At 44.7% G+C, this 57,671-nt stretch carries 49 protein-coding genes, 1 tRNA gene and 1 other RNA gene (1 of these 51 only partly in view); 5 read left to right on the top strand and 46 right to left on the bottom strand.

The genetic code is table 11. The annotated features are described in order from the left end of the window. Positions 1 to 93 precede the first annotated feature (93 nt). Together MKX41_RS25640 and MKX41_RS25635 are read right to left on the bottom strand one after the other, a co-directional pair. A complete protein-coding gene (locus MKX41_RS25640) occupies positions 94 to 2,403 on the bottom strand; it encodes a helix-turn-helix domain-containing protein (RefSeq protein WP_340973685.1) in 2,310 nt (769 codons plus the stop codon). A gap of 221 nt (positions 2,404 to 2,624) precedes the next feature. Next, a complete protein-coding gene (locus MKX41_RS25635) occupies positions 2,625 to 4,736 on the bottom strand; it encodes a pectate lyase family protein (RefSeq protein WP_340973683.1) in 2,112 nt (703 codons plus the stop codon). 336 nt (positions 4,737 to 5,072) lie between these two features. Between MKX41_RS25635 and MKX41_RS25630 the strand changes: the two genes are divergently transcribed. Further along, positions 5,073 to 5,249, top strand: coding sequence for a hypothetical protein (locus MKX41_RS25630; RefSeq protein WP_179085866.1), 177 nt, complete (start codon positions 5,073 to 5,075; stop codon positions 5,247 to 5,249). 141 nt (positions 5,250 to 5,390) lie between these two features. On the opposite strand, the gene MKX41_RS25625 is transcribed toward MKX41_RS25630, so the two are convergent. Further along, positions 5,391 to 6,644, bottom strand: coding sequence for a mechanosensitive ion channel family protein (locus MKX41_RS25625; RefSeq protein WP_340975080.1), 1,254 nt, complete (start codon positions 6,642 to 6,644; stop codon positions 5,391 to 5,393). Between the two features lie 86 nt (positions 6,645 to 6,730). Continuing rightward, the gene (locus MKX41_RS25620; protein ID WP_340973681.1) at positions 6,731 to 7,588 is read right to left on the bottom strand and encodes a LysR family transcriptional regulator; all 858 of its coding nucleotides are present in this window, start codon (positions 7,586 to 7,588) and stop codon (positions 6,731 to 6,733) included. A 128-nt stretch (positions 7,589 to 7,716) separates the two neighbouring features. Here MKX41_RS25620 and MKX41_RS25615 point away from each other — a divergent pair, with 128 nt between their 5' ends. Continuing rightward, the gene (locus MKX41_RS25615) at positions 7,717 to 8,706 is read left to right on the top strand and encodes a zinc-binding dehydrogenase (protein WP_340973680.1); all 990 of its coding nucleotides are present in this window, start codon (positions 7,717 to 7,719) and stop codon (positions 8,704 to 8,706) included. A gap of 140 nt (positions 8,707 to 8,846) precedes the next feature. Here the strand turns inward: MKX41_RS25615 and MKX41_RS25610 are convergent, their stop codons facing one another. The 16 genes from MKX41_RS25610 to MKX41_RS25535 all read right to left on the bottom strand — a co-directional run bounded on the left by MKX41_RS25610 (position 8,847) and on the right by MKX41_RS25535 (position 28,104). Then, positions 8,847 to 10,163 carry a BaiN/RdsA family NAD(P)/FAD-dependent oxidoreductase gene (locus MKX41_RS25610; protein WP_042184042.1) on the bottom strand — a complete coding sequence of 439 codons (1,317 nt, stop codon included), beginning with the start codon at positions 10,161 to 10,163 and terminating at the stop codon, positions 8,847 to 8,849. Positions 10,164 to 10,194: 31 nt separating this feature from the next. Beyond that, on the bottom strand, positions 10,195 to 11,502 hold the full coding sequence (locus MKX41_RS25605) for an aminoacetone oxidase family FAD-binding enzyme (protein WP_340973678.1): 1,308 nt from the start codon (positions 11,500 to 11,502) through the stop codon (positions 10,195 to 10,197). A 460-nt stretch (positions 11,503 to 11,962) separates the two neighbouring features. Beyond that, entirely contained in the window at positions 11,963 to 12,475 is a 513-nt protein-coding gene (locus MKX41_RS25600; protein ID WP_340973676.1) for a hypothetical protein, read from the bottom strand. A gap of 55 nt (positions 12,476 to 12,530) precedes the next feature. Next, complete coding sequence (locus tag MKX41_RS25595) at positions 12,531 to 12,965, bottom strand: hypothetical protein (protein WP_340973674.1); 435 nt, start codon at positions 12,963 to 12,965, stop codon at positions 12,531 to 12,533. A gap of 315 nt (positions 12,966 to 13,280) precedes the next feature. Continuing rightward, positions 13,281 to 14,069, bottom strand: coding sequence for a hypothetical protein (locus MKX41_RS25590; RefSeq protein ID WP_340973672.1), 789 nt, complete (start codon positions 14,067 to 14,069; stop codon positions 13,281 to 13,283). Positions 14,070 to 14,917: 848 nt separating this feature from the next. Then, entirely contained in the window at positions 14,918 to 15,283 is a 366-nt protein-coding gene (locus MKX41_RS25585) for a hypothetical protein (protein ID WP_042184038.1), read from the bottom strand. 229 nt (positions 15,284 to 15,512) lie between these two features. Next, positions 15,513 to 15,877, bottom strand: a transfer-messenger RNA (tmRNA) gene (ssrA, locus tag MKX41_RS25580). 198 nt (positions 15,878 to 16,075) lie between these two features. Beyond that, a complete protein-coding gene (gene smpB, locus MKX41_RS25575; protein WP_042123338.1) occupies positions 16,076 to 16,555 on the bottom strand; it encodes an SsrA-binding protein SmpB in 480 nt (159 codons plus the stop codon). Between the two features lie 734 nt (positions 16,556 to 17,289). Continuing rightward, the gene (gene rnr / locus MKX41_RS25570) at positions 17,290 to 20,169 is read right to left on the bottom strand and encodes a ribonuclease R (RefSeq protein ID WP_340975079.1); all 2,880 of its coding nucleotides are present in this window, start codon (positions 20,167 to 20,169) and stop codon (positions 17,290 to 17,292) included. Positions 20,170 to 20,515: 346 nt separating this feature from the next. Beyond that, positions 20,516 to 20,749 carry a preprotein translocase subunit SecG gene (gene secG, locus MKX41_RS25565; RefSeq protein WP_042123332.1) on the bottom strand — a complete coding sequence of 78 codons (234 nt, stop codon included), beginning with the start codon at positions 20,747 to 20,749 and terminating at the stop codon, positions 20,516 to 20,518. Positions 20,750 to 20,959: 210 nt separating this feature from the next. Beyond that, positions 20,960 to 22,246 (bottom strand): phosphopyruvate hydratase, encoded by a 1,287-nt coding sequence (eno, locus tag MKX41_RS25560; protein ID WP_042123330.1) that lies wholly within the window; start codon positions 22,244 to 22,246, stop codon positions 20,960 to 20,962. A gap of 68 nt (positions 22,247 to 22,314) precedes the next feature. Next, positions 22,315 to 23,859 (bottom strand): 2,3-bisphosphoglycerate-independent phosphoglycerate mutase, encoded by a 1,545-nt coding sequence (gene gpmI / locus MKX41_RS25555; protein ID WP_340973668.1) that lies wholly within the window; start codon positions 23,857 to 23,859, stop codon positions 22,315 to 22,317. A 1-nt stretch (position 23,860) separates the two neighbouring features. Then, positions 23,861 to 24,613: a triose-phosphate isomerase gene (gene tpiA, locus MKX41_RS25550; RefSeq protein ID WP_042123325.1), complete on the bottom strand. Its 753-nt coding sequence runs from the start codon at positions 24,611 to 24,613 to the stop codon at positions 23,861 to 23,863. 27 nt (positions 24,614 to 24,640) lie between these two features. Continuing rightward, entirely contained in the window at positions 24,641 to 25,822 is a 1,182-nt protein-coding gene (locus MKX41_RS25545; protein WP_042184036.1) for a phosphoglycerate kinase, read from the bottom strand. Positions 25,823 to 25,938: 116 nt separating this feature from the next. Continuing rightward, a complete protein-coding gene (gap, locus tag MKX41_RS25540) occupies positions 25,939 to 26,949 on the bottom strand; it encodes a type I glyceraldehyde-3-phosphate dehydrogenase (protein WP_036687120.1) in 1,011 nt (336 codons plus the stop codon). Between the two features lie 102 nt (positions 26,950 to 27,051). Further along, positions 27,052 to 28,104, bottom strand: a complete 1,053-nt coding sequence (locus MKX41_RS25535) for a sugar-binding transcriptional regulator (protein ID WP_042123320.1) — start codon at positions 28,102 to 28,104, stop codon at positions 27,052 to 27,054. Between the two features lie 433 nt (positions 28,105 to 28,537). Here MKX41_RS25535 and MKX41_RS25530 point away from each other — a divergent pair. After that, positions 28,538 to 28,612: transfer RNA gene (locus MKX41_RS25530), tRNA-Arg, on the top strand. Between the two features lie 193 nt (positions 28,613 to 28,805). Beyond that, on the top strand, positions 28,806 to 29,402 hold the full coding sequence (clpP, locus tag MKX41_RS25525; protein ID WP_060626469.1) for an ATP-dependent Clp endopeptidase proteolytic subunit ClpP: 597 nt from the start codon (positions 28,806 to 28,808) through the stop codon (positions 29,400 to 29,402). Positions 29,403 to 29,497: 95 nt separating this feature from the next. On the opposite strand, the gene MKX41_RS25520 is transcribed toward clpP, so the two are convergent. The 26 genes from MKX41_RS25520 to MKX41_RS25395 form a co-directional block, all read right to left on the bottom strand. Continuing rightward, entirely contained in the window at positions 29,498 to 30,136 is a 639-nt protein-coding gene (locus MKX41_RS25520; protein ID WP_340973663.1) for a GDSL-type esterase/lipase family protein, read from the bottom strand. 109 nt (positions 30,137 to 30,245) lie between these two features. After that, on the bottom strand, positions 30,246 to 31,346 hold the full coding sequence (locus MKX41_RS25515; protein ID WP_340973661.1) for a PdaC/SigV domain-containing protein: 1,101 nt from the start codon (positions 31,344 to 31,346) through the stop codon (positions 30,246 to 30,248). A gap of 127 nt (positions 31,347 to 31,473) precedes the next feature. Next, entirely contained in the window at positions 31,474 to 32,229 is a 756-nt protein-coding gene (locus tag MKX41_RS25510) for an SIMPL domain-containing protein (RefSeq protein ID WP_042184030.1), read from the bottom strand. Positions 32,230 to 32,379: 150 nt separating this feature from the next. Then, positions 32,380 to 32,649, bottom strand: coding sequence for an HPr family phosphocarrier protein (locus MKX41_RS25505; RefSeq protein ID WP_036687106.1), 270 nt, complete (start codon positions 32,647 to 32,649; stop codon positions 32,380 to 32,382). 97 nt (positions 32,650 to 32,746) lie between these two features. Continuing rightward, positions 32,747 to 33,676, bottom strand: coding sequence for a DNA-binding protein WhiA (gene whiA / locus MKX41_RS25500; protein ID WP_042123310.1), 930 nt, complete (start codon positions 33,674 to 33,676; stop codon positions 32,747 to 32,749). Positions 33,677 to 33,820: 144 nt separating this feature from the next. Next, positions 33,821 to 34,768: a gluconeogenesis factor YvcK family protein gene (locus MKX41_RS25495; protein ID WP_179085868.1), complete on the bottom strand. Its 948-nt coding sequence runs from the start codon at positions 34,766 to 34,768 to the stop codon at positions 33,821 to 33,823. Between the two features lie 57 nt (positions 34,769 to 34,825). Next, positions 34,826 to 35,725, bottom strand: coding sequence for an RNase adapter RapZ (gene rapZ / locus MKX41_RS25490; protein ID WP_042123306.1), 900 nt, complete (start codon positions 35,723 to 35,725; stop codon positions 34,826 to 34,828). A gap of 45 nt (positions 35,726 to 35,770) precedes the next feature. Beyond that, complete coding sequence (locus MKX41_RS25485; protein ID WP_042184026.1) at positions 35,771 to 36,721, bottom strand: ROK family glucokinase; 951 nt, start codon at positions 36,719 to 36,721, stop codon at positions 35,771 to 35,773. A 209-nt stretch (positions 36,722 to 36,930) separates the two neighbouring features. Then, positions 36,931 to 38,193, bottom strand: a complete 1,263-nt coding sequence (locus MKX41_RS25480; protein ID WP_340973656.1) for a DUF438 domain-containing protein — start codon at positions 38,191 to 38,193, stop codon at positions 36,931 to 36,933. A 40-nt stretch (positions 38,194 to 38,233) separates the two neighbouring features. Next, the gene (locus MKX41_RS25475; protein WP_042184022.1) at positions 38,234 to 38,461 is read right to left on the bottom strand and encodes a DUF1858 domain-containing protein; all 228 of its coding nucleotides are present in this window, start codon (positions 38,459 to 38,461) and stop codon (positions 38,234 to 38,236) included. A 203-nt stretch (positions 38,462 to 38,664) separates the two neighbouring features. After that, positions 38,665 to 40,155 carry a UxaA family hydrolase gene (locus tag MKX41_RS25470; protein WP_340975077.1) on the bottom strand — a complete coding sequence of 497 codons (1,491 nt, stop codon included), beginning with the start codon at positions 40,153 to 40,155 and terminating at the stop codon, positions 38,665 to 38,667. A 34-nt stretch (positions 40,156 to 40,189) separates the two neighbouring features. Next, complete coding sequence (locus MKX41_RS25465; RefSeq protein ID WP_340973654.1) at positions 40,190 to 41,659, bottom strand: tagaturonate reductase; 1,470 nt, start codon at positions 41,657 to 41,659, stop codon at positions 40,190 to 40,192. 162 nt (positions 41,660 to 41,821) lie between these two features. Continuing rightward, positions 41,822 to 42,820: a LacI family DNA-binding transcriptional regulator gene (locus tag MKX41_RS25460; RefSeq protein ID WP_340973653.1), complete on the bottom strand. Its 999-nt coding sequence runs from the start codon at positions 42,818 to 42,820 to the stop codon at positions 41,822 to 41,824. A 57-nt stretch (positions 42,821 to 42,877) separates the two neighbouring features. After that, entirely contained in the window at positions 42,878 to 44,305 is a 1,428-nt protein-coding gene (uxaC, locus tag MKX41_RS25455) for a glucuronate isomerase (protein WP_340973651.1), read from the bottom strand. 309 nt (positions 44,306 to 44,614) lie between these two features. Next, positions 44,615 to 45,568 (bottom strand): thioredoxin-disulfide reductase, encoded by a 954-nt coding sequence (gene trxB, locus MKX41_RS25450; protein ID WP_149647951.1) that lies wholly within the window; start codon positions 45,566 to 45,568, stop codon positions 44,615 to 44,617. 40 nt (positions 45,569 to 45,608) lie between these two features. Beyond that, positions 45,609 to 47,345: a tetratricopeptide repeat protein gene (locus MKX41_RS25445; RefSeq protein WP_340973650.1), complete on the bottom strand. Its 1,737-nt coding sequence runs from the start codon at positions 47,343 to 47,345 to the stop codon at positions 45,609 to 45,611. 334 nt (positions 47,346 to 47,679) lie between these two features. After that, entirely contained in the window at positions 47,680 to 48,630 is a 951-nt protein-coding gene (locus MKX41_RS25440; RefSeq protein ID WP_042123288.1) for a ribose-phosphate diphosphokinase, read from the bottom strand. A gap of 23 nt (positions 48,631 to 48,653) precedes the next feature. Continuing rightward, entirely contained in the window at positions 48,654 to 49,481 is an 828-nt protein-coding gene (gene hisJ, locus MKX41_RS25435; RefSeq protein WP_149647952.1) for a histidinol-phosphatase HisJ, read from the bottom strand. A 15-nt stretch (positions 49,482 to 49,496) separates the two neighbouring features. After that, on the bottom strand, positions 49,497 to 50,213 hold the full coding sequence (gene hisIE / locus MKX41_RS25430; protein ID WP_340973647.1) for a bifunctional phosphoribosyl-AMP cyclohydrolase/phosphoribosyl-ATP diphosphatase HisIE: 717 nt from the start codon (positions 50,211 to 50,213) through the stop codon (positions 49,497 to 49,499). Then, entirely contained in the window at positions 50,210 to 50,968 is a 759-nt protein-coding gene (gene hisF, locus MKX41_RS25425) for an imidazole glycerol phosphate synthase subunit HisF (RefSeq protein WP_042123282.1), read from the bottom strand. Before hisF ends, hisIE begins: the two co-directional genes overlap by 4 nt. 759 nt (positions 50,969 to 51,727) lie before the next feature. Continuing rightward, entirely contained in the window at positions 51,728 to 52,465 is a 738-nt protein-coding gene (hisA, locus tag MKX41_RS25420) for a 1-(5-phosphoribosyl)-5-[(5-phosphoribosylamino)methylideneamino]imidazole-4-carboxamide isomerase (RefSeq protein ID WP_076286827.1), read from the bottom strand. Between the two features lie 42 nt (positions 52,466 to 52,507). After that, on the bottom strand, positions 52,508 to 53,131 hold the full coding sequence (gene hisH, locus MKX41_RS25415) for an imidazole glycerol phosphate synthase subunit HisH (RefSeq protein WP_339268140.1): 624 nt from the start codon (positions 53,129 to 53,131) through the stop codon (positions 52,508 to 52,510). A gap of 1 nt (position 53,132) precedes the next feature. Then, entirely contained in the window at positions 53,133 to 53,741 is a 609-nt protein-coding gene (gene hisB, locus MKX41_RS25410; RefSeq protein WP_036687073.1) for an imidazoleglycerol-phosphate dehydratase HisB, read from the bottom strand. After that, complete coding sequence (hisD, locus tag MKX41_RS25405) at positions 53,728 to 55,038, bottom strand: histidinol dehydrogenase (protein WP_340973644.1); 1,311 nt, start codon at positions 55,036 to 55,038, stop codon at positions 53,728 to 53,730. The genes hisB and hisD overlap by 14 nt, the downstream gene beginning before the upstream one ends. Before the next feature lie 36 nt (positions 55,039 to 55,074). Continuing rightward, positions 55,075 to 55,713: an ATP phosphoribosyltransferase gene (gene hisG, locus MKX41_RS25400; protein WP_042123270.1), complete on the bottom strand. Its 639-nt coding sequence runs from the start codon at positions 55,711 to 55,713 to the stop codon at positions 55,075 to 55,077. Positions 55,714 to 55,782: 69 nt separating this feature from the next. After that, entirely contained in the window at positions 55,783 to 57,000 is a 1,218-nt protein-coding gene (locus MKX41_RS25395) for an ATP phosphoribosyltransferase regulatory subunit (protein ID WP_042193089.1), read from the bottom strand. A 379-nt stretch (positions 57,001 to 57,379) separates the two neighbouring features. Here MKX41_RS25395 and gntK point away from each other — a divergent pair, with 379 nt between their 5' ends. Then, a protein-coding gene (gene gntK, locus MKX41_RS25390; protein ID WP_340975075.1) for a gluconokinase crosses the window boundary here: on the top strand, positions 57,380 to 57,671 show its start. Its footprint extends 1,238 nt past the window's final position; only the first 292 of its 1,530 coding nucleotides appear in the window; it begins with the start codon at positions 57,380 to 57,382; the stop codon falls past the right edge of the window.

Genomic DNA, 57,671 nt, shown 5'->3' with positions numbered 1-57,671 from the left:
TCAAAAAAAGACTTGCAAGAACGAGAGGTTTCATTTCTCTCGCTCTTAGCAAAGTCTTATTAAAAAAAAGTGCATTTAATTTAGTCAGGAATACTATTTTCGATGCATCTCTCGATATTGCCCCGGCGGTAAGCCCACCTGCTTCTTAAATACACGAATGAAATTTTTAGGGTTATATCCTACCTGCTCCGCTATTTCATTGACCAATAAATCAGTCGTTTCTAACAACTCCTGGGCTTTGGCTACACGCAATTGTGTTAAATACTCGATAAAGGAAATATTCATCGTCCGCTTAAACAACTTGCTTAAATATTGCGGGCTCAAATTGCATATCTGTGCACACTGGTCAAGAGAGATATCAAGATGATAGTTTGCCTCGATATAGTCCGTGACCTTCTCAATAAATTGCTCATACTCTTGATTCTTCTTACTATTCACATACAGCATAATCGGTTCGAATATACGATCCATAAACCACTCATTAATTGAATGTATAGTTGTGAGTTTTCTCAGATTTACATTGAGTTCACTAGTTGTATAGCCAAATAATTGCTCCGAATTTATATCCATTAAATATACCATTCGTAAAGTAGTAGACAACAGCTGATCGTAAGACATCATAATGAGCTCTGGATTGTGTACAGCGGATTGTACTTTATCAGAGAATGCATCAAGCATCCGCTTCGTTTCAGAGAGATCTCCCACCAGCAGCGAATCGGTCAGATGGTTCTCAATCTCCGTTGGATAACGGTACATCATCGAAATCGCAAGCCCTTTGCTCTCAATAATCTGATTTCCCCCATTAATCATCCGCGAGTGAATCGCAAGCTGCGCCTCACGATATAAATCAGGCAACTCCTCCACATGCGATGTGGTTCGACTCAAACCGATCGTCGCCGGAGATTTCAAAAAATGAGTAATCTGCTCACGTATCCTATCAATCACAGGCTTCAGCTTATCTGACCAAACGTCTACCTCTTCATGCTCTGTCCATAGCCAAACCACAACTTGATCATTAAAAGAGTTGATGACCAAGCCCTCCAGTTGCTGATGCTCCAATAATTCTGTCGTCATATTCTTTATGATGAAGAGAATTAGATCCCTATCCGTCTCTTGGAACTTGGTCACATCCGATAGGTGATCATAGGCAATAATAAATACAACTGCACACTGCTTCTCCGGAATAGAATGCCTGCGCAGAAGCTCCAGTAAATATTCACGACGGTCATGAGTAAACTGCCCCTCCATTAACCTTAAGGCGAACAGCTCGCGAATAAGTGGAAATTGTTCATTTAATTGTTCTTCTAGTTGACTCGCTTTACGGTTAATTTCCTTCCAACGCTGATTCACATAACTGAACTCATCCGTTCCCATATCCGCGGTTTGATTATCGCTGATGAGAGAGACTAGCTTCCGAATCGGACTATACACTTTCCTAGTGCCGATCATCGCCAATGCAATTCCTGCAGCAAGTACAGCAATTACAATTCCTATCGTAATGCCTGCAATCTGCCTTGCACTGCTATACAGTTCCGCCGTCGGGATCATATCCACAAACAACATCTTTTGGATTGGAGATTCCGTAGAGGTCACTAAGTACTCTCGGTCCTGCCATCGATAGATAAACTCTTGCTCACCTTCTTTTGTAACCGTTATCAATTCATACAAGTCTTCAGGCACTTCGCTTCCGTTCAAATGGAATACAAGTTGACCGGTGTTATCCATCACATACATTTGCTCATGCTCGTATTTAAGAAATTGTTTTGTCAGTGATTCAAACGCTTTATTATCTATGATGACCTGGATAAATCCGATAGGTTCTTTTGAATGTAAAGGTACTGTACTTGTTAACGTTATTCCTGAATCATAGTCTTTGCCACCCTGAGAATAGCCTACTTTCCAATCTAGTTGCTGATTTTTATCCAGTAGGTTCGCATACTTCTCCCGTTCCACTGCTGATTCGATCTTTATTCCACCGTAAGTTGATGATATTAAGTAGTTCTCATCCAATGTATATAGCGCAATATCCTTAACACGAGAATTTCCGTTCATAAAAGCTAACAAATTCTGATATACACCCGTATAGAAGCTGGAATAATTGGTTCGCTTCATTTCATTCAAGTCTGAAGTAAAGAACGAGCTCAGTTCCATCTGGACTAAGTTATTCTGAACCGCTTCCAACTCGGTATCCATCGTCCTTGAAGCGTAATTCAAGATTTGAGTAATATCTTGGCTAACATTATCTTTAATAGCATTAGAAGTTAATGCATAACTAGCGATTCCAACGATAACGATAGGAATGATCGATGAAAATAATGTATATGCAATCATTTTGCGATAAAATGATGGATACTTCAGCAATCTTTTATTCCAAATTGTTCGGTAATCATCTTTAAGCTTCATATTGTAATCTCCCAAGTTGATAAACTATGTCCTCAGCGTACAAATCATTTGATATGAAGTCAATAACTACGAAAAAAATTTTGGGAAATATTATAATATTAAACAAAACAAACAATCTACAATGATTCGAGTCTTAAGATCATAGAAAAAAAGCGACCCTGACCAAAAAAGCTGCCAACGATATTGCAATATCGTTAGCAGCTTTTATTTTATAAAACTATCTATTCCAACTTCATATAATACAGATTCGCCGTACTATCCTTCGTAATGGTATGTGCGCCCGCCGTAAGGGAGACAGTGGCAATGCCATTCGTTATAGGATAATTTGTTCCATCCACTTTTATTTTGGTTCCTTCTGTATTGAACACTAGGGTTAGGGTTGAAGCTTTAGCAGCTGTGAACTGAATACTGGTTGCACTCTCGATTTTTAGACATTGAGTTAGGGTTAACCCCTGATATGTCACAGTTCCCTTACTTGTTGAGAGATTCCCTTGGATATTGAAGAAGCTGCTCGTTGTTCCATCAGTGGTAAAGTTATGAACGGTTGCTGCCGCTGTCGGCACTGGCGTTGCCGTAGGTGTCGTTGTCGGTACAGGTGTTGCTGTTGGCACAGGAGTAGCTGTTGGAGTTGGTGTCGGACTTGTTGGGTTTGAATTGCCCCCTACGGAGACGAGCCCCGTTGTGTAGCTTCTGATTGCAGACATCAGTGCTGTGTTCAGTGCATACGATGCGTCATCCACGGAATCATTAAATGCCCATGTGAAGTCTCCGCCATTCAGGCGTCCGGCTTTTGCCGTAACAACCTGTTCTACATTGCTTACGTTGTCAATATTCGATACGTTCACTCCAGTTTGGATGCTCGTATCGAAGTTATTATAAGCTGTTCCGCCTTTTAATGCTTTGTATGAGCTTGGGACGGTTTCATTTCTCGACGAAGCTAAGTAGGCATCAAATGAGGTTGCATTAGCAGGAGCTGTCCCTGTATTGGAGTTAGCGTAGATAAGACTTGAAGCACCAACAATTAGATTGTTATAAGCTTTAATCACACCTCCATTTTCACCCGAGAACGTACCCTCACCTAAAGCATCTGTACCCTGTAAGGAACTAAGCATTGGGTCTTTAGTATTTCTAAAAACATTGGATTCCACAAAGGCCGAAGCTCCGGTTGTAACGCCGACACCATATTTCGAGACTCCATCATAGAAGTTATTATAGACATGAACAGAGGCCACTCTGATCCGCGGATGACGGGAGTCCGAATGATCGAACCAGTTATGGTGGAAGGTAACAAAGAATTCTGCAGACTCACTAAGTCCGACTAGAGCAGCTTTTCCGGAATCAAAGTAGTGGTTGTACGAGATAGTAATGTACGTTGATCCTTTTTTGAGGTCCGTAGACCCGTCACCTTTGGCTTGGTCCGCATCGCTCCCTGCAGATCCATAGAAAATATCATTATTATGCACCCATACATTCGCATTGCCTGTATCCATTGAAATGCCATCGTCAGGAAATAACATTACACCCAGATTTCTTACTTCCAAATTACCAACATATCTAAGAAGCAATCCCCAACCGTATGCATAAGCATCTTTTCCGATACCTTCGATTGTAATATTCATTTCTGAATAATTGTTTTTACCTTTGACTTCAAGATATCCACTGCTGTTAAGCTGTCCACTCAGGTCAGCGGCTGTAACTTTACCGATAATTCGGATGGCAAGTGGGGTTGTATCATAACCCTTTTGTCTCAGAGCCAAGATGCTACCAAGACCAACGCCTGTTTGTACAGCACCTGAGCTGTTGATTTTCACATCAAGTGTTACGGTTTTCGCATTCTGAGATGTTATATACAGCACTTGAGCACCATTCTTGAGGGTTCCATTCTCATTATAAGCGCCAGAACCCGTACCAAATGGCGAGCTTGCCGAAAAAGCAAACCCAGATCGATCATATGACGTTACGGATAACGTATTTGATACCACACTTGCCGTTTCTCCCGATGACAGGGCAGCTTCAACCTTCATTACATAACTTCCAGCTGCAAGCCCTACAGCATCCGCTCTCCAATAGGAAGAATATTTGCGGATCAATTCATTATCAATCTGTTGGTACCCCGAATCTGATGCGCTTGCCTGTTTAACATATACGTTATATCCTGTCGCATTACTTACAGGTGACCATTCCACATATGCCGCTTCATTCCAGCCTCCACTGCCTGTCATCGAAAGACCAGCAGCATGCACTACTGTATTTGTCCATCCACCTGCTATCAAAGAAAGTGCAAGAGAAAACAACACACCAATACTGATTACCTTGGCAATACTTTTTTTCATTTTATTCCCTCCTGATTCTAATTTGTTGCAGATAGAATTGTAACCGCTTGCAAGAAGATATAAAGCTTCCTTTTCACCTCCTGACAATATTACATTTTATGGGACTAAAACATCCTCAACATATCAGAACAGAAATCAGTTCCGATACAATCATTTCCTCATATTTTTCACATCTAACAGTATTCTGAGTTAATGATTATAGGACAGAGCATTGATTCACCCGTACTTTCAGCAATGTATCCTGGGCTCTTGTGAAAATACAACATGAATAGCCACACAGTAGCCAGCACATAATAAAATTCACAACCATTAGATAATCAAGGGAGGAGCTTTCAATTGAGTGCAAATCAACCAGATAAGAATCTAATCAACACAGTAAAAGAACTGGAAGCCACGCCCGTAAACAGCCTGGAAGCCCAACAGCAGCAGCAAGCCCGTAATGATCGCCGCAAACAAGCTCTGCATGACAGCGATGGCAAATTCTCAGAAAATGAATCTGGGAACTTCCATTAGAGTCTTCAGCTATGTCCGCACCCCAATAAATCGCACGTTTTATGATCCTTTCCAAAATGAAAAAAACGTAAAAAAGCGACCACGATGGTCGCTTTTTTACTGATATTAAGAAATGCCTTCTCCTGCAAATCATTCTTATCTTCAGTATCCAGACGAATACTCTTTGCTTTCTTTTAAGCGAGCAATATCATGGCCCGTCGGGTTTTGGAAGACACGAAGCCCAAATATCGGTACAACTGCAAAAATGTGATCAAAGATATCAGCTTGAACCGATTCATACACCACCCAGTTAGTATCATTGCTAAACGCGTAGATTTCTAAGGGCAGTCCATTATCCTCTGGCGCGAGCTGTCTGACGATCAGCGTCATATCCTTATGAATTTTAGGATGATTCCTCAGATATTCATGGATATATTCTCTGAATACACCAACATTCGTGAGATGTCTTCCATTTACTTTACTCTCCATATTGATTTGATGTTCGATATTATAAATGCTAATTTCATTTAATCTTGCCCTTATAAAATCGGAAAGGTAGTGAATCTTCTGGAATTCCTCCATCATTTCTTTTGTACAAAAACATATGCTGCTTGTATCGATATGAACGCTTCGTTTAATCCTTCTGCCGCCAGAAACTTGCATGCCCCTCCAGTTTTTGAACGAATCTGAAATAAGGGCGTAGCTAGGAATCATGGTGATTGTTTTATCGAAATTCATAACCTTTACCGTATTCAATGTAATGTCAATTACATCACCATCCGCATTATATTTAGGCATTTCGATCCAGTCACCTACACGAACCATATCATTAGATGATAATTGAACACCTGCCACCAAACCCAATATAGAATCTTTGAAAATCAGCATAAAAACAGCTGATAATGCACCTAACCCACTAAGTATAATCAGTGGATTCTGACCAATGAGGTTAGAGATCACTACAATAACACCAATGATAAATAGAATAATCTTTGCAACCTGAATGTACCCCTTGATCGGTCTAATCTTGGAGACCTCGAATGAGCGATAAATAGCATCAATGGCATTAAGTAGTGCATTAAACACCGTGATAGTTACGATAATCATATAAGTTAAGGCGGATTTTTCAATAAAGGCCTGATATAGCGGAAAGATAGACGCAGAATAATAGATGATGAAGGCTGGCGCGAGATGCGACAGCTTGTGAAACACTTTTTTCTCCAAAACGATATTATCCCATGCATACCGATCCTTACTAATGAAATGAATAATTATCTTCAGCACGATTTTTTTGGCTATTAAATTGGCCAGTACAGAGAGTAGTGCTATAAATAAGACCATGATTATATTCGAAAGATAACCTGTCATTTGTTCGCTTACACCGTAACCTGCTAGTTGATCTTTTATAAAATTCATCATTTCCTCCTGCTGCGTGTTACTTAGATTGTTTGATGAAATGGTCTAGCACTAACATACGACGCTTCGATCGTTGCGGTTAACTATTATTGCCTAGTTTCAACTAATTGTATTAACCTTGTCAACGCGCTTGAGTAAATCGAGTCATGTCTATACACAAACCATACCTGCAAATCTCGGTACTCTTCAGGCAAGCGGTGGGAAGTGATTATGCCCTGCTCCTCCGCCTTGGCAATCGCTGACTGTGGCAGCATAGACACACCAAGTCCAGAGGAAACGCCATCCAGAATAACTGCTAATGTGCCAAATTCCATAATCTGATAAGTGATCAGGCCAGTGCCTCTAAGAAAACTCTCTGCTTTTGCCCGATGCGTACATCCAACGTCAAAGAACAACATCGGCTTCATGAGTAACTCATACATTTCATTTTGTCCCGGCTCAGAGATCAACACCAACTCCTCTTCAAAAGCCGCGATATGTTCTATATCTGCATCATCAACAGGACCATAGACGAACGCTCCATCAAGCTCGTAATCCAACACCTTTTGTAAGAGCGCATGTGTCACACCCGTAGTGAGCGATAAATTAACATCCGGATATCGTGATTGATACTCGGCCAATAGAGGAGTCAGATGAATGACTGCTGTCGCTTCAATGGAGCCTATCCGAAGCGGCCCTGCAGGATGGTCCGAGTATTGTGTAGTTTTCACAGCCTCGTCCATCAGAGTCAGTATTTTATCCGCATATCCCAGTAAATTCTCGCCAGCCAAAGTTAGCGTCATTCCTCGATTGGATCTCCGAAAAAGGGGTGTTTTCAACTGAGCCTCAAGATACTGAATTCGAGTCGTCACATTAGACTGTACATAGTTCAACAATTGCGCAGCCTTGGTTATGCTACCCTCTCGAGCCACAGCCTGAAATATTCTTAAATCTCCGCTTTCCATTTCTAAGTCACCTGCTTGGTATGATCATTTATGATACTCACATTCGGTTTTGTTCATTTTACTGTATGATTCCCACTCTGTACAATTCAAATAGATATATCTAAATACGAATTACTGGAGGAATTAGGATGAAAGCAATCGTACATGCTGGAATGAACGGTTTGAAGAGCCTGACATATGAAGACGTTGTTGACAAACAGCCGGGCTTCGGCGAAGTAAAAGTAAGGCTGAAAACCGCAGGGTTAAATCATCGAGACTTATTTCTCATGGCGGATCGAACAAACGAGGATGCTCCCCTAATTATGGGCTCTGATGGGGCAGGTATAATTGAAGCGGTAGGTGAAGGCATAACATCACTTACAGTAGGTACCGATGTAATCATTAATCCGTGTATCGGATGGGAAATCACCCACGATGTCCCGAACGTTCCGGCCATAGTGGGCGGCCCTTCAGATGGTACATTTGCCGAGTCTATCGTCATCCCTGCGCAAAATGCCATCAGCAAGCCAGCTTATTTGTCTTGGGAAGAAGCGGGTGTGTTGCCCTTATCTGCCTTGACAGCCTATCGGGCTTTGTTTACGAGAGGCCGCTTACAGCAAGGTGAACATATCCTTATTCCGGGTATTGGTGGCGGTGTAGCTACTTATGCCATGCTTATGGCTTCAGCAGCGGGTGCACGAGTCAGTGTCACATCACGAAGTGAAACAAAAAGGCAAGTTGCTCTTGCACATGGGGCAGATCATGCCTTTGACAGTCATAGTGATTGGAAGGAAAGTATGAAAGGAGAAACAGTGGATCTCATCCTGGATAGTATCGGGCCAGCGACGTTCCAACAGTACTTTGATATCATTAAGCCAAATGGCCGGATCGTTACATTTGGTGCAAGCTCAGGAGATCGAATGGAATTAGCAGTACGATCCATATTTTACCCCCAAATTAGTATCATCGGCACCTCAATGGGAAGCAGTGAGGAGTTTGTTGCGATGCTTCAATTTATGGAACTCCACTCGATACGCCCTATCATTGATAGTGTCTATCCTTTACAAGACACCCTTCAAGCCTTTCAGCGAATGCAACAGGGGGAGCAGTCTGGGAATATTGGAATAAGAATTGATTGAAAAAAGACACCTCACAAGGTGTCTTTTATTTACTCTATATGGAACCGAGGCGTGGCACGGTAAATCCATTAGCCGCCCTGTGTTCAATGCATGCAAGTATTCCACCGCAACATGCCAAGAGTCAGCAACCATCTATCCTTTTACGTGGCGCTAACACGTCGTTTAGCAAGCGCCATCGCGGCAGCATAGCCGGAGCTCCAGGCCCATTGCAGGTTATAGCCGCCGCAATCTCCATCCACATCCATCACTTCACCTGCCAAGTACAACCCAGGTACTAGCTTGGATTCTAACGTTCCTTCGATTAGCTCCGTCGTATCGATGCCACCGGCTGTTGTTTGTGCATTCGTGAAGCTATTGGTATCGGTCACTTTAAATTCCCAACGTTTCAAGATTCGATAAAATATTTTCTTGGTTTTCCATGATAAATCCATACAAAGCAAGTGCGGCTGTTGATCAATTCCAGCCTCCTTCAGCAGAACTGGAATCAGTTTCTTGCTGACGATGCCCACAAAAGAATCGGCAACCGTCCGGTGTCCGAAGATCCCCCAGTGGATCTCCAGAAAATCAATTAACTCTTCCTCCGTGCGCTCCGGCATTAAATCAACCGACAATGTCACCGATTCTCCTATTCCGAGATTATACGCAGCCTTTCTGCTGAGCTGAAGTATGGGCGGGCCCGAGATACCATAGTCCGTAAAAAGAATCTCACCAGACTCAGTGCGGATGACTTCATTGTTTACGATAACATGGGCCTCTCCCTCAAATTTGATGCCCGATAGTTCCTTCAAATACGGATAATCCAGCTTCAATTGTACAATGCCTGGCACCGGGTTGATCAGGGTGTGCCCCAGACGTTGGACAAGCGTATAACCGGAGCCGTCCGTTCCCGTTTTGGGAGCGGTAAGGCCGCCTGCACATAGAAAAAGATAGTCGCTGGTATACACAACCTGTTCCTCTGTCTCCGTCTGGCAGGTTATCGCGAACCGCGGATGTCCCGCCGAAACGGTAACATCCAACACTTTATGTTTATAATATACGGGAACATTCCGATCCTCCAGCGCCAGCTTAAATACACCCGGCACCGAAGCCGCCTGCAGCGACATCGGATACATCCGGCCATTCTCCAAGCTTACAAAAGGAAGCCCGAGCGAGGAGAAAAATTCGATCGTTTGGCGGACACCGAATTGCCGCAATACATGTATTGGGAATCCTTCCTGATTACTGTGATACTTGCGTGATAAAGCGGCCGCTTCATCCGTACCGGTGGCGGTGGATTGGTTCGTAATGTTGCAACGCCCGTTACCCGTCGTTATTATTTTCTTCCCAAGCCGGTCATTGCTTTCAATAATTGCTGTATCAATACCTTGATCCCTCGCTGTAACTGCAGCCATTAGACCTGCAGCACCCCCACCGATAATGAACAGCTCGTGGTGCTTAGAAGTCTGATCCTTATACATGTTAATTGATGCATCCCTTTTCCTAATAAATTTATTGAATTGACTTAGCTAGCGCCATGGCGGCCACATATCCGGAACTCCAGGCCCATTGCAGGTTATAGCCGCCGAAATCTCCGTCGACATCCATCACTTCGCCAGCCAAATACAGCCCAGGCACCAGCTTGGATTCCAGCGTTCCTTCGATGAGTTCCGACGTATCAATGCCGCCGGCTGTCACTTGCGCATTCGTAAAGCCATTGGTATCCGTCACTTTAAATTCCCAACGCTTCAAGATTCGATAAAATTTCCCCTTGGTTTTCATCGATAGATCCTGGCAAAGCAGCTCTGGCTGTTGATCTAAGCCAGTCTCTTTTAGTAGGACAGAAACAAGCTTCTTATTGAAGATGCCAACAAGGCAATCCGCCACAGTCCGGTGTCCAAAGGTCTCCCAGAGCCTTTCTAAAAACTCAACTAACTCTTCCTCCGTGCGGCCCGGCATCAGATCAACCGACAATGTTACCTGTTCTCCTCTTGCAAGATGATACGCAGCCTTCCTGCTTAGCTGAAGAATTGGCGGGCCGGTAATACCATAATCCGTGAAGGCAATTTCACCCTGTTCACTGCAGATGACTTTACCGTTCACAATGATATGGGCTTGTCCCTGAGATTTGATAGTGGACAGTGCCCTCATATTCGGATATTGCAGCTTCAATTGCACAATGGCCGGCAAAGGCTCAATCAGGGTGTGCCCCAGACGTTCGGCAAGTGTATACCCAGGAGGTTCTTTTCCCGCATTTGGACCGGCAAGGCCACCCGCAGATAGAAGTAGATAGTCGCTAGTATAAACAACCTCCTCCTCTGTCTCCGTTTGGCATTTTATCTTGAAGCGCGGATGATTCTTCGAAACAGTAACATCCAACACTTTGTTATTGAGGTATACCGGAACATTCCGATCCTCCAGCGCAAGCTGAAAAATATCCAGCACCGCTGCTGCCTGCAGCGACATTGGATACATCAAGCCCTCCTTCAATCTTGTAAGTGGAAGCCCGAGAAAGGAGAAAAAATCTATGGTCTGACGGATGCCAAATTGCTGCAATACCGCAAGTGGAAATCCGGCCTGATGACTGTGATACTTGCGCGATAAAGCGATTGCTTCATCCGTACCCGTTGCAGTGGATTCATTCGTAATGTTGCAGCGGCCATCACCTGTCATTAATATCTTCTTTCCAATCCGGTCGTTACCTTCCAGAATGGCAGTATCGATACCCATATCACACGCAGTAACGGCGGCCATTAGTCCGGCAGCACCTGCGCCGATAATAAACAGCTTGTGGTGCATAGAAGTCTGATTCTCATACATGGTTGGTCAATGCATCCTTTATCCAATTTTTCTAAAAGCACAGAGTCACTTTATTAAATTATAGCATAAGTATACTGGTTTTCATTTATATCTCCCTATTAACTCTTCCTATCCTATGTTTGCCTTTTTTATCCCTATATAGAACCTTAAATTTTTCTTCACGCCTTCTTCACTGCAATCTTTAATTCCACATACGAAAGATACTGGATCTAGCAAGATACTCATTTTTTTGAACCGTCACGCATAGTCCAGATCATACTCTGAAAATATGAAAAAAGACACCCTTCATGGTGTCTTCAATAATACTCCATATGGAGCCGAGGGGAGTCGAACCCCTGTCCGAAGATAACGGCACATAGGTTTCTACGGGTGTAGTAACAGTTTTGATGTCACCCTAGAGTCGCTCTGTAACCTATTCCAGTTCCCCGCTATTTAATCTGTAGGTCAATTCAGTTAGCACCTACTCCCTATGTAGAATTGATTTTAGATACTCTAAATCATAATCGAAGGTCTTATGTAACTCCGACAGGTTATATTGATTAAGATATGAGACTATACTTTCCAACGTAGCAATTCGCATCATATGCGAAATATCCCCTACGGTATCAATATTAGCCAATAACCTTCGTTGCTTTTCCAACTCAATCATTCTTTCAATAACTTCTTTAAAGCCTCTTAATGATTTTTCATCTTTAAAAATAAACGGCCTTTCAATATCAACATCTTTCAGTTTATCTTTATATTCTTCAAGAGTCTTATTCCTTATTCGTTCAGCAAAATCCGCCCTCCTCTGATCAGGACCCAGGCGAAATCTAGTTCTCCAAGTCACGAATGTCTCTTTGGGCACCCCCAATTCAGAAGAACCATCCCATTGATCCATATGACGTTCAACAATAAGTTCATGCATAATATCTTTTAAAGGTTTCCCGTATTTCTTTTCTACCTCTTCTTGATGCTCCTTATTTGTCTTCATGGATTTCCCCCCTACAAAATTAACTTTCTTACTTTCTATAGAAAATAGAATCGAATTAAGAGGAATTTATACATACTGTCACTCGAATAGCATCTTCAATATGAATGTCGACGTACTTATTTCTTTTCTTCCCTTCCAAGGCTGCCCAAACAAAACGAACTTCGTTCCCTTCCTCATCTATATCCCATAGAGCGTATGGGTCCGCTACAATTGCTCTAAGTCCAACTTTATCTGAGTAATCATGCAAAACGCCATCTGAAGCATGCTTATGACCGATGGTTATTATATCGCCTTTCTTCAGTTCGCCATTTGTCTCAAGGAGTAAATCACGCAACCCTTCTAACAGGTTAACGATCTCTTCCCTATTTACAGTGCCGCTATAAATCAAATCATTATTTGAGGCACTTAATTTAATAGACATGAAGTTATTGTCATCTGTAGTTTCAAGGGATACTTTATCTTTTTTGAACAAGGAAATACGTATATCCATTATTAATCCCCCTTCTGCTCCCGTTGTCTTCAATTAGCTTTAACAATGGATAAAAAGTAATCTCTAAGTAGAACTCTTTTGCTCTCATACTGGTTGCGGCTGTCATCAACCCCTGGTGAGAGAGATAGTCATGCTATACATCAACAAATTCCGGCAAAAACCATGATTCCAGTTAATGATCTATAGATGTAAGTAAAACGTTCATATTCCTCTTGTCCATCTATCAAGCTGCTGCTTCGACCATAATCCCATGTGTGCTTCCCAACCTTTCTATTACTTCCAGTTTAATTGATTTGGGATTTTACACAATTCATTTTACAGACTCGATTGGCTATCGAAATATTGATTTATTTTGTTATTAATTTCATCATAAAGTTGCTTGACTTGTTGACACATAGAATTTGTTACAGTTGGTTCAGAACTATGCACTGTATAGTTTCTATACCTTCTTAATTCATCTACTTCTTCCATAAGCTCTATGTTTAATATTTCCTTAGCATTAAGAATTTTTAGTGATTGAAGAATTTGTGGTTTATAGTCTTTATTACTTTTTTTGGTATAAAAGAGAGTTGGTGAGCTTATTAAAAATTGTGCATTCGAGGTAATCAAATCCTCCATCATATTATAGTACTTTAAAAACTCAGCGAGATCACCTTTGGAGCCATCTTCTTTATCGATTTCATGTTTTCGAACATTACTCAATTTCAAAATTTTGTTTGGGTCTGCCACTTTAATAACAAAATCAACAATATAAAAAATCTCCATCAACAATAAGAGGACTGTTTGATTTAATAGGAAGATATGTATACCTTTATGTAAGTGCAGGTTAGATAACCACGCAATGTTTGCCATACATGCAGCGACTGAACATATACACATTACTCCCATTTTTTTAATAGACCTGTAATAATCCTTTTTTAAGGTCTCAACTGCATCATATAAAGATTCATCTGCTTGTACTTCTTTTTCTAATCGATCATTAAAGAAAATGTATCCTGCTAAAGTAAGCCCAAATAAACCTGCAATAACTTGTGCCCCTGTTGAATATAAGTAGAGTACTTGATTTTCATTCAACTCAAAATAGCTTATTTTACTTACACTCAAAAAAAACCCATAACTGCTTAATATTATAAATATAATTTCAATAATTCTTATAACACTTAAATCTCTGACCTTAGAGGTTATCAATAGTTACACCCGACTCGCTAATTTTTTATGTTTTACTTTCTAATTTTTTATTATTCTACAATCTTCATCCTAATTCCTTCAAAAAAACTCCTTTAGTGATCTGTTTGACATGGACCCCACGCATGAAGTTACATCTATATCTATAACTTCATGCGTGGAATCGTTGCATTAAGCACCGACCCTAAGCACAACAATTCACCAGCTCCGAGTATGATTTAATCGAACGGTAGTTCCCCATGATACTCCCGCTGATGAGAAGCGGCTACTTCTATATAAGCATTCTTACCTTGAATTCGTATACGCAGTTCAGACGACTACTCCATTAGTTTTTTTGACAATATACATGTTTACACACATATTCTCACATTGTCTAAATACCGTCAAAACAAATGTCGGCTGACTCCGTTATAAATACCCTACACCATCAGAAATATTTCTTATTCATCATCAGAATAGACAGAATCCCCCTCAACCACGCGGATTCACTAAACTCATCGTATACGAAAACGCAAAAAAGCGACCTCACAAGGTCGCTATTCTGATATTTCATATGGAGGCGAGGGGAGGCGAACCCCTGTCCGAAGATAACGGCACATAAGCTTTCAAATTATAGAATCGTATAAGAATTACTGATCTATGGTTAAAAAAGGAGACTGATCATAGGAATATCTCCTTAGTATAGTGATGCAATTATATAAGTTAATACACAAAAGTACCTTTGCCGCTACAGATGATGGCTGGACCCTTTTAATTATTAGAAGTTGCTAATTCCCTGCAGAATCAAGATACGTTTCAGCTTCTTCTATCGATTCGTACAAGTTTGCAATATCTTTAAACATACGATGCATTTGCGTTTTGTAGAAAGAGGTAGGCGCAACATACACCCATTTGTGTTTTGTAGAGATTCCAGCTTTCACAGCATCTTCACTAGTTGGAGCAAGAATTGCCAACACTTCTTGCTTAAATACCAGGCCACCAGTAATTACAGTCATACCTGTAAACCCTCGCTTAGTTTTCTTCAGTACTTTCGGAAATTGTTCCGCGTACGCAAGGGCATCCTCAACATCCATACCGTCCGATGTTACAATAATTCTGTTTTTGTTTTTAACATAATCAATAGTAAAACTCATGATAGTAATTCCTCCGAATGTTTTTGTTTTTGGATGCTTAATACTATAATTTTATATCAGTTCGGGCTCTTATAGATATTAATAACTTCAAAGTGAATGATCTAATTTTAGATGTAGATAACATGTCTACAATAATGAACACATTTAGTTCCCTATAACTCCTTGTCTACATTCGGTCTACAATCCAACCACTAAACAGCAAAAAACCCGCTATTTTAGCGGGTTTTTCTTATGGAGCCGAGGGGAGTCGAACCCCTGTCCGAAGATAACGGCACATAAGCTTCTACGAGTGTAGTCACAGTTTTGATGTCACCCGAGTATCGCCCCGTAACCGGCTATACGTTGGGTCAGCCTGATTATCTTCTTCCGTTGACCCCAGGCGGAGACCAGACGGCGTATCCCACTACTTGTTAGCCCCTATCCCTGTCACATGGGCGATGCAGGGTAGAAGCACGCGCGCAGTTTCTTAGGCTGCGAAAGCGTAGTTGTTTTGTTGTTTGCCGTTTAATAGGCTTTAGCGTTGATGAAGCGGACGCGTCCCCACTACTCGCTACTCATGCTCGAACTACCCCCGTCGAATCCAAGAACGGCCCCTCATTAAAAAGGGCGCTTCGGATCAAGCGGATCTTCCAAGCAAGAGAGATCCTATCCACAGCTTCTTCTTCAAGAAGTCTGTAACGAAGCAATAATCTTACTTACTCAGTATATCACATTTATCAATACTTTAACACGTAGGTTAAAGGAATTGAAGGTGGAAACTGGTACTCATTTGAATCGTACATTCATCCTAGATTATCTGGCGATCTTTTGCTTTTCACGCAATACACGCTGGATATCACGCTGAGCATCACGCTTAGCAGCAGAGTCACGTTTATCGTACTCTTTCTTACCTTTACCAAGACCAATTAACAGCTTCGCGTAGCCATTTCGCACATAAACCTTGAGTGGCACAATCGTAAATCCATCTCGCTTGGACAAGCCCAGCAGTTTATGAATTTGCTCCTTGTGCATCAGCAATTTACGAGTACGCGTCGGGTCAGTAGGGTTAGCACGATTACCTTGTTCAAAAGGGCTGATATGCATGTTGTGAATGTGAATCTCACCGTTACGGATCGTAGCAAAAGCATCTCCAATATTAGCGCGGCCATTACGCAGCGACTTGATTTCTGTACCTGTCAGTACCAAGCCAGCTTCATAAGTATCCTCGATAAAATAATCATGGGAAGCTTTTTTGTTCTGGGCAAGTACTTTCCCGTCTGCTTTTTTACCCATGAGAATCACTCCTTGAATCATATTCATAAGTTAAAGTAACCATGTCTCTCTAATCTTAAACGACATAGTCATCGAACGTCTGATCTATATTGTAACAAATGGAATCGATTGTGCGCAAGGAAGGATCAGGTAATCCTTTCCCAGCCATTTTGACAACTAGTTGTCAGTAAGTTTACCCAATAGTTAACTTTAATTACATTTATTTATAAAAAAGGTGTTCATGTTTCTATATTCACTCATCCCAGTCAACTCATACCCTTTTCTATTCACTCTCTCCCTCCGACGCTACCCTAAAGCTACATAAATGCACTTTATACATCTATTTAATATATTTAGATGCTCGATGGTTGTTTAGTTGTACTTTCTGCAGTTAAAAACTCAAAATCATGCCGTTTTGAAGATACTGATCACATTTTAATGTACAAAGTGCAATTAACCTCAATCTCTACTGAAACGCCGGAATTTTAACTGCACATTATGCAATTAAAAAATAAGCATCGTGATAACACTGGTTATTTTGCTTCAACTCAAGTGTCATAGTTACAAAACGACGCTGTCACATAGCTTCTTCTGATTATTACTCAACAAACTTGTGGCAACCAATAGTCTCGGTCATAAATGAGAATTTCACACTTGCGCAGCGAAAAAGAATTAAAAAAGCACCGCCCCCAATCAAAGGGGGCGGTGCTTAATCTTTCGTCATAGAGCTACGAAACGTAGCCCAATAACGTTATTTATTTCTTCTTTCTCTTACGAGGAGCTCCGTCTGGAGCGCTGCCTGTAGTGTCATTACGTTTAGAAGCGGCTTGTTCCGACGTCTGAACGTTGCCCGGTGTCACGGATTGACCGATGAACACACCACTTTTGTTCTTCTTTTTCCGGCGACCTTTACCTGTTGGAGCGCCGCTACGGCCTTCTCCACCGCCAAAGTTACCGCCGCGGTCCTCTCGGCTACGGAACTTCGTGCTGCCGTCCAGGCCGCGGACTTCGCCGCCGGAAGAGTCAGACGCAGGAGCGCCGTATCCGCCTTTGCCGGAGCCAAAGCCGAAGCTGATGCCGCGTCCACCACCGGCACCGCCGTTGTCACCGCCGCGGCCTCGCCCGCCGCTGCGCTCACGTGGCGCGCCTGCGTTGCCGGCTTCGCCCCCGCGCTCTGCGCCGGTGCTTCCGCCCGGCGCCGCAACTACCCGGCTCGCATCCTCGCCGGCATCACGCCCGCGCTTCCGCTTTCCGCGTCCGCCCGGTGCACCAACACCGGCCGCTTCGCGCGGCCCTTCGCCGGCGCGCACACCTGCGCCAGGCTTGCCCTTGCCCGCGCCTACAGCAGCGCCGGGCTTGCCTTTACCGCCGCGGCCCTTACTGCCCGCGCCGCCTTTACCCCCGGCTGGCGCCTTGAAGCCGCCGCCACCTGGACGGCCGCCTTTGCCACCGCGGCCGCCTCCAAAACCACCGCCGCGATGCTCACCTGGCGCGCGTGGTTTCATGTCGACCAACTCGAAATCGATCGTGTGGTCATCCATGTTTACCTTGGCGACTCGAATTTTCACCTCGTCGCCAATACGGAACACCCGTGATGTGCGCTCGCCGATGAGCGCCATATGGGCCTCGTCGAAGTGATAATAATCGTCGCTCATAGCGCTGAGACGAATAAGGCCTTCGACGGTATTGTCCAGCTCGATGAACATTCCGAAGCTGGTCACACTGCTGACCATTGCCTCGAATTCCTCGCCTACTTTATCCTGCATGTATTCAGCTTTCTTCAGCTGCTCTGTATCGCGTTCTGCTTCTACCGCTACACGCTCACGTTCCGAGGACTGCTGAGCAATGTCAGGCATCCGGCCGGCCAAATAATCATGTCGTTTCTGGCTCAGCGCCCCTCCATTCTCAATCACTTCACGCATTACGCGGTGAATGACCAGATCGGGGTAACGGCGAATCGGCGAAGTGAAGTGGGAATAGTATTCCGCAGCCAGTCCGAAATGGCCTGTGCTCTCCGCATCATATTTTGCCTGCTTCATGGAACGCAACATCATTGTGCTAATAACGGTCTGTTCTTTAGTCCCTTGGATTTGCTCCAACAGATCCTGCAAAGCACGTGGATGAACCGAATTGCCACGTCCCTTCACGTGATATCCGAAATTAGCCGCAAAAGCCATAAAATTCTGCAGCTTCTCTGGATCTGGATCTTCGTGAATCCGGTAAAGGAACGGAACCTTCAACCAGTGAAAATGCTCCGCGACTGTTTCATTCGCCGCGAGCATAAATTCCTCGATAATCTGCTCAGCTACAGAACGCTCACGCTTCACAATATCTACAGCCTTGCCGTTCTCATCTACGATGATTTTGCTCTCTTCAAAGTCAAAATCAACCGCGCCCCGCCGCATCCGCGCATCACGCAGCTTCATCGCCAATTCTTTCATGAGACGGAAATCATCAATTAATGGACTATAGCGCTCCAGCAATTCTGGATCTTCATCCTCCAAAATTTTGCGAACATTGGAATAAGTCATTCTTTCCTTGGTGCGAATCACACTTGTAAAGACATCGTGCTTCACGACCTTCATGTGTTCGTTAAATTCCATCTCGCAGGACATCGTTAAGCGGTCGACCTGTGGATTCAAACTACAAATCCCGTTAGACAAACGGTGAGGCAGCATCGGAATCACCCGATCCACCAAGTACACACTACAGCCCCGATCATAGGCTTCTTTATCGAGCTCAGAGCTCTCACGTACGTAATAACCTACATCCGCAATATGCACGCCTAGCTTGTAATGTCCGTTCTCCAGTCGCTGAACATTAACCGCATCATCCAGGTCCTTAGCATCCTCACCATCAATCGTGACAATGTTTAGTCCGCGCAAATCGCGACGTCCCTGCTCAGCAATTTCCTCTTCTGTGATTGAATCCGGAGCGTTGTCCGCTTCGTTCATCACTTCAGCCGGAAAGGCCTCTGGCAGCTGATGCTTACGGATAATAGATAGAATATCGACTCCTGGATCATCCTTATGTCCGAGGATCTCAATAATTTCACCCTCTGCCGCTGATCGGCCTTCTGGATAATTCACGATACGTACAACGACCTTTTGACCGTCTACCGCCCCCATGAAGGATTGCTTCGGAATAAAAATATCGCGATTAATCCGTTTATCATCAGGCAGCACAAAGCCATAGGTCTCCAGATTTTGAAATACGCCAACCGTCTGCAATACTCCCCGTTTTACAATGCGCTCAACTTCGCCTTCCATACGTCCGCCGGACGGACTTTTAGAGGTAATACGGATAAGGACGATGTCACCATTCATAGCTCCCTTAAGATCATTCGCATGGATATATACGTCAGGATGATCACGATCATCCGGGATAAGAAAAGCGAAGCCTTTCGCATGAGCCTGTAACCGGCCTCGCAGTAAATCCATTCGTTCCGGCACGCCATAACGTGCATTACGAGTTAATACAATTCTTCCGTCCTGCTCTAATTCAATTAGTAGTTCCTCGAACTTTTTAAACCCTGTGCTATCTTCTAGAGCAAAATGGCTCACCAGCTCTTCATAAGTCATTGGTTTATATGCAGTTTCCCGCATGAAATCGAGTAATATTTCTTGTGTTATCATGTTCGTCACCCCAGCCCTCCGCGGCTCCAAGCCGCTGGCAAATATGTATGTCTTGTCCTGCTCTGTAGTAATGCCAAGTAAAATTTACCTTTACCTACTTCATACCCTAGTATACACGAAATCAATCCTGCGCATCCCTGTTACTGTCATCCAAAGGTAAACGCAGTACGAAATTTCATTCACATCGAAGGAGAAAGTTTATTTATTAAGGCTTTACCGTATCGAATCTTATTCTTTCTGCTATGCAAAGAAAAGCACCTGCAGGTGCTTTATCCCCTTTTTATTATAACAAAAAAGCCTTCGCTCCATTCCATTCAGAACAGAGCGAGGGCTTACTGTAGGTACTTTAGTCAATGAAAACAGCAGCTAGAATCGCCATAATGAAGAATCCTGCAGCAAGTCCAACTGTTACACGTTGTAGTACGAGTTCCATACCACGAGCTTTTGTTTTACCAAAGAGATGCTCAGCACCACCGGAGATGGCACCGGAAAGACCCGCGCTTTTCCCCTTTTGCAGAAGAACGACCGCAATAAGACCGACGGAAAAAATCAGGAGCACAACTTTCAAAAAGATATCCATTCACTTCCACCTCCTACGCCTAAGCATCACTATCTATGGTAATTGAGGTTATCACGATACATAAACAGTATTCTTATTTTATCATAGCAGTGCCGGTAATACAACCGCCTAGACTGTTAAGTCGTAGCTTTTCTTGAAAGATTAGGATAAACATATATTAAAAAAAGACCCGCCATATGGCGGATCTTCGTACTCTGCTATAAAAGCAGATTATCTTTTAAGGTTGTAGAAAGATTTCAGGCCGTTGTATTGAGCCAATTCACCCAACTCGTCTTCGATGCGAAGCAATTGGTTGTATTTAGCAACACGGTCTGTACGGGAAGGAGCACCTGTTTTGATTTGACCAGCGTTAGTCGCAACAGCGATGTCAGCGATTGTGCTATCTTCGGATTCACCGGAACGGTGAGAGATAACTGCTGTGTAACCAGCACGTTTAGCCATTTCGATAGCATCGAAAGTTTCAGTCAATGTACCAATTTGGTTAACTTTAACCAAGATGGAGTTACCGATACCTTTTTCGATACCTGTTGCAAGACGCTCAGTGTTTGTAACGAACAAGTCGTCACCAACCAATTGAACTTTGTCTCCCAATTTTTCAGTAAGCAATTTCCAACCATCCCAGTCGTCTTCGGACATACCGTCTTCGATTGTGATGATAGGATATTTTTCAACCCATGAAGCAAGAAGGTCAACATACTCAGCGGAAGTGTAAGATTTACCTTCGCCAGCAAGGGTGTATTTACCGTCTTTGTAGAACTCAGTGGAAGCAACGTCCATACCCAAGAATACGTCAACACCTGGTTTGTAACCCGCTTTTTCAATAGCTTCGATGATTGTAGTGATTGCTTCTTCATTCGAACCAAGGTTTGGTGCGAAACCACCTTCGTCACCAACAGCTGTGTTCAGGCCTTTGGATTGAAGTACGGATTTCAAGTTGTGGAAGATTTCAGCACCTGTACGAAGAGCTTCTTTAAAGCTTGGAGCTCCTACAGGAAGAACCATGAACTCTTGAACGTCGATGTTGTTGTCCGCATGCTCACCACCATTGATGATGTTCATCATTGGTACTGGAAGAGTTTTAGCGTTGAATCCGCCCAGGTATACGTACAAAGGAATATCCAATGCTGCTGCAGCTGCGCGAGCTACGGCCATGGATACAGCTAGGATTGCGTTAGCGCCCAATTTACCTTTGTTATGAGTTCCATCCAAAGTGATCATCAATTTGTCGATGCCCACTTGGTCAAGAGCGTCCATACCAATAACTTCTGGAGCGATGATTTCATTTACGTTCTCAACAGCTTTCAGAACGCCTTTACCCATGTAACGGGATTTGTCGCCATCACGAAGCTCTACAGCTTCATGAGCGCCAGTGGAAGCGCCGGAAGGAACGATAGCGCGGCCTTTAGCACCGGATTCAAGATAAACGTCAACCTCTACAGTAGGGTTGCCACGGGAGTCAAGGACTTCGCGAGCATAAACATCAGAAATAATAGTCATTTTAGTTAATCTCCTTTAAACAATGTTTTGGTTTTGATTGTTGAAGCTTAATCTTAGGTATTGTTTCCTTATTTGCGACTAGTGATCATGGATTGACCAGTCATTTCCGCAGGTTGCGGAATTCCCATCAGATCCAGAATGGTTGGTGCTACATCAGCAAGGATACCGCGATCGCGCAATACAACATTTTCATCCGTAAGGATGAACGGAACCGGGTTAGTAGTATGAGCTGTGAACGGACGACCGTTCTCATCAAATACCATGTCTGCATTACCGTGATCGGCGATAATGATCGCAACGCCACCCTTGGCAACTACTGCGTCCACTACTTTACCTACACACTCATCAGTTACCTCTACAGCCTTGATTGTTGGCTCCAACATACCGGAGTGTCCAACCATATCAGGGTTTGCAAAGTTAAGGATAATAGCATCCTGTCTTTCCGCTTCGATTTCTGCTACGCAGGCTGCAGCCACTTCGTAAGCACTCATCTCAGGTTGAAGATCATAGGTTGCCACTTTAGGAGAGTTGATCAAGATACGAGTTTCTCCTGGAAGTTCCTCATCACGTCCACCACTGAAGAAGAACGTTACGTGCGGATACTTCTCAGTTTCCGCGATGCGCAGTTGCTTCTTGTTGTGTTGCACAAGTACTTCACCCAATGTGTTATCCAGGTTCTTCGGTGAATAGGCTACATAACCTTGTACCGTTTCACTGAAAGTAGTCAGGCATACGAAGTGCAAGTCTTGCGGGAACAAAGGACCCCGGTCGAAACCGCGGAAATCTTGATTCGTGAACACTTGTGACAACTGAATAGCACGGTCAGGGCGGAAGTTGAGGAACACGACGGAATCGCCGCTCTCTACTGCCGTTACCGGCTTGCCTTCACTGTCTACAATCACGCTAGGTTCAACGAATTCGTCGAATACGGAATTTGAATAAGAAGCAGTGATAGCTTGCAGAGCATCTGTGTATTTCGGTCCTTCGCCATAAACCATAGCACGATAGGCTTTTTCTACACGATCCCAACGTTTGTCACGGTCCATTGCGTAATAACGCCCGGATACCGTTGCAATTGTACCTACTCCAACTTCTTCAATCTTAGCAACCAGATCTTGAACAAACTTCTTACCACTATCTGGAGGTACGTCCCGGCCATCCATGAAAGCATGGATATACACTTCGTGCATATCTTCTTTCTTAGCCAGGTCAAGCATAGCAAACAGGTGATTAATATGGCTATGTACCCCTCCGTCGGATACAAGCGCGTAAAGATGAAGCTTTTTACCTGTGTTCTTAGCATTTCTAACTGCGGCTACCAGTGTTTCATTATCGAAGAATTCGCCCTCACGGATCGATTTATCGATACGAGTCAAATCCTGGTATACAATCCGTCCTGCACCAATATTTAAGTGCCCTACTTCAGAGTTGCCCATTTGGCCTTCTGGAAGACCAACAGCTTCACCACAAGCAGTAAGGGTAGTATTAGGATATTGTTTCAAGTAACGGTCATAGTTAGGTTTGTTAGCTTGAGCAACGGCGTTACCTTCAGATGTTCCACGCAAACCGAAACCATCCATGATGATCAAAGCTACAGGTCTTGGAGCTGACATCTTACTTCGCCCCCTCAACCAATTGAACGAAGGAAGCAGGCTGCAAGCTGGCACCGCCAACAAGCGCACCATCGATGTCGCTTTGGCCCATGTACTCAGTTACATTCTCAGGCTTCACGCTGCCGCCGTATTGAATACGAACAGCTTCAGCTGTTGCAACATCATACAAATCTTTTACAAGACTGCGGATGTAAGCAATAACTTCGTTAGCATCTTGGGAAGTGGAAGATTTACCTGTGCCAATAGCCCAGATAGGTTCGTATGCAATGACAACTTTTGCTGCTTGCTCGGCACTAAGTCCTTGGAATGCAGCTTCAGTTTGTACTTTACATACTGCTTTAGTTTGATCAGCTTCACGCTCTTCGAGCTTTTCGCCAACACATACGATTGGAGTGATACCGTGACGGAATGCAGCATGCATTTTCTTATTCACGATTTCATCTGTTTCGCCAAAATAAGCACGACGCTCTGAGTGACCAATGATTACATAGTCTACGCCAAGATCGCTAAGCATTACACCACTGATTTCTCCTGTGTAAGCACCGTTATCTTCAAAGTGCAGGTTCTGTGCGCCAATCTTGATGTCTGTACCTTTTGCAGCTGCTACAAGTGCAGGCAGGTTAGTAAATGGGGCGCAGATTACAGTCTCAACGCCTTCTACTTCTGCTTTGCCTTTGATGTCAGCAATAAAACTTTCTGCTTCAGGAACTGTTTTGAACATCTTCCAGTTACCCGCAATAATTGGTGTTCTCATGAATTTAATTGCCTCCTTCTATACGTCTTACTTGTCGTTCAGTGCTTCTACGCCAGGAAGCGCCTTGCCTTCCATGAACTCAAGGGATGCACCGCCACCAGTGGAGATGTGATCCATTTGATCAGCCAGGTGGAATTTTTCTGCTGCTGCTGCGGAATCTCCGCCGCCAATAACAGTGTAACCTTCAGTTGTTGCACAAGCTTTTGCTACTGCAAGTGTACCTTCAGCGAATTTATCGATTTCGAATACGCCCATAGGTCCATTCCAGACAACCAGCTTGGAGTTCTTGATAATATCGGCATAAAGTTCACGAGTCTTAGGTCCGATATCAAGTCCTTCCCAACCTTCTGGGATTTCATTGTAATTAACGATCTTAGTGTTAGCATCAGCACCGAATTTATCAGCAACAACAACATCAACAGGAAGCATGAAGTTTTTGCCAAGTGCTTTAGCTTTTTCGATGAATCCAAGAGCAACGTCAAGTTTGTCGTTGTCTACAAGTGACTTACCGATTTCAAAGCCTTGTGCTTTAGTGAATGTATAAGACAATCCACCGCCGATCAGGACGTTATCAGCCAAAGACAACAAGTTATCAATAACATCAATCTTGTCTTTAACTTTCGAACCACCGATGATCGCAGTGAAAGGACGTTCTGGGTTAGTAAGAGCTTTACCAAGAACGGTCAATTCTTTCTCCATCAAAAGACCGGATACAGCTGGTAGGAAATGAGCGATACCTTCTGTCGATGCATGTGCACGGTGAGCCGCACCAAACGCATCATTGACGAACAAATCAGCCAGTTCAGCGAATTGTTTAGCCAATTCAGGATCGTTCTTTTCTTCGCCTGGGTAGAAACGAACATTCTCAAGTACAAGTACGTCGCCTTCGCCTAGCTCAGCAATTTTTGCTTTGACAGCTTCGCCAACAGCTTCGTCAGCTTTAGCTACTGGTTTGCCGAGAAGCTCGGACAGACGTTCAGCAGCAGTAGTCAAACGCATGGAATCTACGAATTGACCTTTAGGACGACCCATGTGACTCGCAAGAATGATCTTTGCACCGTTCTCAATCAAATATTTAATGGTTGGAAGGGTTTCGCGAATACGAGTATCATCAGTAATCTTACCGTCTTCTACAGGTACGTTGAAATCCACGCGTACAAATACGCGTTTACCCTTTACTTCTACATCACGGACGCTCTTTTTGTTCATGATTAATTCCTCCACACCCAAAGTTGTTTCTAGCAGGAAACAAGAAATACATTTAGAAAGAGCGGAAACAAGGAACTTCTGTTTCCGCTCTATAGATGTTACTTATATCAAGTCAATTACTTAGCGATTTTAGCGAATTTCTCCAAAGTACGAACCAATTGTGCAGTGTAGGACATTTCATTGTCATACCAAGCAACAGTCTTAACGAGTTGTTTGTCGCCAACAGTCAATACTTTAGTTTGTGTAGCATCGAACAGGGATCCGAAAGTCATACCTTTGATATCGGAAGATACGATTTCATCTTCAGTGTAACCATAAGTGTCTGGATCGGAAGCTGCTTTCATTGCTGCGTTGATTTCTTCAACAGTAACGCTCTTATCAAGAACAGTTACAAGCTCAGTCAGGGAACCAGTTGCAACTGGAACACGTTGAGCCGCACCATCCAATTTACCTTTAAGTTCTGGAATAACAAGACCGATTGCTTTAGCAGCACCAGTAGTGTTAGGAATGATGTTTTCAGCTGCTGCACGAGCGCGTCTGAAGTCACCTTTAGCGTGTGGAGCATCCAAAGTGTTTTGGTCACCAGTGTAAGCGTGAATTGTAGTCATCAAGCCTTCAACGATACCGAACTTGTCGTTCAATACTTTTGCCATTGGAGCTAGGCAGTTCGTTGTGCAAGATGCGCCGGAAATAACAGTCTCAGTACCATCAAGAATGTCATCGTTAACGTTGTAAACGACAGTTTTCATGTCGCCAGTAGCTGGAGCGGAGATAACTACTTTCTTAGCTCCACCTTTCAAGTGTTTTTCAGCTGCTTCTTTAGTTGTGAAGAAACCTGTGCACTCAAGTACGATATCAACGCCTAGGTCGCCCCATGGCAATTCTTCAGGGTTGCGGTTAGCAAGAACCTTAACTTCTTTGCCATTGACTTTGAAGAAGCCATCATGCACTTCAACATCACCTTGGAATTTACCTTGAGTTGTATCATATTTAAGCAAATGAGCAAGCATCTTAGCGTCAGTCAAGTCGTTGATTGCTACCACTTCGATACCTTCTACATTTTGAATACGGCGGAAAGCAAGGCGTCCAATACGTCCAAATCCGTTAATTCCAACTTTTACACTCATTGAATAGTTCCTCCTAGAATTCGTTTTATTTATTCAAAACAGACCGTGAAGCCTGTCATGACAACAATGTTAAGTATGATGCAAGATATATGTTCTAGTGAGTTACGAGGATATCTGTAACTGATTATCAATTTCCTTGCCGATTTCCACAGCAGCAGCCTCGTCGGTGACGAGTATATTCTCCTGCCCGAAACGCAGCATGGCATGAATGGCTTTGGCCTTTGGTTTGCCTCCAGCAATACCGATGACTGTCTCCGTCCGAACAATATCTTCTAGACGTAGTCCCATCGTAAGCATCGTATGGACAACCTGACCATCTTCGTTAAAGTAATACCCAAAGGATTCAGCCACGGCTCCCTCACCCTGGATTTCTGAGACAGTTGCCTCATCCAGCTTGCGGCGGCGAGTCATTTCAATGGCATCCCCAATCCCATGTACAATAATACGCGAACTGCGGATGATTTGTACAATCTCTCCAATATTAGAGTCAAGTGCTAGTGACTGGTAGGCATCCCCACTAAGTAAATCAGGTACATGCAGCAACCGGTAATTCGCTCCTACCCGTTTTGCCATTGTTGAGGCAATCGTATTGGCTTGAATCTCCATACTCTCTCCTAATCCACCACGCGCCGGAACAAACCAAGCGTTCTTATAGGAAAGGGATAACGGCGGTGTCAGTTGATCAGCCATATCGGCAAGCGTTGATCCACCTGTGACAGCAACTATATCATCTGTACGAAGTACACTGAGCAGCGCTTTTGCACCCGCTCGGCCAAGCTCACGTTTAGTGAATGGCGATGACTCACAATCACCCGGCACCACAATAACTTTATCCAGACCGTACGTTGCCCGAATTTTCTCTTCCAGCTCATCCAGACCAAACAGGCTCTTAACGACCGGCTCTAGCAAATCAAGCAGTCTACGCCCAGCAGCGCTAATGCGCATGCCAACACTCTCGATCTCAATGAGCCCTTGCGATTTCAGAAGATCCGTCTCGGCACGCAGTACCCGCTCAGTCATATCAAGCGAAGCGGCAAGCGTTCTGCGCCCAATTATATCGGACAGCATGATCTGATGAAGAATCGTGTACCGTCTCTTAAGGGTTTCCATGAGATCAGGCAGAAGCTGCTTTTGGATATCTAATAAATTACGCATACTTTCACTCCTGCAACTTCGTCTTCCTCTATTCCCTTGTTCATGGTCTCAAAATGTCCCGGGTAAACTTTTTAAGTCCCACTCATATTCTAACCAAATATTGCTCGAAGTGCAAGTCTTCCGAGAGTAGAATTCTCAAGCGCTTGTCTTCTTATACATTTATAAGATTGGGAAAGAGATTCAGCTCCAAAAAACCTGTCATTAACAATCCAGATTCTTTCGCTGATTGAAACACAATGTACGCTTGTCCACCTTGAAGAATAGGGATAAAGCCTGTGTACAGTATTATTAAAAATATAAGAAATTACAGGTTTCACGTTATATATCATCCTTATATTTCTACGAGAAACGGTTGTCGTCAATAAAGGACGACAGCGTCGTTTCTTCCTGTCCATTGCAATTGCACAGAAATTGTATTATAATCATTTTTGTTGCGCCCGTGGTCCAATGGATATGACGTAGGCCTCCGAAGCCTGAGATCCAAGTTCGATTCTTGGCGGGCGCGCCATTAATTTCACTTTTGTACATAATTTAGTAGTGCCTATACTACTACTTAACCAAAGAGCCGCGTGTCGGCTCTTTTTTTTGAATATAAGTTTGACTTTCTTTGACTTTTTGTTTGAATTTGTTTATCATGTGGGTAATACGGCAAGAGTAAAAATGAATACATTTGAAGAACCAATATCAAGGAGGTTTTCCACGTGAGTTATATTCCTATGGTAGTAGAACAGAGCAACCGCGGTGAGCGCGCTTATGACATCTATTCCCGCCTGCTGAAGGACCGCATCATTTTCCTTGGAACGGAGGTTAATGACGTGGTAGCCAATTCTATCATCGCACAAATGCTGTTCTTGGCTGCCGAAGATCCGGAAAAGGACATTCACCTTTATGTGAATAGCCCAGGCGGTTCCATTACTGCAGGTATGGCTATTTTTGATACAATGCAGTACATTAAACCGGATGTTTCCACCATCTGTGTGGGTATGGCAGCTTCTATGGGAGCTTTCCTACTTAACGCTGGCGCTAAAGGCAAACGCTTCGCACTGCCTAACAGTGAGATCATGATTCACCAACCTCTGGGTGGTGCTCAAGGTCAAGCAACGGATATCGAAATCCGTGCCCGCCGTATCCTCAAATTGCGTGATAAGTTGAATCGTATTCTTGCAGAACGTACGGGTCAACCGCTAGAACGTATTGAGAAGGATACAGATCGTGATTACTTCATGACTGCTGCAGATGCGGCAACTTACGGTATCGTTGATAAAGTCATCGAGAAAACACTGCCTAGCGGTGTGTAAGCTATAAAACAACACAAAGAGGCTGTGCCCTATCCACTTGATGGTTAGCGCACAGCCTCTTTACTTTTCAGACCATCACTTCATACGAATCTCAATTAAATCAAACCGCCATATCCAAGCGCATCGAGTTTCTCAGCAATCACACGGTAGCCTCGGCCATTCGGATGTAAGTGGTCAATCGATAATAGCCCTCTCTCATTTCCTGCAAACTCACTATAGATAGAAGCAAACCCACATACTCGGCTACTGTACTGTGAGGCATAGCGGTTAAACTGCCGCACCCACTCTGTAGCACCCACTACCTGAGGATAAGGATTATACAGTCCCACAATCCGAATGATAAGAGGTCTACGCTTTCCCGTCTTCAATTGGAAGAGGATACTCATAATTGCAGCAAAATTTTGTTTGCATTCTTGCAATGATCTTCGCAGCTCTTTAGATAAATTTTCAGGTTGTCTAGCTGCAACCTTCGCAGCATGGATTAAATCGTTGCCACCGATGGATAGAGTGATGATGTCGGCTGCTCGAATGGCTTCGCGAGTCATCGCACTCCCCCGTAGCCGCTGTTCCAGTTCAGAAGTAGTCAATCCATTCACGCCCAAATTCGTAGAGGCTACATTAGAACGCAGTCTCCCTTCCGCCATTCTACGGTACACCGGTACAAAACCGTTCCCTGGCAGAGCGCCAAATCCAGTCGTCAAGGAATCGCCAATTGCAGTGTATTGATAGCTCATAGCTCTCCCCCGTTCATAAACTAGTTACTCCATTTAGCATATGAATTCGAGGTCATTTTGGTAAGGGGGAGATGTCCAGTGGTGACACTAGCGGTTACGACTTCTCTATTTATTTTACAGCAGTAAATGGGCTACCGCCTTCCGGCAACAGTTCTTTGAAAGTAAAGGGATATTCCGGGAACCCCGCAGCATAAGCTGTGTATTCATACAATTGGAAGAACAGAACGACCTGATCATCCTTCAGATAAAAATACTTTTCCGTATTCAATCCGTTGAATCCTCCCAAATAACTTTCCTCCGCTTTTACTAGCTTGTTCAACTTAGCATTCAACTCTTTTTTGTAGTTTGGGTTAGCTCCGAACAGGTCGCCCAACAGTAGACGTTTGCCATCCTTGAGCGAAAAGGTAAACGCCTCCCGATTGGTCATACCATGAGCGCCGCCCGTATCGCTATACTGTGACATCACTAAGCTGATCACACCATCCTGATTGTAGGTCACCATATATTCTATATCATAGGTATACTTAGGCTCTGACCCGGATCGATTCGAGATATCCTTCTCTGCGTTTGCAGCAAATTTCATGGCACTTTCTTTCAAAATATCATTCATGGCCTGCTGTGCATTGGAATTGCTTAATCCACTAAACTTCGGATAATCAAGCTGGATCAAAGCCTCTTTTCGATCCTTAGCATAGGTCTCTGTGGTTACTATCAACGCATTCTGTGATCTATTCACCACATTCAACCTACTAGAGCCCCGACTCCAATCCACTTTATAGCCTAAATAATCATTTAACAGACCTGATGGAACATAGAGCCGATTGTTTATTAGCTTTCCTTCATACTCTCGAATGTAATAATTGTTCACCCAAATTGAAGTACCATAGCTAGATAACAGCAACTTGGCCTTAGTCGTTCCCTTTCCGATCGTGTATGTATTTTCTTTTTTATCATAAGTTAGAGGTAATTGCAGCACATCACGCATAAAGGTAATCGGAATCCAGACCTTCCCTTCCTGCAAAATACCTGTCTGCTGTGAAATCACCCCGTTCGCCTTTAAAACTATACTTGTAGCAATAGCCTTGCTCTTCGTCTGATCAGAAGCTGCATAACCCGTATCACTGGGCAGCAATCCTCCACCAAGCAATAATCCAGCCGACATCAAACCTATGCCCCATTTGCGTACTGTTTCTTTTGAAATATTCACCATCTAATTTTCCCACTCCTTTCCAGTTTATTAAACCTAATCTTGGAGAATTTACACAAAAAAAAGAGGCGCCCCCCACTATTACTAGTGGAAGATCACCTCTCCTCTCTGCAATCATCTTGTTCTGCTACTATTTCAATTCATACATTACGCTCAGCTGTGTTGTAACTTTAACTACTCCCGGTTGAACGGATGTGCTTGCACCAGCATCTGCTGCAGCCATTTCCATTTTTAGATTCTGTTCAAAATAAACCGGAGTGACATTGCCATCATTTTGGCTGACCGTGATTACTTGACCCAGGCTACGTTTAGCTGCCTTAGCAATAGCACCTGCTTTAACATCTGCGTTCGCCATCGCCTTTTCAATCACCTGAGCTTCAAAGGCAGAAGTATCTTCCACGGAAAAACGTGCATTTCCGATATTATTTGCCCCCGCCGCAGATGCAGCGTCTAGCAATTCACCAACCTTGGTCAGATCTCTATAGGACACTAACAGTGTATGATTCGCGTTGTATCCTTTCACTTGCTGTCCTTCTTTTTCGCTATAACTGTAGTTGGGTTGCACATAGAATTGGGTACTTTGAATATCCTTATCTGCGATTTTCCAAGTCCCCTTCAGTAGTGTAGTGATCTTTTGGATTTTAGCAGCATTTGTTTTTTGCGCTTCTTGCGCAGTTGTAGCCGTAGTATCCACACCGATGGACAGGTATACAATATCCGGCTTGATGGACAATTCACCTTTACCTACTACACTAACGACGTTTTTCTGTACTTCATCTGCATAAGCCTTTGCAGGACCTTGGAAGACACCACTCATGCTAATCCCTCCAATTAACAAACTCCCTACGATCAACACTGAACCAATCTTCTTTACCAAACCTTTCATATTTGCCAGCCCCTTTCATCCTTTGTGATTTGTTATTATCCTCTAGACGAGTCTTTTTGGTAAATGTTGCACAGTTAAAATCTATTTTTTGGTATAAAAAAAAGCCCCTGGGGGCTTTTTAGTCATGCGATAGAAAGTCATTTCAAAAGATTATTGGTTCTCAAGCTCTTCTTTGCTGACGAGACTCGTCAAAGCGTTTACAGCTTGATCCGCGTCTGCACCATCCGCGCTGATATAGATCTCCGTGCCGGAACTGATCGCTAGGCTCATAATACCCATAATACTTTTGGCGTTTACTTTTTTATCGTCTTTTTCCACGAAAATCTCCGACGAAAACTTGTTAGCTTCTTGCACAAACAATGCTGCCGGTCGAGCGTGTAGCCCTGTCTTCAACCGAACAACTACCGGGTGCTTTGTCATGAAACGCTTACCCCCTAATTGAGTTCTCCCCAAAAATTTCACATTAATTTTATATTATTATATCATTATAACGTAAACCACACTAGAAAAAAAGTGACTAGCCGCCTCGAACCTTGTCCGCCAGTTCATCAATCTTACGAAGTCGATGATTTACTCCGGACTTACTAACCGTACCTTTCAGCATTTCACCAACCTCTTTAAGGTTGATATCTGGATGTGCCATTCGAATTTCTGCAACTTCCCGCAGTTTATCCGGTAAGCTCTCCAGCCCCACTTCTCGCTGCAGCAGTTTGATATTCTCAATCTGCCGCACCGCGGCACTTATCGTTTTATTGAGATTCGCGGTCTCGCAGTTCACGATCCGATTCACGGAATTACGCATATCGCGCATAATTCTTACATCCTCAAATTTGAACAACGCTTGATGCGCCCCGATCAGACTTAAGAATTCGATAATCTTCTCGCCTTCTTTAATGTATAGAATGAACCCTTTTTTACGTTCAATGCAGCGTGCGTTTAGGTGAAATTCACCAGCCAGATCGACCAGCGCCTTACAATGCTCCTCATACATCGAGGAAATCTCCAAATGGTAAGAGGAACCCTCCGGATTATTAACGGATCCGCCCGCCAAAAAGGCACCCCGCAAATAAGCACGCTTACAGCAGTTATTCCCAACAATCTCTTTATCAATACCGTCGGTAAAAATAAATCCTTCGGACACAATTCTGAGATCATTTAAGATTTCCTGTACGCGACTAGGGATTCTAACGATATAAACGTTATTTTTCTTCAAACGCATTTTTTTACGCACGAGTAGCTCAATATGGACCTGGTAATATTTCTTAAGCAAAGAATATACCCGCCTTGCAATCGCGGCGTTCTCCGTCGAAATGTCGAGAATCACCTTTTTGCTTGAAAGCTGCACAGATCCATTCATACGGATAAGCGCTGACATTTCCGCCTTCTCACAACAGGGCTCACTCTCCACCATCGTCAGCTCTTTTTTTGTAAGGGCCGCAAAAGACAAGGGTCTCACCTCTTTCTGAAAATAAGTACGTCATTCATATATACAAGCATAAACGCCTTCGGCGTCCTTTTGAGGACGGTAAGCGTTTAAGCGAGAAATATAAGAAAGTATAGGTGTAAAACTTATATTTTCTTATATTTTAAGTTATACCCTAGGGTTTCTGTTTATCCAATCTTGCACAAGCTGATAGATATGATGACTAAGCTTATCGGTATCATGCCTTAAATAAGTTCGGAATAACACTAGCTTATCCGCTATAACTTTATATGCACTGCCTTCTAGTACATCCTTGTCGAGCTGTACCGGACGTGCACCCTTCTCAGCGTATTTCGACTGCACCTGCTCTGGAATTTCACCGTCATTCACAATAATATAATCAAATAAATGAATCCCAATATGATCATAAACGGCTTGTAGATGGTCATTTACAGTATAATTATCCGTTTCACCAGGCTGAGTCATTACATTGCAGACAAAAATTTTGATTGCATCAGAAGATACAACTGCTTCTGCTAGCTTCGGAACAAGTAGGTTCGGAAGAATGCTCGTATATAGACTACCTGGCCCCAAAAGAATTGCATCAGCATTTCGAATCGCTTCAAGTGCTTCAGGCAACGGCTCCACATCAGCAGGCTCCAAAGAAACCCGTTTAATGATCCCGCCTGCTTCCGGTATCTTAGATTCACCCGTGATAATCGTGCCGTCCGACATTTCTGCACGCAATACTACGGCATCCCCCGCAGCGGGTAATACCCGTCCGCGAACAGCAAATAATCGGCTAAGCTCACGAACAGCTGTGACAAAATCGCCAGATATATCTGTAAGCGCGGCAAGAATTAAATTGCCAAGACTATGACCCGCCAAGCCTTCGCCCGTGTTGAAACGATATCTCATAATATCCGCCATGAGCGGCTCTACATCAGCCATAGCTGTTAATACGTTACGGATGTCCCCAGGAGGCGGCATTTGCAGTTCACTGCGCAAAATGCCCGAGCTTCCTCCATCATCTGCTACGGTAACTATAGCTGTAATATCTAGCGGCTTTTCTTTTAAGCCGCGAAGCATGACAGATAGCCCCGTGCCACCGCCCATAACGACGATACGTGGACGCTGTCTTTGTTCTTCAGCCACTATGGACCCCTTCTCTCATTAGTGCCGATCACGCTCGGAATCCCGATGACTAACGGCTACGGATTCCGTTTCGCTGACGCCCAGCATTTTGCCCAAATATTCAGAAATGGCTACTGAACGGTGTTTCCCACCTGTACAGCCAATGCCGATAATAATCTGGGATTTACCTTCCCTACGATATTGCGGAATTAAGAAATGAAGCATATCGAGCAGTTTGGTCAGGAACACCTGTGTTTCAGGCCACTTCATTACATAGTCATAGACATCGCTGTCCTGACCTGTTTTTGGCCGCAGATGATCCACATAATGTGGGTTAGGCAAAAAGCGAACATCGAAGACGAGGTCTGCATCAATAGGAATACCATACTTAAATCCGAACGATGTAATGTTGACGGAGAGTGTACTTTTTCCTAAATGCGAGAACCGAGAAACGATCTTCTCCTTGAGCTGCACTGGTTTCATACTGCTAGTATCCAGACATAATGTAGCTGAATTCTTTAATTCCTCAAGCATTTTACGTTCCAGCTTGATACCATCAAGCGGAAGTCCCTTAGGCGCTAGAGGATGATGACGCCGGCTTTCCTTGTACCGCTGCACAAGCACCGAATCCGTTGCATCCAAGAACAAGATTTCACAGCCAATGGTTGACTCATCTTTGATATAGGCTAGAGACTCGGACAAAGCAGTGAAGAATTCCCTACCGCGCAGGTCAATCACAAGCGCTACCTTGGCGATCTTACCCTTCGACTGCTCAATCAGTTCTGCAAACTTAGGGATCAGCACCGGCGGCAAATTATCGACACAGAAGAACCCTAGGTCTTCCAGACTCTGCACAGCAATTGTCTTACCCGCACCTGACATTCCGGTAATAATGATCAGGGTGGCTCCAGCCGTTGGAGTATTGTCCAATTCGGTCATTAAAGCGTCCCCTCCCTAAATTAGTATATGAATACTCCCTATCTTTTAAGAACGAAGCAGAAGACCTGCTGCACCCACAATACCTGCATCATTACCAAGCTCTGCAGGAATAATCGAAACACCAGTCTGAAGCGGAGCCGGTGCGAGCTTAGCAAACACACGACGAACTTCATCAAATAGAATATCTCCAGCCTTAGACACACCACCACCAATGATGAAGACCTCAGGGTTAAGCACGGCTGCAACAGAAGCCATAGATTTACCCAGGTAGTATGCTGCACGGTTTACTATGCGAATCGCTACTTCATCGCCAGCCTTAGCCGCATCAAAGACTTCCTTCGCAGCAATCTTCTCTACCATTGAGAGGGAAGTACGATCACCACGAGCTACTGCATCGTTAGCCATACGAATAATTCCTGTAGCGGAGGAAACGGTTTCCAGACATCCCATATTACCGCAACCACATTGAATGGCTTCCAAATCCGGCACTACAGTGATATGGCCAAGCTCACCTGCTAGACCTGCAAAACCTTGATAAATCTTTCCGTTAATAATGATTCCGCCACCAACACCTGTTCCTAGCGTATAGCAGACACAGTTTTCAATCCCGCGTCCTGCACCACTCCAGGCTTCACCCAGTGCAGCCACGTTCGCATCATTGTCTATTTTGACAGGCTTGTTCCAGCGGTCTTCCAAAATGGAACGAATCGGCACATCTTTAAATCCTATGTTGGGCGCAAGGATAATGATTCCTTCACGAATATTTGTGAACCCTGCTACGCCCGCGCCTACACCTGCAAGCTGATCCCAAGAGTACGGGGAATCCTCCACAATTTGGCGTACATACTTCTCGATATTATCGATAACAGTATCGACACCTTCTGCAGTTCCTGTGGGTCCCTCATAAGTATGCAGTAGCGTTCCCTCAGCATTGCAGATTCCAACCTTAATTGCAGTTCCACCCAAATCCACGCCAACGTAGATATTCTCAGACATGTAACAAGCCACCTTTTTTTATACTAAAATAGTTAATCCTAAGTACCAACTATAATAGAAGCCCCCTCTGTGGTCAAGGAAAGACAACACACCCGGGAATTCCTTATTTTAATACTATACTCTATTATATTCTAAAAAGACCCACTTACGACTAAGTAAGAGAGTCTTCTGACTATATTATTATCTGGAAAATAACCTAAATCACCCATTTATTCTGACAAAATACGCTTTTGCCCCTCCAGTGCACGGATAGGTGCGATATTCTGTGTAAACTCCAGCGTACCCATATACCGACCAGTCTCGTCTCGGACGGCGAAATAACGGATATAGATAAATTTATCCTTGATGTTGATCCAGAAGTCCTCAGCATCCTTACGACCTGCCTTAAAATCTTCCAGAAGCTTCTCCACCACATGAACACTTTGAGGCGGATGACAGTTCTGTACCGTGCGGCCGATAACTGCCTTAGTTCGGGAAAAGATACGTTCCTTCCCGTGTGAAAAATATCGAACGACATCATTCTCATCAATGAATGTCAGATCTACTGGCAGGTGATTGAGTACTGTTTCGAGCTGATGCAATGACAACAGCCCTGTCTCAAAACGGATGAACCCTTCTTGCGGAGCGGCTCCCACTGCTTCACCCTGCAATGCTGCACCTTCCGGCTCTGCGGCACGTTCGGGTATCCACTCCTGCTCCGGCGCCGTTAGGCAGAATCCGATCTCATCGCTCTCCCGAGCGATTTTGACCCATTCGTCTTCCGTCAATTTATCCAGCGACATAGGCAATAAAATATTTTCTTCCTTAAAAATCATTTCATTAACTTCCTTGATGATCTCCGTAAGTTGAACACCAATATCTGCTGCATTTCCGCTGTAGCTGCTGAGCGCTGCTTTTGCATCTTTAATCATACGACGGATATGATCATCCACGCCCCACATTACCTTGGTTGGTCCATAAATGCCGTATTTTTCAAGGTAAGGGAACAACAGATTTTCTTTTCGACTATAGTGTTTATCTAGATCCAGCAGTAAGCTAAGATCCTCCAGCAGCTTAAAGATCAGCTCCTCGCTGTCATTCTTCTGGAATTTGGTAGCATGCAAATCTAAACGGAAGTTCACAAGTCTTTCAATCTCACGGTTTTCTAGCTTGAAGGTGTGGACTGGGTGGCCGGGTTGTTCTTCAGGCTTTGAGGAGCGGTGAATTTGCTCAATAGAGCCTTTGAATATTGCTGTATGCACCGAACAAAGCCGCTGTACCTCGGATACCGGAATTCCCTCTTCAGTCATTAACGAATGCTCCATTGCTGAGATTTCCGCAACAGTTACATCACCTACAGCTTCCTCGAAGCGTGCCTTAACCTCTTCAACGCTTTTGCCTGCATGCAGTTCTTTAATAATCTCCTTGAGCATGGCTTGGCGACGAGTTTGCTCCGGTACATCAACCTCGCGGTTATTTATCAGTTCACTCATTATTGATCTCTCCTTAATGAAATTTTGATGATAGATTCCTTTATTTCATAATCTCGAAGCCATGTCGTTCAAATGCTAACTTCACGGTGTTGAGATCCATTTTCTTCAGCTTGATTCCTTTGGATAAGGTCATGAAACGGCCAGCGGTCTGCAGCATACCTGGCTTAGCAATGTCCTTAAAGCCCAGCTCTACCATAATCTCAACGACCTCTGGATGCCGGGATACCATCTCGAAGATAGACTCATCCATTCGCAGCATTTTTTCCATTGGACTCTTCTCCTTTATATGAGAACTATTCTCAACAACAGATTAGCACAGGCCGTACAAGGCAATAGTGATTGCAATCACTAAATTTAGAAGAAAGCAATGACTGTTCTTTTAAAGATGGATTATGTATAATGTGAAATTAAAAAAACTGCCCCCTACGCTAAATAGCATAAGGGACAGTCTAATTCGTAATAAATTATTTATTATAACGTTACACCTGTTTTGAATATGGAAATCTCGCGGAAGTTATTCTTCTCATTATTTACCCATTCCCCGCTAGCCACGCTGATAATGTAGTTAATGAAGTCACGCAGAACCTCATCTGGAGAACCATCTTCAACCAACACACCCGCATTAAAATCGATCCAGTGACGTTTGCCTTCATACAATGGGGTATTGGTAGACACCTTCATTGTTGGCACGAATGTACCAAAAGGTGTCCCCCGTCCGGTCGTAAAGATCACCAATTGGCAGCCAGCAGCAGCCAGAGCCGACGAAGCCACTAGGTCATTGCCCGGCGCGTTAAGAAGATTTAAGCCTTTGTTAGTGATAAGCTCTCCGTACTTGAGTACATCCATTACCGTAGAATTACCGGATTTTTGAGTGCAACCCAGCGATTTATCCTCAAGCGTAGTAATCCCTCCGGCTTTATTGCCTGGTGAAGGGTTTTCATATACCGGCTGTTTATAGTCCATGAAATACTGCTTAAAGTCATTGATGAGATCAACAATTTTGTGGAAAATAGCTTCGTCTGCAGCACGTTCCATCAGAATCTTTTCGGCGCCAAACATTTCAGGTACTTCAGTGAGTACAGTTGTGCCGCCTTGGGCAGCCATATAGTCAGACAGACGTCCAAGAAGCGGATTCGCTGTAATCCCGGACAGGCCATCCGAGCCTCCACACTTCAGACCAATCTTCAGCTCAGAGAGTGCGACTTCTTCCCGATGATCGCCCTGTACGTTATTGTAGAGTTCCTTCAGCAGCTTTACGCCTTCTTCAATCTCGTTTCCAACCTCTTGGGAGACAAGAAAACGCACTCGATCCTCATCGTAACTACCCAGCATGTCTTTAAAAATATGCAAATTGTTATTCTCACAACCTAGTCCGAGCACAAGTACGGCGCCTGCATTGGGATGCTTAACCGCGTTAGCAAGTATTGTACGAGTATTGTCATGATCATCACCCAGCTGGGAGCAACCATAGTTATGCTTAAGTACTAGCACGTTATCGAACGGCGCAATATCCCCAACCTCTGCCTTAAAAATATTGATGATCTGCTCCGCCACTCCATTCACACAACCAACCGTAGGGACGATCCACAGCTCATTACGAATGCCTACGGATCCGTCAAAGCGACGATACCCCTTAAAGGTCAAATTCTCCGTTTTAAAAGGATTGGGGGTCAGCTTCTGCTCAAAAGTATATTCCTCAACCCCTGTTAGGTTTGTCTTCGTATTATGGGTATGCACCCACTGGCCCGGCACGATAGGCGCTTTAGCATGACCGATGGGATAACCATACTTCAATACATTCTCGCCTTCGCTAATACTGGTTAGTGCAATTTTATGACCTCTAGCAATATCTTCCGTAATTTTTATCTCTTTTGAACCAATCACAATGGTGTCGCCTGCTTGATAGTCTTTAAGTGCAACTGCCACGTTATCAGCCTCGTTGATCTGCAGTACCTCTTTCATAGTCTTAATCATGTCGTTATCCACCTCCTGTGTATTAGTTGTGTGCAGGTCTCTTCACGTACGCTTGCAGCGCTTGCTTCATACCTGTTCTCTCAATCGCAATGAGCCCTTCTGTCACCTTGTCAGTAAGACCAGCCACTTCATTCAGGTCACAGCCCCAGCGATTTGTCGCTGCTAATACCTCGACAGCCAGTGCGCGTAACCCAGTGTCTGTGCCATCCCATCCTCCCCACAAGGAGGCGAACCATTCCAAAATATCCGCATCATCCGCCAGCTGAATCTCTTCTTCCCCTCTACGTCCTTTATAGAAGGTAATTAATGCACTCATTGAGAAAACAAGCTTCTCGGGCAATTGTCCTTTGGACTCTACATATTGCAATAAAGAAGGCAGATCTCTTGTCTTAAATTTCGAGATAGAATTAAGGGAGATGCTCATCAAGTAATGCTGCACATAAGGGTTCAAGAACCTTTCCAATACCGCGTCTGCAAAAGAATTCAATTCCTCTACCGGCAGATCCAGCGTCGGAATGATCTCATCGTAGATTAAGGACTTCACGTACGCCCCAACCTCTTCGTGCTCAATGGCCTCGGCAACCGTATCAATGCCGTACAAATACGCTACTGGTGTCAATGCGGTATGAGCTCCGTTTAGAATTCTCACTTTACGCGTCCGGTAAGGGGTCATATCATCTACCACGACCACATTAAGACCCGCTACTTCAGCCGGGAACTCCTCTTTCATCCACTGCGGCCCTTCAATTACCCATAGATGGAACTGCTCGCCGACAACGACCAGCTTATCCTCATAGCCCAACTCTTCCGTAATCTCAGCGATGGTGTCTCTTGGATATCCGGGAACGATGCGATCTACCAAACTACAGCAGAAGGTGTTGGCTTCATTCAGCCAGTTTACAAAGCCCTCTCCAAGATTCCACAGGTCAGCATATTTCAAAATAACCTTCTTAAGCTCATCCCCATTTCGGTCAATCAGCTCGCACGGAATGATGATAAAACCTTTAGAAGCATCACCGTTAAAAAATTCAAAACGCTTATACAATAAGGCCGTCAGTTTACCTGGAAAACTGCTCTGCGGAGCATCGGTTAACTTGTCGCACGCTTCAAAAGCAATTCCCGCCTCAGTGGTGTTGGACACGATAAAGCGCAGCTCTGGATTCTCGGCAAGCTTCATATACTCCTCATGCTGGGCAAAAGGATTAAGCGTTCGTGTAATACAGTTGATGACCTCATGTTCTTTTACCGCTGCTCCATCTTTGATTCCTTGGAGATAAAGCGTATATAAACCGTTCTGAGCATTTAGCATTTCTGCAAGTCCGTTACCCAGCGGTTGTACAACCACCACGCCACCATTGAAATCCGTTTTTTGATTCATGGTATGAATCTGCCAATCTACAAAAGCGCGCATGAAATTGCCTTCACCAAATTGCAGAACCTTCTCAGGATATTGCTTGTAAGCTTTCCAACTATCACTATTTAATCTGTTCATATAAACGCCTCCTGATTATTAATGCACACGATAAACTAATTAAATATACTTTATAATACAATGTTTATATTATTATTTTATTAATTTATGCACACGTGAAAATTTTAATTCAAAATCCTTTACGAGTGAAAGGATCAAGCTGCTATGCTCAGCTTTTTGCTTCTACAGTTTCCTAACCGATTCTCTCGCAATAAACTCCGTATCAATGGAGGTTAGCCCGTCATTCTCCAAAGGTTCTTTAATTAAGCTTAGCAGCTTGCGGGCTCCTTGCTCGCTGATCTTCTCAATAGGACGTTTAACTGTGGTAAGCGAAGGATTCGCAAAGAGCGAAAATCCAATATCATCAAAACCAACAATAGAAACATCGTTCGGCACCTGCAGCCCGCGCTCAAACACAGCTTTCATAGCCCCGATTGCCATATCGTCATTGGAACAAAATACTGCCGTCGGCGGTTTTTCCAAATCTAGCAGCTTGCCCATCGCCTCATATCCACTTTGCATATCGTAATTACCATTTCTCATATAATCGTTACGAACAGGGATATTATGGTCAATCAAAGCTTTTATAAAACCGTCTCTGCGTTCCTGCGTGGATTTAAAGCCCTCAACACCTTCAATGATCGCAATGTCTTGATGCCCGGACTCAATCAGGTGTTTGCCTGCATGATAAGCGCCTTCCCGGTCATTCGAGATGATATTAATAATGGAGCGATCATCTATCTGCCGATTCAGCACAACGATTGGAATGCCTTGCTGGACAACATGGTAAATGAATTTATTATCTGCTTCACTCTGGCTCATTAGAATAATTCCATCAAAGCGTTTGTGATGAATAGAGGAATATTCCGCATAATCGTCGATCCCACGGATGAACAGATTATACTCTACATCTATGACACTATTTACACCACGAATCGTATCAGAGAAGAAACCAGACGTGGTGCCGTTGGCGATACTCGTGAAGAACAAGCCAATGGTGTATGACCGCTGCATCACAAGGCTTTTGGCATTGTAATTGGGGACATAACCCACTTGCGCAGCGATCTCGGCAATTTTTTTACGTGTAACTTCTTTAATTAGGGGACTGTTGTTAAGTGCTCTTGATACAGTTGTATGTGAAACATTCGCCAGTTTGGCGATATCCTTGATTGTAGGTGCCATGGGTCAACCTTCCTTATCAAACGGGTTTGGCTCTTCCATGTAAGGATATCATAACGATTACCTAGTCACCAATGCCTGTTTCGAGAAATTGAAATAATGATCAGCGTTATTGTAACAGATATTCTCAATCATACTACCCAGTAGCTCCATATCCTCCGGAGCTTCTCCATTCTCTACCCAAGAGCCTACAAGATCACATAGGATTCTTCTAAAATACTCATGTCTGGTATATGATAAAAAACTTCTGGAGTCTGTTAGCATCCCGACAAACTGGCTAAGCACACCGAGGTTAGCGAGCGTCTTCATCTGTTCCAGCATGCCATCCTTATTGTCATTGAACCACCATGCCGTTCCGAATTGAATTTTCCCTGGAATACCGCCCCCTTGGAAGCAGCCCATTAAACCAGCAATGACATGATTATCATTAGGGTTCAGTGAGTACAAAATGGTCTTAGGCAGCGCATTCTCACGGTCCAGCGCATCTAGCAGACCTGCCAGCGGTTTAGCAATCACGCCATCATTAATCGAATCATAGCCGGTATCAGGGCCGAGTCGTCCGAACATTACGCTGTTATTATTGCGTAGCGCATGGATATGGAATTGCATCGCCCAATCCAGCTCGTTGTACAATTTGCCAAGGAATACTAATGTGAACCCTTTATATTTCTTTTCTTCACTCTCACTTACAACGCCTTCACGAAGAGCTTTGTTGAATATAGCCGCAGCTTCCTCCAAGGTAGCAGGCTCAAACATTACTGCATCCAAAGCATGATCGGATACACGGCCCGCTCTGGCATGGAAGAATCTCACTCTGCTCTCCAATGCTTCTAGAAACTGACCATAATTCTCAACATCCATTCCTGAGACTTCGCTTAGCTGAGCTACCCAAGGCTTGAAGGTAGTACGATTAATCTCAAGGGCTTTATCTGGACGAAACCCCGGAACTACGCTGGCATCGAATCCACTCAAGCTACTGATTTTTTCATGATATTCCAGAGAATCTACTGGGTCATCGGTGGTGCATACAACAGTTACTTTCGATTTAACAATTAGATCTCTTGCTCCATATCCTTCACCTTGCAACTGTCTGTTCACTTCATCCCAAATCTTCGGAGCATTAGCCTCATTTAGCAAATCATATACTCCAAAGAAACGCTGCAACTCAAGATGTGTCCAATGATAGAGCGGATTCCCGATAATCCTAGGAACGGTTCTAGACCATGCCAAGAACTTTTCATAGTCACTAGCATCACCAGTAATGAACTTCTCCTCTACACCATTTGCCCGCATCACTCTCCATTTGTAATGGTCGCCATACAGCCAAGCTTCGGTAATATTGTTGAACGTCTTGTTCTCATAGATCTCTTGAGGACTGAGGTGGCAATGATAGTCGATAATAGGCATATCTTTCGCATGATTATGAAACAGCTTAATGGCTGTCTCGCTCGACAACAGGAAGTTCTCATCCATGAATTTTTTGCTCATGAGGTTTGCTGCTCTCCTTTATAATCATAATGGAAGTTACGATTAGTTTAACGTAAACATTTTTCAGATTATGATATTTTAACTTATTTATTTCTTTAAATTATAATAATTTGGTTGCTAAATATGTTCGAATTGTTCACGTTAACATTATCTCTTATTGTAAACGTATTTTTAAAATGCGCAAGCCCTTTTCGAAAGACATTGTTACAGTTATTTTAACAGCACCCAGCTTCCTGCTACAAAAAAAGCAGGCGCCCCTTTAAGATAAGGATCACCTGCTTGAATTCATTCCGATTAAATTTAGTTATATTAACTACCCAAGTTTTCGCTCCAGTCATGTACCATTGTGCCCTCAAGATATTTCTCAGCGTCCATTGCTGCCATACAGCCAGTCCCTGCTGCGGAGATCGCTTGACGGTAACGGGTATCCTGTACGTCGCCGCAAGCGAATACACCCGGAATGTTCGTCTCGGTAGTACCTGGATTTACTACAATATAACCATTGGTATCGGTCGTAATCTGACCGCCCAAGAATCCGGTATTCGGCGTATGACCAATAGCGACAAACACGCCGTCCGCTTCGATGAGTTCTTCAAGCCCTGTATCATTGTTTCGAACCGTCAGTCCCTTAACTCCAGACTCGCCGGTTGTTACTTCAAGCGGTGTACGGTTAAGTGCCCACACAACCTTACTGTTATCGCGTGCGCGGTCCTGCATAATTTTTGAAGCTCTGAGCTCATCACGACGATGAACCACGGTTACGCTAGAAGCAAATCTTGTTAAGAAGCTGGCTTCCTCCATCGCAGAGTCTCCACCACCGACCACGATAATCTTCTTGTTCCGGAAAAAGAAGCCATCACAAGTAGCGCAAGTGCTGACCCCACGGCCCACATTCTCCTGCTCCCCTGGTATTCCTAAATATCTGGCAGAAGCACCGGTAGAGATAATTACCGACTCTGCTTCTAATACACCCAAACCATCTACTGTAACTTTAAATGGACGCTGTGAAAAATCCACTGAATCCACCCAACCATTCTTGAATTCAGCACCAAAACGTTCAGCCTGCTTCCGCATGTTGTCCATTAAATCCGGGCCGAGAATCCCTTCGGGAAAACCTGGAAAGTTCTCCACTTCCGTTGTCGTTGTCAGTTGTCCACCTGGCTGCATCCCTTCAATTACAAGTGGGTTAAGGTTGGCACGTGCCAAATAAATAGCAGCAGTAAGCCCGGCCGGGCCTGTTCCGATTACAATCGTTTTGTACATAACAGTGGCCTCCTCACAATAGGGTTTATGCATCAAGAATTTAGATATTTTCAGTAAACGGGGGAAGACTGTCGCTCACACTTCCCTGAAAACTACATTCATCATCGATACGCCGAGCATAACGACTGACCATCGACACGGATACGTCATAACGCTGAGCTACCTCGCGGTAGGTGACTGGAAGGTTATGCATTTTTGCGATCAGATATTCCAAGGCAGCACACCAGCCTTCCGTTTGACGGATAAAAGGAACATCTGGATATATGCTACTCACGAATTGCTTCCAAAGTAATTCAGCATCTTTTTTCTGAACGGCATCAAATCTCCGGTCCATCATACTTACCGTCTGGTCGATGACTTTTTGCCAATCTTCTCTCCATTCTGGCAATCCCTTCAGACGCGCATTAGAAGTTTCTTTGGCTTCCTGAAGTACATTTTCCTCCGGAACACTACCAATCAGTCGCTGCAGGCTCAGAAGCGCAGCTTCCTGCAGCTTTTCTTCCTGCAATGGCTGTTGTTTCAGAAGTCCTTGTAGAATCTCGGACATTTCTTCATCCTCAATCCAGCGCAGAGCTTCCGTAACCTGAAGCTTCGTATTGGCATCACCGTAGCGAAGTGCCCAGAAGAAGGAAGACCGAAGCAGTGGATTGTTCCGCACCTCTTCAGCAAAACTGCCTTTGTTGTCTTTCCACAGCTTCAGCTGCTCTTGAAAGGGGAGCTGATAGTTGTAACTGATTGGAGACAACGCCTTGCCTTCCCCCTGCGCTTGCTGCAGTTGGGCCAGAAAAAATCTCGGCACAGCCGATTCCGGATCCAGCTTAGCAGCTTTTTGCCAGCAACGCTGAGCCTCTGCATAGAGACCGCTATTACTTGCTGCTGCCGCACAGTAATGGTACAAACTGGCGTCACCGCCGACTTCCTCATCTTTCAGCAGGCGCCGAAAATGACCATAGGCGGTTCTATGCCGTCCCAGAATCCCCATCGTAGTGGCCATCTTGAATAAATGCTCCTGGTGAAAAGGAATAGTCGTCTCTAGCAGACGTAATAATCCAGCCAGTTGCCCGCGGTCACCTTCATACTGCAAAAAGATCGCCAAGTTACAAAGTGCGTGCAAATTCCCAGAGTCCTGTTCAAGCACCCGCATAATGCATTCTTTGGCTTTGGTAAAACGACCCATATAGAAATACGCAAGGGCTAGGTTGTTATGCGCCGCCAAGAAGTCTGGCGTATTGCTCACAATCTCTTCAAGCAAAGTTACGGCTTGTGTAAACTTGCCTTTCTCCAACAGCGCTCGGGCCCGCTCATGCTCTATTACCCCTTCCCGGCTTCTAATCCGGATAAGTGGTGCAGGACGATCGAGCTCATATTGCAGAAGTTCCATCAACTCTTCCGATTCGGCCAGAAATTCACCGTTCACATCTTCTTCGAGATAAGTAACAAGTGAGCGTTCTGCCTCCTCATAGCTTTCCATATTGGCGAAGTTGTTAGCCATATAGAAATAACATTCCGTCATTCCAGGATCAATATTCTCCAGCACATGGGTCAAAATGTCGTTAGACGCCTCATAATTACCCATCTCTGATAATACGCCTGCTACGTTACAATGATTTACCGGGTTCTCCGGTTCGTACTCTACAGCTTTGCGAAAATTCTTTAATGCCTTATCATATTGAAAGCGATCCAAGGACCGAACGGCTCTTTCAAAGAAAAAATTGGCATTCAGAGTGACAGGAATAACATTACCATTCTCCTCATACTCTGAAGTTCTCTCCATCATGGAAGCAAGGCACCCCCTTATAAGAAGCTTCCTTTTATACTAACGAAAAAATAGGAGGACGGCGCCCAATGGGGTATACCGGAGCTCCAAACTTAATCGCTATTCCGTTCCCTTTATGGGTGCGGCTATCTTCACACAGTATACCACATGTGACCGCGAGATTCTCAAGTTGAGAAAGACTCTACCACTCCACAAACAGCAACTTTTTCACGTAAAAACAAGCATAAACGCCTTCAGCGTCCTTATAAGGACGGTAAGCGTATATGCGAGAAATATAAGACATAAAGTATGGTGTGAAACTTATACTTTCTTATATTTAAAAAAAGACGGGGAATTAAATTCCCGCGTCTCTGAAAAGCTTATCGATCGAACCGCCCTCAAGAATAATACGTGTAGCTTGTGCAAGCATCGGTGCCACCGATAAGACCGTAAACCGACTTGAATGATCATCTGGCAGCGCAATAGAGTCCGTAATGACCACTTCCTGAACAGAGGGATGGTCAAGCCGCTGCAGCGCAGGTCCTGAGAACAATCCATGCGTTGCACAGACGATACTGTCCTTCGCACCTCTCTCTTTCAGACCCTCAACCACATTCACGATGGTAGTCCCTGTATCAATAAGGTCCTCGATAATAATCGGTGTACGTCCCTCGACATCACCAATGACATGAGTGATTACAGATTCATTATGGGCTGGACGCTTCTTGATCATAATGGCAAAGGGTGAATCCAGCTTATTTGCCAGCTTCTCAGCCATAGATGCACGTCCGGCATCCGGAGAAACAATGACCAAATCAGACATAGCCTTGGCCTTCAAATGGCTGCTGATCAAATCGAGAGCAGTCAAATGATCGACCGGAATGTTGAAAAAGCCTTGAATTGCCGCTGCATGCAAATCGATAGTGATTACACGGGTTGCGCCCGCGGTCGTAAGTACATCAGCTACCATCTTAGCCGAGATCGGTTCACGAGGAGCAGACTTACGTTCCTGTCGAGCGTATCCATAATACGGCACAATAATGTTAACTGTACGTGCTGATGCCCGTTTAGCAGCATCTATCATCACGAGCAGTTCCACGAACATCTCATTAATGGGATGGGATAGGGATTGCACCAAAAATACGTCGCAGTTCCGGATGCTCTCTTCGTAATGCACGTAAATCTCGCCGCTCATGAAACGGGTCAGCTTAATCTGCCCCAATTCAACACCAAGTCGCTCTGCAATATCTGCCGCCAGCTTTGGATTCGACGAACCGGAAAAAATACGTAATTGTTGATGATGCATAATACCCTCCTGCGGATTATAAATTATAGTTTGAACGGAACAGTGGTACGACGGCGTCCCTCAAATACAGCCAGCTCACGGAAGCCTGTGTGCCAAAGCATGCTACGTGCCTCTTGCAAGCCGTCACCAAGCTTGGCAGGGTCATGTGCATCCGAGCCGAGCGTAAGCGGTATACCGAGCTTAAAAGCCTCCTGTAGCAGATGTTCCGCCGGGAACATCTCAGCACATGGCTTGGTAAGTCCTGAAGCATTCAGCTCCATGGCGATTCCGCTATCCGCTATAACCTTTAAGGTTTCCAGCTCCAGCATTCTCACCTCTGCTTTACCTTCTGGTGTCTGAGGACCATAGCCGAACCGTTTAATAACATCCATATGTCCTATAATATCATATAATCCTGATAACGCCGACTTCTTTACAGCATCATAATAAAGGCGATATACCTCTAGTTCATCCTTGCCTTCCCAGCCATCAACCTGTCGATAATCTGTGATATCCCACTCCCCGAGGAAATGCACAGAGCCTATCAGATAATCCCATGGGTAAGGAGATAAAATCTCACGAATTTGATCCTCGTAACCTTCAATATAATCTGCTTCCAGCCCTACCCGCAGGTCTATGACTCCGCGGTAGCGTTCCTTCAGCGTCAGGCATTCCTCCACATAACGAGGCAGTTCAGCCATTGGCATGGCCATTTCAGGGTAATAGCTAGCGGGATCAACATGGATGAGCGGCAAGTGGTCGGATAACCCTAGCTGCTGAAGACCAAGCTGTATCCCACGCTGCACATACTCCTCAAGTTTGCCCACGGCATGACCGCAGCGCTCATGATGCGTGTGGTAATCGATATGCATCCGTCAGTTCCCTCCCTAGTACTGGTCCCGGCGTGGGCGCTCGTGGCGGGTACTCAACTCTTCCATGATTTCATCCAGCGGAAGCTTGCGCTCCTGTAGCAGTACTAGTAAGTGATAGATCAGATCACTAACTTCAAGACGCAGCTCGGCATTATCTTTATTTTTGGCGGCAATAATCGTTTCAGAGGCTTCTTCGCCTACCTTCTTAAGGATCTTATCGACACCTTTATCGAACAAATAAGTTGTATACGCGCCTTCCGGACGCTCTACTTCCCGCTCAGCAATCACGCGCTCCAGCTCACCAAGAACAGCAAAACGCTCACCATCCGTAAGGCTAGTAGCTAACGATTTCTGAGATTCCTCGGCTTGGTTATTCAAAGGAATGTCACGGAAAAAGCATGACGTAGCTCCAGTATGGCAAGCTGGTCCTTCAGGGACAACCTTCACGAGCAGTGTATCACTATCACAATCATAGGATATGGAAGTAATCGCTTGTGTATTGCCTGAGGTTCCACCTTTGTGCCAAAGCTCGCTGCGTGAGCGGCTCCAGAACCAGGTCTGGCCACTTTCCAACGAGAGCTGCAACGATTCCGAATTCATATAAGCAACCATCAAAACTTCTAGTGTGTTAGCATCCTGCACAACGGTAGGCACCAACCCCGCTTCATTCCAGCGAATGCCGGCCAGCGCTTCTTTTTGGCTAATGGATGTATTCTTTTCTGTTTCGCTCATCGGATCTCTACCCCTTTTTGCTTCAAGTCAGCCTTTAAGTCGTTAATGGCAATCTCTTTATAGTGAAAAATGGTCGCCGCCAGTCCCGCATCGGCTTTCCCTTCCGTAAATACATCGTAAAAATGCTCCTTCTTTCCAGCGCCGCCAGAAGCAATCACAGGAATACTAAGTAAATCGCTTACTGCTGAGGTCAGCTTCAGGTCGAAGCCATCTTTCGTCCCATCTGCATCCATACTTGTGAGCAAAATCTCGCCTGCACCCAGCTTTTCAGCTTCCTTGGCCCAGGTCAGAGCACGGATACCAGTGGGCTTGCGACCACCATGTGTATACACTTCCCATTCACCAAATGCCTCGTTATATTTAGCATCTATTGCTACCACAATACATTGAGAACCAAAACGGCGTGCACCTTCCAGAATTAACTGTGGGTTAGTGATAGCAGCCGTATTAATGCCGATTTTGTCTGCGCCTGCACGAAGAATCCGCTTCATATCATCAGGTGTAGAGATCCCTCCACCCACTGTAAAAGGAATGGCGATTTCACCTGCGGTCTGCCGCACAACCTCAATCATGGTCGCCCGGCCTTCTACGGAAGCCGATATATCGAGAAACACAAGCTCATCTGCACCCTCACGGTCATACAGCGCTGCCAGCTCTACCGGATCTCCGGCATCACGCAGATTCACAAAGTTAACGCCTTTGACTACCCGTCCGTCCTTAACGTCAAGACAGGGGATGATACGTTTTGCTAACATTATTAATCCCCCTTTCCATGTGTTTCCCTAAAACATTTTGATCCCCCTAAATCCCGCTCCACTCACTCTATAATCACTTTGTTCCCACGATTCTTACTCCTAGCAGGACGACGGGCTCGCGACAACCGCAAGACCACATTCATATAGGCGATATGTGGGCTCTCATGATATAATCGGTTCATTTAATTGCACAATATGCAGTTATTTCACCGTCCGTCCAGAAAACTAGGTGTTTAACTGCATTTTGTACAATTAAATCTGGGAATGAACTTAGATATAAGCTCAACTCTCATATATAGCTGCACGAAATACAATTAAATTAGCTAAAGGATTCTGAATTGGAACAATAGTTGTATGAAGTACACTTATACTATCAGAGGAATAATGCCCAACCTGCCGCTTAATTAACTTATTGCAGCAGATTCCACATCAGGCTTTAGCTGAAACCAACTTAGTCGCTCAATAGCTTAGTAGCTTATTAGCCTAGTTCAACGTTCTATTGCATTCTGTACAATAGAATCGACCTCAAACAATCTAATTGTGCCGTCTGTTGCATTTCGTGCAATAGATTCCTGAGAAATCCACAAAAATAAGAGCTTTGAACTGTTTGGATTGTACAAAGTGCAGTCAGATAAGCATTCAGCTTCTTTAAGCAGCTTTCTATTGCACAAAATGCAACCAGCACCCCTAAATGAGACTTTTCACAGAGTAAGAACGAGTTAATTAGTCAGGTTCGTCAACTAACGCACATACTCAGCACTACTTCTGCCCAAGCGCCTGCAAAGCTTTGGAAAGATCAATATTGCCCGTGTACAACGCCTTGCCAACAATAGCTCCGCCCACACCGCTGCCGCTGTGTACGTTCAGACGTAACAGATCATCAAGACTGGTGACTCCGCCGGAGGCGATCACCGTTTTACCGCTGACCTTCGCCATGGACACAATGCCCTCCACGTTCGGACCCTGCATCATCCCGTCGCGGGAGATGTCGGTGTAAATGAACGTCTCAGCTCCTTTTGCAGCCAATTCCTTAGCCAGATCCTCAGCACGTACCTCAGAGGTGTTCAACCAGCCATGTGTCGCAACATAACCGTTGCGCGCATCAATGCCGATAGCTACTTTATCACCGTATTTAGCCAATACCGCTTCAGTAAAAGCATGATCGTTAATCGCAGCAGTTCCGATAATAACCCGACTAACACCAAGCCCAAGCAATTTTTCCACGTCCGCAAGATTACGAAGGCCACCGCCCACCTGAACAGGCACATTAGCATTAGCAGCAATAGCGCCGATAATCGCATCATTCACAGGATGACCTGCTTTCGCGCCATCTAAGTCCACCAAATGAATGAACTTTCCGCCCTGCTCTTCCCATGATTTTGCCACCTCCAGTGGGCTATCATTGTATATCGTTTCCTGACTGTAATCCCCCTGCTGCAGCCTGACACATTTTCCATCCCGGATATCAATCGCCGGATATACAATAAAAGAAGACATTTGGCGCTCCCCACTTTCGTTACATTATATTTATAGCGTGGCTTACGCCCGCTCTCCCTTTAATTTCAAAAAATTGCCCAGCAGCTTGATTCCCAGCTCCCCACTTTTTTCAGGATGAAACTGCATGCCGAATACATTATCTTGCCCCACAATAGCTGTGACTGGGTAACCATAATCGGTGACAGCCAGCAGATCACTCTCATTCGCTACAAGCGCATGATAAGAGTGCACAAAGTACACATGACCCTCATCAAGATCTGCAAAAAGCGGACTTTGCGGCTGCCTAAAGCTCAGCTTGTTCCAACCCATATGCGGCACTTTATAGCCATCTCTAGGAGCGAAACGCACCACCGAGCCTGAGAGAATATCAAGTCCCTCATGGCTGCCATGCTCTTCACTGCTGCTAAACAGTAGTTGCATACCAAGACAGATTCCTAGCAGCGGCTGGGTTCCGGCAGCTACCTGTTTGACCACACGATCCAAACCACTTTCCCGCAGCTGCTCCATCGCATCGCCAAATGCACCGACACCAGGCAGAATGACACTATCAGCAGCGAGAATTTGCTCGGCTTCCCCCGTCACTACACACTCATAACCGAGACGTTCTACCGCCTTGCTCACACTGTGCAGGTTGCCCATGCCATAATCGACGATTGCAACAGTCATGCTACAGCACTCCCTTCGTAGAAGGCACACCCTTCACACGTGGATCAATCAGTGTCGCTTCATCGAGTGCCCGTCCGAGCGCCTTGAATACAGCCTCAATCATGTGATGTGTGTTAGAACCGTAGTGTACGATCACATGCAGCGTAATCCGTGCTTCCAGCGCGAACTTCCATAAGAATTCCTGAACAAGCTCCGTCGAAAAGCTGCCCACCTGCTGTGAAGGATACGTTGCGCGATATTCAAAGTGTGGGCGATTGCTGATATCGATCACAACCTGCGCCAACGCCTCATCCATCGGTACAAAAACACTCGCATAACGTTTGATTCCCTTTTTATCACCCAGTGCTTCGTGCAGCGCTTGACCTAGGCAGATCCCGATGTCTTCAACCGTGTGGTGATCATCAATTTCGATATCTCCTCGCGCCTGTACTGACAGGTCAAACTGGCCGTGCTTCGTAAATAGGTCCAGCATATGATTCAGAAAAGGAACATCCGTCTCCAGCTCGGAAACTCCACTTCCATCTACGTTAAGAGACAGCTTGATATCCGTCTCGTTTGTTTTACGGCTTAATCCTGCTTGGCGCAAGGCCTGTTCATTATTGTTCTCCATATCCGTCTCCACCTTTTCCTTCGTTCTTGAGTCGAATCTCAATGGCTCGTGCGTGGCCTTCTAACCCTTCGCGACGCGCCAGCTCTATAATGGTCTTTCCATCCCGCAGGAGGGCTTCTTTACTGTAATAGATCAGACTTGATTTCTTTATAAAATCATCCACATCCACTGGCGACGAGAAGCGTGCCGTACCATTGGTCGGGATAATATGATTCGGTCCGGCAAAATAGTCGCCCACAGGCTCCGAGCTATACGCTCCCAGGAAGATCGCCCCAGCATTCTCGATGCTGCCCACAAGGCCCATTGGATCCTCGACAACAATCTCTAGATGCTCAGGTGCCAACCGATTCACTACGGAGATTCCCTCCTCCATAGATTCCACAACAATGATCGCCCCGTAATTTTCTACGGATGAACGGGCGATCGCCTGTCGCGGCAGCTCCTGTAGCTGACGCTCCACTTCAGTAGCCACGCTATCCGCCAAGCTCTGCGATGGCGTGACTAGAATCGCTGAGGCCATCTCGTCATGCTCGGCCTGCGAGAGCAGATCCGCTGCGACATAGGCCGGCTCAGCGGTCTCATCTGCGAGCACGACAATTTCGCTTGGTCCCGCGATACTGTCGATGTCCACGGCACCATATACCTCGCGTTTCGCCAGCGCAACGTATATATTGCCGGGCCCACATATCTTATCTACCGGCGCTATGCTCTCCGTCCCAAAAGCCAAAGCAGCTACCGCCTGCGCTCCGCCCACACGGTAGATTTCATTCACCCCTGCTTCTGCAGCAGCAACCAGGATGTAAGGATCAATCCCTTCTTTGCCGCCGGTGGATGGCGGGGTTACCATAACGATCTCCGGCACGCCTGCGATCTGTGCAGGGATCACGTTCATCAGCACCGAGGAAGGATAAGCTGCCTTACCACCAGGAACATATACCCCTACCCGCTTCAGCGGACGAATAATCTGTCCCAGAATAGTGCCATCGGGCTGAAGATCCATCCACGAATTCCGTTTCTGTCTAGCATGAAAAGCCCGGATATTTGCTGCAGCCGCTTGAATAGCGGATACGAAAGATTCTTCTACCCGGCCATACGCCGCCTGAAGCTCTTCCGGCGTTACCCGCAGCTGATTCGGCGTGAGCGTGACCCGATCAAATTGCTCCGTGTAGCGAAGAAGCGCCGTGTCTCCTTCTTTTTTAATCGCGAATACAATTTCCTTTACCGCCTGATTTTGCTCTGGCGTTCCATACTCGACTTCTCGCTCTAGCTTAAAATCCTTGCTCGATACAACCTTCATCGCCGGTTCCTCCCTTTACCCCTTAACATCTGTCACCTACCGCAAATTTGGTTCCCCTATAACCGCCTGTAGTCGGTCACACAGCTGCTGTATCTCTTCATTTTTCATCCGATAGCTCACACGATTCGCCACAAGGCGGCTCGTAATTTCGAATATGCTCTTCATTTCAATTAATCCGTTATCCCGCAGTGTTTGGCCCGTCTCTACCATATCCACGATACGATCAGCGAGACCAATCAGCGGCGCAAGCTCAATTGAACCATTCAGCTTCACGACTTCAACCTGCTGTCCCTGCTCCCGAAAATATTTTGAAGCCACATTCGGATATTTCGTCGCTACACGCTGCTGAATCCCCGGCTGCCAGTTCGGCAATCCAATGATCGACATCCGGCATCGAGCGATGCCAAGATCAAGCAGCTCATATACATCACGATCTTCCTCCAGCAATACGTCCTTGCCCACGATTCCAATGTCGGCCACACCATATTCTACATATGTAGGTACATCTACTGGTTTAGCTAATATAAACTCCATGCCTGCCTCAGGCAGCGGAATAACAAGCTTGCGGGATGCCTCACCATCCGGTGGAATCGGGAGACCTGCCTGGCGGAACAGCTCAGCAGCCTTTTCATAAATCCGACCTTTTGGCATAGCGACCTTCAAAATCTGTGCCATCGTTAAGTTGCCTCCTTTTCCATTTCCATACAAAATTTATCTTAACCGCTCATTCTTGCTAGCGATATCTCAGCCATGTTCACTTACAAAAGATACAAAGGTATAGATTTCGCCGTACCGCATACCATCTGCTTCGATCGTATCCGTATCTAGACGCTTCACCGTTTCAAGCTCTTCTGGACCTGCTGCTAGTCTAGTCACTACTGCGTGCCCTTCCGACCGTAAGCGTGTTGCCTCTTCCAGACCTTCTTTTCTGCGAGTAGCATCATATTGGATCAAGATAGGCAGCTCTTCCTCTTCGCTCGATCCAGCCACACCATCGAGAATACGATTCGTTTTTAAAGAAAAACCTGTAGAAGGGATCGGACGTCCAAACTGCTGAAGGAGATTATCATATCTGCCTCCACTACATACCGGAAACCCTAATTCCGCTGCATAGCCTTCGAAAGTCATCCCTGTATAATAAGAGAAGTCCCCGATCATCGTCAGATCGATCAGCACATGCTGTGATACGCCGTAAGAGACCAGTACCTCCCACACCTTGCATAAATGATCTATCGAATGACGGGCAAGCGGATGATCGCTAAGCTCCAGCGCCTGTCCACAAATCTCCTTGCCTCCACGCAAACGTAACAGTCCATCCAGTTCATTCTTCTGAGCTTCCGTCAGATCCAGCCGGCGTAAGGTCTCCCGAAAAGAGACGTAGTCACGGCCCAGCAAATGGCTTTTGAGCTCCTCCTGAGCCTCAGGCAATTGTGGAAGTGCCTCTTGAAATAAACCATTCAGAAAGCCTACATGCCCCATCGCGATTTTAAAAGACTTCACACCTGCAGCCTGCAAAGATGAAATTGCGAGCGCCACTACTTCAGCATCCGCCTCAGGTGAATCGTCACCTACCAGCTCGACCCCTGTCTGAAAAAACTCTGCTTCCCGCCCTGCTTCTTCCTCAATAGCACGGAAAACATTAGCGTGATAGGACAACCGCAATGGCAATGGCTCATCCTTTAATAAAGATGCCACAACACGGGCAACCGGAGCTGTCATTTCAGAACGAAGCACTAGCGCCTGACCACGATTGTTGAGCAATTTATAAAGCTTTTGGTCGGACGTAGAGCTAGCCACGCCAACTGTATCGTAATATTCTAGCGTCGGAGTCATCATTTGCTGATAACCCCAGCGACTCATGCAATGCAGTACATCATTCTCAATTTTACGTAGTTTCGTTACGGCCCGGGGCAGATAGTCCCGAACGCCAGACGGCTTCTCAAATCCCTTTGGTTTGGACATCTTCATTGTTCACCTCGTCAGTTATCATTAGATACTGTTTATATTTACTTTACTATGGTAAAGTGGTAGCAAATTAAAGTATTTTCAATATCGTATCATGGTCACTGCTTTTTCGTCAATCTAACGGGGTAAAGCTATGACATCAATTCTAATGCTTGTATGCTTAAAGCTTGTCTACCTAGTTTGAATTGTTCACAAAGAAAATCTAAATCAAACACTTATGTACTTCGAACCAATACTTGGGAATCCCTTTATTTTGCCTCCACGTTTATCCAATACTATAATGAGCTAATATGATTGTACTTCATAATTCTGTAATTAGTGTTCTAAAAATCTACTTACAACTAGAAAGAAGGGCTAATGCGTGACTAAATCCTATATGATTGGCGTTGATATTGGAACTACAAGTACCAAAGCAGTTCTCTTCGAGGAAAAAGGAGCCATAGCTGCACAAGCTAATGTAGGATATCCCTTACATCAGCCCTCACCCTCAATAGCGGAGCAGGACCCAGAACAAATCCTGAGTGCAGTCTTCCATACTATCTCTAAAGTTATGCGGCAAAGCGGTGTATCTGCGGATGAAATCCTATTCGTCTCCTTCAGTTCAGCCATGCACAGTGTCATTGCAGTTGATAAACTGGGTAAGGCCCTAACTGCCTGCATCACATGGG

Origin of the sequence: Paenibacillus sp. FSL R5-0475, assembly GCF_038004585.1 — a bacterium.
GTDB lineage: Bacteria > Bacillota > Bacilli > Paenibacillales > Paenibacillaceae > Paenibacillus_AQ.
This window is presented reverse-complemented; position numbering and strand designations above follow the sequence as displayed.

Excerpts from the sequence above, each read along its gene's own strand:
- MKX41_RS25640 (WP_340973685.1), bottom strand. The coding sequence starts at position 2,403 with ATGAAGCTTAAAGATGATTACCGAACAATTTGGAATAAAAGATTGCTG.
- MKX41_RS25635 (WP_340973683.1), bottom strand. The coding sequence starts at position 4,736 with ATGAAAAAAAGTATTGCCAAGGTAATCAGTATTGGTGTGTTGTTTTCT.
- MKX41_RS25625 (WP_340975080.1), bottom strand. The coding sequence starts at position 6,644 with ATGAATTTTATAAAAGATCAACTAGCAGGTTACGGTGTAAGCGAACAA.
- MKX41_RS25620 (WP_340973681.1), bottom strand. The coding sequence starts at position 7,588 with ATGGAAAGCGGAGATTTAAGAATATTTCAGGCTGTGGCTCGAGAGGGT.
- MKX41_RS25615 (WP_340973680.1), top strand. The coding sequence starts at position 7,717 with ATGAAAGCAATCGTACATGCTGGAATGAACGGTTTGAAGAGCCTGACA.
- MKX41_RS25610 (WP_042184042.1), bottom strand. The coding sequence starts at position 10,163 with ATGTATAAGGATCAGACTTCTAAGCACCACGAGCTGTTCATTATCGGT.
- MKX41_RS25605 (WP_340973678.1), bottom strand. The coding sequence starts at position 11,502 with ATGTATGAGAATCAGACTTCTATGCACCACAAGCTGTTTATTATCGGC.
- MKX41_RS25600 (WP_340973676.1), bottom strand. The coding sequence starts at position 12,475 with ATGAAGACAAATAAGGAGCATCAAGAAGAGGTAGAAAAGAAATACGGG.
- MKX41_RS25595 (WP_340973674.1), bottom strand. The coding sequence starts at position 12,965 with ATGGATATACGTATTTCCTTGTTCAAAAAAGATAAAGTATCCCTTGAA.
- MKX41_RS25585 (WP_042184038.1), bottom strand. The coding sequence starts at position 15,283 with ATGAGTTTTACTATTGATTATGTTAAAAACAAAAACAGAATTATTGTA.
- smpB (WP_042123338.1), bottom strand. The coding sequence starts at position 16,555 with ATGGGTAAAAAAGCAGACGGGAAAGTACTTGCCCAGAACAAAAAAGCT.
- rnr (WP_340975079.1), bottom strand. The coding sequence starts at position 20,169 with ATGATAACACAAGAAATATTACTCGATTTCATGCGGGAAACTGCATAT.
- secG (WP_042123332.1), bottom strand. The coding sequence starts at position 20,749 with ATGGATATCTTTTTGAAAGTTGTGCTCCTGATTTTTTCCGTCGGTCTT.
- eno (WP_042123330.1), bottom strand. The coding sequence starts at position 22,246 with ATGACTATTATTTCTGATGTTTATGCTCGCGAAGTCCTTGACTCCCGT.
- gpmI (WP_340973668.1), bottom strand. The coding sequence starts at position 23,859 with ATGTCAGCTCCAAGACCTGTAGCTTTGATCATCATGGATGGTTTCGGT.
- tpiA (WP_042123325.1), bottom strand. The coding sequence starts at position 24,613 with ATGAGAACACCAATTATTGCGGGTAACTGGAAGATGTTCAAAACAGTT.
- MKX41_RS25545 (WP_042184036.1), bottom strand. The coding sequence starts at position 25,822 with ATGAACAAAAAGAGCGTCCGTGATGTAGAAGTAAAGGGTAAACGCGTA.
- gap (WP_036687120.1), bottom strand. The coding sequence starts at position 26,949 with ATGAGTGTAAAAGTTGGAATTAACGGATTTGGACGTATTGGACGCCTT.
- MKX41_RS25535 (WP_042123320.1), bottom strand. The coding sequence starts at position 28,104 with ATGCGTAATTTATTAGATATCCAAAAGCAGCTTCTGCCTGATCTCATG.
- MKX41_RS25520 (WP_340973663.1), bottom strand. The coding sequence starts at position 30,136 with ATGAGCTATCAATACACTGCAATTGGCGATTCCTTGACGACTGGATTT.
- MKX41_RS25515 (WP_340973661.1), bottom strand. The coding sequence starts at position 31,346 with ATGGTGAATATTTCAAAAGAAACAGTACGCAAATGGGGCATAGGTTTG.
- MKX41_RS25510 (WP_042184030.1), bottom strand. The coding sequence starts at position 32,229 with ATGAAAGGTTTGGTAAAGAAGATTGGTTCAGTGTTGATCGTAGGGAGT.
- MKX41_RS25505 (WP_036687106.1), bottom strand. The coding sequence starts at position 32,649 with ATGACAAAGCACCCGGTAGTTGTTCGGTTGAAGACAGGGCTACACGCT.
- MKX41_RS25495 (WP_179085868.1), bottom strand. The coding sequence starts at position 34,768 with ATGGGCGGTGGCACGGGGCTATCTGTCATGCTTCGCGGCTTAAAAGAA.
- rapZ (WP_042123306.1), bottom strand. The coding sequence starts at position 35,725 with ATGACCGAATTGGACAATACTCCAACGGCTGGAGCCACCCTGATCATT.
- MKX41_RS25485 (WP_042184026.1), bottom strand. The coding sequence starts at position 36,721 with ATGTCTGAGAATATCTACGTTGGCGTGGATTTGGGTGGAACTGCAATT.
- MKX41_RS25480 (WP_340973656.1), bottom strand. The coding sequence starts at position 38,193 with ATGAGTGAACTGATAAATAACCGCGAGGTTGATGTACCGGAGCAAACT.
- MKX41_RS25475 (WP_042184022.1), bottom strand. The coding sequence starts at position 38,461 with ATGGAAAAAATGCTGCGAATGGATGAGTCTATCTTCGAGATGGTATCC.
- MKX41_RS25470 (WP_340975077.1), bottom strand. The coding sequence starts at position 40,155 with ATGAAAGAGGTACTGCAGATCAACGAGGCTGATAACGTGGCAGTTGCA.
- MKX41_RS25465 (WP_340973654.1), bottom strand. The coding sequence starts at position 41,659 with ATGAACAGATTAAATAGTGATAGTTGGAAAGCTTACAAGCAATATCCT.
- MKX41_RS25460 (WP_340973653.1), bottom strand. The coding sequence starts at position 42,820 with ATGGCACCTACAATCAAGGATATCGCCAAACTGGCGAATGTTTCACAT.
- uxaC (WP_340973651.1), bottom strand. The coding sequence starts at position 44,305 with ATGAGCAAAAAATTCATGGATGAGAACTTCCTGTTGTCGAGCGAGACA.
- trxB (WP_149647951.1), bottom strand. The coding sequence starts at position 45,568 with ATGTACAAAACGATTGTAATCGGAACAGGCCCGGCCGGGCTTACTGCT.
- MKX41_RS25445 (WP_340973650.1), bottom strand. The coding sequence starts at position 47,345 with ATGATGGAGAGAACTTCAGAGTATGAGGAGAATGGTAATGTTATTCCT.
- MKX41_RS25440 (WP_042123288.1), bottom strand. The coding sequence starts at position 48,630 with ATGCATCATCAACAATTACGTATTTTTTCCGGTTCGTCGAATCCAAAG.
- hisJ (WP_149647952.1), bottom strand. The coding sequence starts at position 49,481 with ATGCATATCGATTACCACACGCATCATGAGCGCTGCGGTCATGCCGTG.
- hisIE (WP_340973647.1), bottom strand. The coding sequence starts at position 50,213 with ATGAGCGAAACAGAAAAGAATACATCCATTAGCCAAAAAGAAGCGCTG.
- hisF (WP_042123282.1), bottom strand. The coding sequence starts at position 50,968 with ATGTTAGCAAAACGTATCATCCCCTGTCTTGACGTTAAGGACGGACGG.
- hisA (WP_076286827.1), bottom strand. The coding sequence starts at position 52,465 with ATGTCTTCTTTTATTGTATATCCGGCGATTGATATCCGGGATGGAAAA.
- hisH (WP_339268140.1), bottom strand. The coding sequence starts at position 53,131 with ATGACTGTTGCAATCGTCGATTATGGCATGGGCAACCTGCACAGTGTG.
- hisB (WP_036687073.1), bottom strand. The coding sequence starts at position 53,741 with ATGGAGAACAATAATGAACAGGCCTTGCGCCAAGCAGGATTAAGCCGT.
- hisD (WP_340973644.1), bottom strand. The coding sequence starts at position 55,038 with ATGAAGGTTGTATCGAGCAAGGATTTTAAGCTAGAGCGAGAAGTCGAG.
- hisG (WP_042123270.1), bottom strand. The coding sequence starts at position 55,713 with ATGGCACAGATTTTGAAGGTCGCTATGCCAAAAGGTCGGATTTATGAA.
- MKX41_RS25395 (WP_042193089.1), bottom strand. The coding sequence starts at position 57,000 with ATGTCCAAACCAAAGGGATTTGAGAAGCCGTCTGGCGTTCGGGACTAT.